The following is a 57,671-nucleotide window of genomic DNA, read 5'->3' on the forward strand; positions in this document are numbered from 1 at the left end:
TATCACTTGCAAAGTGCTGTACCGTGGCGGCATCGTTTGTCATTAGCCGATGAAAAAGCTGGCGGTCAATTTTGCTGACGTGCAGACGAGAAAACAGGGAGATATTCCAGGTGTAATCACAGTGTGTGCATTTATAGATACTCCACACGTCCAGCACCTTCTTTTGCGAATTAACCCGAAATGCACCTGACGGTGTGAAGTCCCGTTTAATGTTGCATGAAGGACAGCGTTTCGCGATGCGCTGATACCCCACAGGCGTGACAGTCCATGTAACTTTCATAACGTACCTTTTTTAACCCATACAAAATCGGATCCGTACTGAACGGACCATGAATTTTTATGTATGAAAAATATTTAAGAGATATTTTTCAGTGAGTTAAAAAAAGATTTCCAACGTTACAATCCTGTAGATGTTCAACGAGATAAGTCGAGACTATCAAAATGGCGCTTTTTAGGTAAATGAGTGGAGTGCCCCCGAGCCCGTAGACAAATCTGCCCTATAGTCTCACCCAACCAACCTAGAAAGCTGGGGATCGTTGCGCATCAGCAAACACCAACGAGCTACAGCTGATAATTCAGCTGTTGTGCTAGTCATTTCGCGCACTCTAGCTCGAACTTCGGCCAACTTCGCTTTGGCTACTGGATTATTGCCTGTTCTGCAGCGAGCTTTGGCTGTTGTAAAATCATCGATTAGCCTATCCACTTGCTGCCAGACTTTGCGACGAGCTTCTGCCAAGGGGGGATGTTCATTGAGTTTGAGTCGCTTTACCGTCTCATTGACTCGCTCCTGCTCCCAAGCAGAGGAACCTGGCATAGGGATGACCTTCCCTTCTTCGTCGAAGGCGATAAGCGCAACGTCATCGTCATCAATTGGATCGAGTAGATAAGGCGTTTCGGATTCCTCACAAGGTTCGAGGTAGGTAGAACAAAGTGAGCCTTCCTTGAGTGGAAACCACCCACCTTTTTTACGGTTGCCGACATTGCCGCATACGCGGAAATTCATGTAGTCAAATGCTAGCCACCAGTAACCATCACGCAGGTTTGTATCCAACGCCTTCGCTTCTTTCTTGGGCCGAAAATGCTCCACATCGTAATGTGAGTACAGCTCGCGTACCTCTGAAAACCAGCATTTCCCCCCAGATAACGCCAGTAACCAAGGTTTCAGTTTTCCCCAATGGCTGCTGTGTTTGTCGATCAAATCATTCCGCTCTTTAATTGCTCCCGCAGCAACGAGCTTGGCAAGTTCACCTACAAGACGGTCAGACTCTTTCAACCAAGCATCCCAATCGGCTCGTGACCAGCGGATATCAGCAGGAAGGTCTGCATCAGTAGGGAGCTTATTTTCAAGATCGATGAAAATCACTCGCCGTCCTCCTCTCGTAAAATCTCATCAATGATCGAATCGGCAATGGCGTCCTGTTCGGCCTGTTCCTCGAGTGTGAGCACAGGTTTGCGGAAACGGCGGTGTTGCGCCATCTTGCGCACAAACATTGCGTAGTCGGGGTCACGGAAGTCTGCGGTCGAAAAGCCAAGGTCAGCCAACTCGGCTGACAAGCGGCTCAGTTCCTCATTCTCTTCGGGGGAGCGAGGTGACAGGACGAACAGTTCATTGCGCCGGAATAGGCGTCGCTCGGTTTCGATATCCAACGTAGATGATAAACCAAACAATTCGCTCTTAAGTAGCCCTGTGACACCCATCCCTTGCGGATGCTCATCCGGGATATCGACCAACGTACGGTTACCATCACGGCGTAGGATATATACTTGCTCGCGCTTCAAGCTGCCCACCATCATAGGGTCATGAGTGGTAATGATTATTTGCGACTCGCTTTGTACCATCGTTGCATCATCGGAACTCAGCACACCTTCTATATCGTCGAAGTAGCGCAATTTCCAGATCGGGTTCAGGTGGGTATCAGGTTCATCAAGCAGGAACAGGCACTGGTCTTCACGGGTGATGCGCATCAGGCCCAACACAGTGAGCATTTGCAGCTCACCTTCTGATAGATGTGTGAAGCTTACCTTGCCGCCGTGTTCATCACGCTTCTTCACCGTGATGCGCACTTCGTCTATCAGATCACCAATGTAAGCCCCCTCGGCATAGCGGAAGAAGCTGTCGGTACTGCCGATCAGTTCGCCAAGTTGTTTCAGTTTTTCCTGATTTGGCACGAACAGGTACAGCTGCTTCTGTTTTTCGGTACGGCCACGGAAATCGATCTGTTTGGTCGCCTCTTGCTCAATCGGAGCCCAAGCCACTTGCCACAATTTATCAAGGAATTCGCTCACCACATTGCCGCGTGCATACCAAAAGCGCGGGTCGCCCTCGTTCAGTTCCTGCTGGTCAAATTTGCCTCGACGGCGCTTTTCACGCAGACGGTATGGTTCTTTCAGCACAAAAAGTGCTGACTCCAGCGACTCAATATGCAGGTTCTTTAGCACCTTCCTAAATACCGGATCGTCAGACAGCAGGCAAGCCAGCAACACCAGTTGACTATGGCCACCGCGACAATAAAAAAGGCGTCGCAAGCGATCGTCTCCAGCTTGTTTCAGCCGCGAATCGTGACGGCGTTTGGCTTCTTCGACGGCGCGAATATCTGACTCGGAGCCTGTATAGTTCTCCAGCAGTTGCTCAGACAGCACTTCATCTGTAGTGATTTCCTGGCGCTGGTTAAAGCGGCGCTGGTGCTCTTGAAACAGGGCTTCGATACGCTCGTTACGGCCCGAGTAATAAGCAAAAATATGCGCAGGCAGCAGCTCACGGTTTTTCAGCAAATAGCCTTGTGATTCAGCTTTACCGTCCACCCACACATAGGGGCGTTTTTGCTTGGAAGTATCAGCCTCAATGCGTACCCCACGACCACGAATGCTATATTCCAGCATGTAATCAAAAGCTGCATCGCGGTCCAGATCCACATCACGAAAGATGGTGATCAGTGCCTCGATCAGGTTGGACTTGCCAGTGCCGTTCTGACCAATCAGGGCGTGGCTACGGATGAGTTTGGGAGGAGCCTCGGTTGTACTTGCCATTGGCTGCAAGTGCGTCGCGAAAGTGATGTCAAGATCGCGAAGATTGCGAAAAGTTGGGATAAAGATACGCCGTAGTTGCATATCAGGCGGTCTCCGCTTTGGCTGGTTTTTCTCGCACCTCTGCTGGCGTGGGCTCAAGAATCCAGCCGTGCGCTACTTCTGTTTTCAACTGCGTGTAGAAGGCATCAATCTCACCTCCGAAGCGCTGCCACAAATCCTTGGCGCTCATTTCGCCGTGGTGGCGGGCAAGAATGGTGGCCAGTGGAGCTTGGGCTTTGATGTCGGGTGCTGCCCCCAAACGTAGCGGGGCGATCAGCTCAGTTTGAGGGGCTTTCATGGGTTCCTCTTGTTGTTCGATGGTGAGGCCGGCAAAGACCGAGATGGTACTTGCTGCAAGTTGAGTACTCAGTTCCATGCGAGAAGCCGCTTGTTTTTCTAATGAGTCGCAATGGTGAAGCAAACGATTTAATGCGAGCAAAATACGCTCCTGCTCTTTCAGAGAAGGAAGCGGTATCGGTAACTCATGGATGACTTGTCGTGATACGTTGCGCATCGAGTCACTAGTTCCAGTTGCTCGTTCTTTATAGTACACACGAGAAAAAACCGAGTTGTTAACCAAATTCACCCATGGTTTTAAAGCATCGTCTAGGAAATTCAGACGGACAATTTTGTCGCTCATTAATAGTTTTTCTGGGCAGTCCTCAGGCGCGATAACACTGCGGGCAACTAATTCGGCAGTGTTTGCGCGAGATAGCATGAAGTCGCCAGGCTTTACTGCACACTCAGGCCTAGCTTCAAGCGAAAGTGGAAGACGTTTGTTTTCGTTCGGATCGAAGGCTCCCCATGTTACGGCACTAACTTTAAGTACCCCCCATTCACCTTCACGACGAGGTTCTGCTTCGCATTTAGGGCTCCAACCTGATTCTGAGCCAGATAACAAATCTTCTAAAAGAACCCAGCGCCATCCGTTTGGTAGTGAAAACGCTTCGTCCGGCTGAACAGATTTTGCGAATCGTTTACCTGACTTCTTTCTACCTAGTTCTGCCAAATAGACATCAACTGATGATGTATCGGCTGGCTGGTGGTTAGTATCAAGTACACCGCGAATAGCAAGTTCTGAAGCCAGTTTTCTGAGGTCGGAAACATCCTCCGGCGCATGGAACAGCTTACCAAAATTATCGGCCAAGTGCGTCCAGTTGATTTGCAGTTCTTGTGGGCTGGTGGCACTGGCGATAGCTTGCATAGTTGATTGGCGCAGGGCGTTTTGAAGTGTCCGACGAGATTGCAACTGCTCATCAAGCTTGTCACACAAAGCCATCAGCTCATCGACTTTGGCGACGATACGGGATTGCTCCTCCGTCGGTGGTAGTGGAACAACACCAGAATAGAATTTTTCATCACTTATCGCCGGATAAGCCATTCCAGTTTGAACGCTCTCAACATACATCACAAAAATCGGACTACGCAGATAAAAATACAGATAGCGACCTAAAATACCTTCCCATGGATGAATGATTGCAAACGCAGTACTTGCAATCGGCTCAAATTCGAAATCGCGATCTATAATTGCAATATTTAATAGATAAGGCCGGACGGTTGAGTAGATCAGCGTCCCTTTTTTTACGACCTTCCTCGCTCTGCTCGGTGCTGCACTTGCGCTTATTACCTGCGAGCTATGACTAACTACTCCGGTCTTGTTATCAATTGAAGAAACATCAATATAATTGAATGAGTTCAACGGTTTCTTTTGACCCCAAGTGTGGCCAACGGTGCTCAGGCTTACCCAACTCCAATGTTTTGGAATTTCATATGGAGCGACAGAGTTTGCCGTTGTATTGCCCTGCCTGGTCAGGCGTTGTTTGCGAGTCTCGCCGTTGAAATCCAGCCGTTGACGTTCGATCTCATCGAGCAAGGAGGCACTTGTCTCATTGGATGGGGGACATAGTAGTCCTTTAAATGCCAGCGAGAGAATTAACTCCCGCAGTTTCCCAATCCCCCCGGTGCATCCGCGATATGGCCAAACTCTGCCAAAAACTGTTTAGCATCCATCAGGCATCCTCACCGGCAAAGTGATGCGCCAGCGCAGCGGCCAATTCACTTTTGAGCTGATTTTCGGTTTCTTCAATTTCACCCAGTAGTTTTTTGTACTTCTCCAACAGCAGGTCTGGGTCGAGGTTTTCTTCTTCCGGCGCGTTGGGATTTTTCAGGTCAAGGTTGAAGATAGGCCAGTAGAGGCGATCTCCAGCAACTTGAGCATCCCGCGCTTGCAGGCGCAGTGATTCGGCCTTTGCACGAAGTTCGGCAATCTGCGCGTCGATCTTTTCACGATAGACAGCATCAATGGTACCAACCAAACTCCTGCGTAAATCGCCTGCTTCGGTTTCCAGCACAGCAGCCTGATTGTTCAGCTCCTCGGCGCGTTGCCAGTGCGGTTGTGCGGCGGTTTCAGCTTGTTCACGTTTGGTTTTGAAATCAACCTTCCAGGCGAATTCATTTTCTTCGCGGTCGGCAAAATCGTTTTCCTCCGAGCCCCACCAGTCTCGCTCGGGTTCAAATTCTTCTAGCCGGATGGGTTTGGTTTTAGAGTAGCTTTTGTAGCCCGTTGGATAGGGGTGTTCATAAAACCAGATGGTGTCAGTGTGGAAGTGTTCGGTTCCATCTTCAACAGTGCTGCCCTTGGTGAAAAACAGCAGGTTGGTCTTGATGGTGGTGTACGGCGCAAAAACGCCTTTCGGTAAACGTATGATGGTGTGCAATTTGCAGTCACGCAGCAGCATTTTTTTCAGCGTGCTTTTGATGCCATCGCCAAATAAGAATCCATCGGGTAATACCACCGCGGCGCGGCCTTTTTCCTTCAACAGTTTCTTGATGATTAGCGCCATAAACATGTCAGCAGTTTCACGGGTGCGCAGATCAGCCGGATAGTCGCTGCCCACGCCATCATCTTCATACCCTCCGAATGGAGGATTGGTGATGATGCAGTCAACCTTGCCACTGGCCTTCCACTCGTTCCAGCCGATACCTAGGGTATTTTTATGCTCGATCTGGCTGGGAACGTCAATTCCATGCAATAGCATGTTGGTTGTGCAGAGCAGATGCGGCAACTGTTTCTTTTCGATACCGAGGATTAGCGCTTCTATGGCGCGTTTGTCTTCAGGACGCGGTGATTTCATTGTCGCGAGTTGGTTGCGGAAATGCTCTATGGCAGCGGTCAAAAAACCGCCTGTTCCACAGGCCGGGTCCATTACCGTCTCACGCTTATCTAAACGCGGGTTGACTCTATCAACCATAAAAGCGGTGATGGCGCGCGGAGTGTAGAATTCTCCTGCGTTACCCGCGCCGCGCAAATCGTTGAGTAATTGCTCGTACACATCGCCAATGTTTGCGCGGATAGTAAAATCGTGGAAATTGATAGCATCTTCCAGCTTCTCGATCACGGCCAGCATCTGCGGGCCGGATTTCATGTAGTTATTCGCATCTTCAAAGACACTACGGATGACTTTATGCTGAGGGCTTTTGTTTGCATCTATCTCTTTGAGCGTCGGGAATAACTCGTTGTTGACGAAGCTGATCAATTCACTACCGGCAATTTGTGGCTTCTTTTTGCCATCAGCCCCCGGTATATATGCTGCCCAGTTACGCCAACGGTACTCTTTGGGCAAGGGAGATATATACGCCGGATTATCATCGGCCCATTCCTCCTCGCGCTGGTCAAACACTTTGAGGAACAACATCCATGTGAGCTGGCCGAGACGCTGTGCATCACCATCGACGCCGTCATCTTTACGCATGATGTCTTGAATGGATTTAATGGTACTGCTGAGATTCATCTTTTTATTCGCTGTTGAAGGCTGCTGTTTAATCAAGCCTGTTTTTGTTCGGATATGTCGTAGAGAGCCAACTCCAGCTCCTTCACGGCTTGGGTGTACTGCTCTACGCCACCAAAAATACCCCGACGGATTTGTGTCTTGCTACCAAATAGGTCAAATGGAGGTAATTCCAACACATTTGCATCCTCTATGTCTTGTACACCATGATCGGCAAATTTTTCGAGCAAAGCTTCCAGTACGGCCTTGGCTTGCCCACTGTATTTGCCGAACACATCACGCTTTTTCACGTTGTTAGCCCGTTCACGCCGAGTGAGTGGCTTCTGATCAAAGGCGACGTGGGTTACCAGATCAAAAGCATCCAGTTCGCTGCCGTTAGCGACTGCCTGTTGCAGGATCGCGAATGGTACGCCATGTTCGGTTAATTCCTCGATCACAGCTTGTTTGCGTTCGGCGCTACTCCAGCGCCGTAGAAAGTTGGTTAGGTTACCAAATTTAGCCTGCAAGGTGCTTTTAATCTCACTTTTGAGCAGGACTCGGTAGTCCTCAGTGATGAGCTTACCCTCGGCATCGAGGTATTGCGAGCGTTCAACCGCTAAACATACATTGACGTCATCAATCACATACTTTATTCGGCCTACATTGCTTCCAGCCTTATCTGTGACACTAGAGCCAGAGGGGAGAGGTTCTAGTTCTTCTATTCTGGGGGGCGTGACGACATCAGGCGGTACCACAGTATCTTCAGGGCTAGGTTCGTATATCACCACGGGTTCGCCGTCAAAATCGGGATCAGCAAACAGTCGCGTAGCACCTTTAAAGTCCATGATGGTGAAGTAGAGTTTTTGGTAGTCCTCGCGCAGGCGGGTGCCGCGGCCAATGATCTGTTTGAACTCCGTCATCGAGTTGATGTTCTGGTCCAAGACAATCAGCTTGCAGGTTTTAGCATCAACGCCCGTGGTAAGTAACTTAGAGGTAGTTGCAATAACCGGGTAAGGCTCATCGTTGTCGATAAAGTAGGAGAGCTGTGCTTTCCCTTCGTTATCGTCTCCGGTAATTCGCATGACGTAGCGGCGATTGTTTGCAGCGGCAGGGATGAGCTTTACAAGCTCTTGGCGCATCCTCTCAGCATGATCCTGGTCGTCACAAAAAACAATCGTCTTGGCCATCGGATCGGTTGCCTGGAGATATTCCCATACCTTGTTGGCGACAAGAGCTGTGCGTTTCTCCAGAACTAGAGTGCGGTCAAAGTCTTTTGTATTGTACTGCCGTTGCTCCATGACTTGGCCTAGTTTATCTAATTTACCCTTCTCTGGTATGTAGCCGACTGCATCAACATCGGTTGCAATGCGGATCACCTTGTAGGGAGCAAGAAAACCGTCCTCAATGCCCTGCTTAAGCGAATAGGTATAAATGGGGTATCCGAAATAGCTGGTATTGCTTGTTTCCTTGGTTTCTTTCGGTGTGGCAGTTAGGCCAATATGTGTGGCTGTATGGATTTGCCCCTATATTTCCAGACACCTGTTATCACTTAACCCATTACTGGCCCGCTGCCGCAGATATTCCCGTGGCGAGCGATAACCCAGCGCACTATGCGGATGCCATTCGTTATAATGCTCGAACGCCTCTGCAAGGTTCTTTGCTGCCGTTAACCCGTCTGGTTTGGGCATGATACTTATGTAGTCACGCTTTATCGTTTTCACGAAGCTCTCTGCTATTCCGTTACTCTCCGGACTCCGCACTGCCGTGTTCTTCGGTTCAAGTCCCAACATCCTGGCGAACTGACGTGTTTCATTCGCCCGGTAGCATGAACCATTATCCGTCAGCCACTCCACTGGAGACGCCGGAAGCTCGCTGCCAAAGCGGCGTTCCACTGCTCCAGCATGACGTCCTGTACTGTTTCACTGTCGAAGCCACCCGTTGTGACTGCCCAGTGCAGTGCCTCACGGTCACAGCAGTCCAGCGCGAACGTGACCCGCAGTTTTTCTCCGTTATCACAGCGGAACTCAAACCCGTCAGAGCACCATCGCTGATTACTTTCTTTCACAGCCACTCTGCCGGTATGTGCCCGTTTCGATGGCGGTACAGCGGGTTTTCGCTCAAGCAACAGCGCATTCTGGCGCATGATCCGGTAAACACGTTTGGCATTGATCGCAGGCATACCATCAGGTTCTGTTTGTCTGCGAAGCAGCGCCCATACCCGACGATAACCATATGTGGGCAGCTCTCCGATAACATGGTGTATACGGCGAAGCACATCCGTATCATCCGTGTGACGGCTGCGGCGGCCGTCCTTCCAGTCATCGGTTCGTCTGAGAATGACGTGCAACTGCGCACGCGACACCCGGAGACAACGGCTGACGAAGCTTACTCCCCATCCCCGGGCAATAAGGGCGCGTGCGCTATCCACTTTTTTGCTCGCCCATATTCAACGGCTTCTTTAAGGAGTTCATTTTCCATCGTTTTTTTGCCGAGCAGGCGCTGGAGTTCTTTAATCTGCTTCATGGCGGCAGCAAGTTCAGAGGCAGGAACGACCTGTTCTCCGGCAGCCACAGCAGTAAGACTTCCCTCCTGGTATTGCTTACGCCAGAGAAATAGCTGGCTGGCTGCCACACCATGTTGCCGGGCAACAAGGGAGACCGTCATTCCCGGTTCAAAGCTCTGCTGAACGATAGCGATCTTTTCCTGTGTAGTACGCCGTCTGCGTTTCTCCGGCCCTAAGACATCAATCATCTGTTCTCCAATGACTAGTCTAAAAACTAGTATTAAGACTATCACTTATTTAAGTGATATTGGTTGTCTGGAGATTCAGGGGGCTAGTCTACTGTAGTGAAATAATCCAGGATGTCGCGCCATGCTGAGTCTTCCGCGGCGCTGCCACGATGACATTCATCAATCACGACTAAGTCGAAGAAATCCCGTGGAAACTGGCGATAGATTTGCTTCCATTCTTCCTTTCCCGTTACCGCTTGGTAGAGGGCAAGGTAGATCTCATAGTTCTTTTTGACTTCACGGTTAGTGACCTTATGCATCACCTCACCGAAAGGGGCGAAATCCTGCTGCATGGTCTGGTCGACGAGAATATTGCGGTCGGCCAAAAACAGAATGCGTTTCTTGGATTTTGCTTTCCATAAGCGCCAAATAATCTGAAAAGCTGTATACGTTTTCCCTGTACCAGTGGCCATGACTAGCAATATTCGTGTTTGCCTTCTGGCTACAGCTTCAATGGCACGGTTGATTGCCACACGCTGATAGTAACGTGGTTCGCGGCCGCTGCCATCGGTATAAAACGGCTGTTCAATCAGCGTTACAGCTTCAGGTGCAACTAGCCCTTTCCATTGTTGATATACCGTCCACAAATCGGACAAGGTCGGGAATTGGGTAAGCTGAAGTTCTCGTTCGACAGGTAGGGAGAGGCCGGTTCGGTCATGCAGGAGAAAACCATCACCATTACTACTGATGGCAAACGGCGCGTCTAGCATTTCGGCATAGGCTAGAGCTTGTTGCATACCATGCCCAATGGAGAACTTCGCCTGTTTGGCTTCTAAAACTGCGATCGGCACATTTGGTCTTGCATATAGCACATAATCAGCACGTTTAGGACCTCCTTTAGCTTCAGGATTTTTTACTCGAGAGGCCATCTTACCGCGTACCATGACACGACCATCGGTGAGGTTGACTTCCTCTCGGAACTGATGCTGCTGCCAGCCAGCTTGTTGAATAGCTGGAGTAATGAATTTTGTGCAGATATCTCGCTCACTGAGCTGATGTTTATCCATGACAGTAGCTCCTTCAACGTTCCGGTATATGTGCTTTAGGTACTATGCAAAAGTATCAAATGACTATGTTTAATAAATATCCACGCGGGCGAGCTACGTCTCAATCCACGCAGAATTAGTGTCCTTTTCGTGCAGAATAGTACTCATTGGTGTACCAGAAACCATACCACGCTCCCCAGCCAACTCAATTATCTGATTAACCCTTTTCTTATTGACAGTTTTGTGTGGCTCGTTTGCCAATGAGCCCCTATGAGGGGCTCGGTTATAACATATCGATTTTCTACGCCGACCAACACCTGACGTAAACTAGTCGTCAGATTTTAATTTAGAAACGAAAGAGCATTTATCAACGGCTCACTCGCCGTTCCCCCGCTCGATCTTCGCATAGTCAAATGGCGTAATCACCTTCCCCCGATTCGCATCAAGATAATCCGCCCACCACTGCAGCATCAACCTGCGCTCCCCCAGATGCTCCGCCTTATGAATGTAGGCAGCCCTAACAGAGCTACGCTCCTGATGGCTCATCTGCCTTTCTACCGCATCTCTCGACCATAACCCCGATTCAATTAACGAACTACACGCCATCGTCCTGAACCCATGCCCACACACTTCCGTTTTCGTGTCATACCCCATCACGCGCAGCGCCTTGTTAACCGTATTCTCACTCATCGGCTTACGGGGATCGTGATCGCCTATGAAAATCAGCTCTCGATTCCCATTCATGCTTTTGATCTTTTCCAGAATAGCTAAGGCCTGACGCGATAAAGGAACAAGATGGGGCGTCCGCATCTTTGAACCACGCTGAGAATGTTTAACACCGTCCAGCGCTTCACGCTTACCAGGGATCGTCCACATGGCCGTTTCAAAATCCACTTCTGACCAGCGAGCAAAACGCAGTTCACTTGAACGAATGAAGACCAACAAAGTGAGTTCAACGGCCAATCGAGTTAAAGGCCTTCCAGAATAGTGATCAATGCGGTTAAGTAATTCAGGAATGCGGTTAAGTTCCAGAGCAGCACGATGCTGTCTTTTCGCCGTAGCAACCGCACCGGCAATCTCTTGCGCAGGGTTGTAGTCGATTAAACCACTCTGCACAGCAAAGCGCATAATCGCGGTAGTTCGCTGTTGCAAACGAGCCGCAACTTCGAGTCGTCCGGATGATTCCACCGCTTTGATGGGCACAAGAAGATCCCGCGTTTTCAGTTCTGCAATGTTCCGCTTACCGATAGCAGCAAAGAGATTATCTTCCAGGCTTTTCAACACACGAGCACTATGCGATGCAGACCACTTCTGATTGCTGGCATGCCAGTCTCTGGCGACCACTTCAAACGTTATTGCCTCTTGCTCCTGCTCTACCTTAACGGCTTTCTTGTTCTCACTGGGATCTACGTCATTAGCTAATAGCTTACGGGCTTCGTCTCGCCGTGATCTAGCATCCGCTAACGACACTTCAGGGTATTTCCCCAGCGCCAGCATCTTCTCTTTACCGCCAAAGCGATAACGAAGCCGCCAGTATTTTGAGCCGTTAGGGTGAACCAGCAAAACCATGCCATCGCCGTCAGTCAGCTTATAGGCTTTTGCTTCAGGCTTAGCCGAACGAACCTTCACATCACTCAGAGCCATGATGAGTATCCTTTCAAGGGTTCTGTGTGGGTACAAACATTATCGAACCGGGATATACCCGCAGTTGTACCCGCATCAGTAAGTTGATGTAGATTGAATCAGGTTGACTTAGGTTGAGTGAAAAAGCGAGGAACGCCTTGCGGATACTGGATTTTAGGCACAAAAAAAGACGTCCGTTGACGTCTATTGATGTTCCGATGGTGCCGAAGGCCGGACTCGAACCGGCACGTATTTCTACGGTTGATTTTGAATCAACTGCGTCTACCGATTTCGCCACTTCGGCACTGAAGGGGATGCGGAAACGTTCTGGATTATACCTGTCGGCGGCGGTCATGCAAGCGACAGCGTGTCGTCATTGCGCTAAGTGTTGAAAAAAACAGCGCTATCCTGCGCGGCGTCAGCTTTTACCGCCGTTCCGGGGCGCGACTGCCATCAGCAACCCTCCTCTCACAACCCCCACAACCCCAGCACCACCTGCCAGCCACTCCCCTTTCCCCTTGCCCCCCAAACTTCACTCAAAGTCATCTCTATTTTTTCTCACACCATTCTCACCCGAATCACTCAACCCAACCCAACCCAACCCAACCCAACCCACCCATCCCCAATATCCACTCCCCAACTATTCCCCCCACCCCACCCACCCGCATTCCCATATATTCCAGAAAGTTTTAATCAATGCCTTTTTATTACTCACCCACTCCGCAGTCAAATATTAATTTCATCAATATTTTTATAACTTTACATTAATGAAAAGTTTTCTTTTTGCCGTTTAATCCAGGATTTTCCTCAGGCGTGAAGGGTTCCGGTAAACACTATTTTTACTAGTCGCTGTACGAGTCTTGATGGACATATTCACTCGATGAATTAACTCAGGAGAATACTTGTGACGACGTTAAAACCTTTGCTGGCCCGCAACCGCAGTTGGGCGCTGCAGAAGTGTCAGCATGACCCGGACTATTTCGAAAAATGGGTCGACGGGCAGCGGCCCCACTCGCTGTGGATCGGCTGCTCCGACAGCCGCGTGCCCGCCGAGGTGCTCACCGGCAGTCAGCCCGGCGAGCTCTTTGTCCACCGCAATATCGCCAACATGCTCGATCCCGCCGACGACAACGTCATGAGCGTCCTGCAGTATGCCCTCGACTACCTTGAGGTGGAGCGGGTGGTGCTCTGCGGCCACTACGGCTGCGGCGGGGTGCAGGCGGCGCTCTCCCTGCCCACCCTGCCGCTGGCGCACGAGTCCTCGGCGCTGGCTCGCCGCATCGGCCAGCTGCGCCACACCCTGCATCACGAAATTGCGCAGATCGCTGATGAATGTTGTGTTGCGGCCTCCCCCGGCGCCAGTGCCAGAGCCAGCACCGACGCGGAGCGCTCTCGTCATGCGCTGGACGCCCTGGTGGAAGCCAACGTTCGCGCCCAGTTCGCCCGTCTGCTGGAGAGTGAACCGGTGCAGACGGTGCTCGCCAGCGGGCGACCGATCAGCCTGCACGGCTGCGTCTACGATCTGGCTTCCGGCCATTTAACCACCCTCGTCGAACACCTCTCACCGCAGGAGCATGCCCCATGAACACGCTTCGTCAGGACTCTCTCGCCGGCATCGTCGTCTTCCTTGTCGCCCTGCCGCTGTGCCTCGGCATCGCCCAGGCCAGCGGCTTACCGCCTTTCGTCGGCCTGCTGACCGGCATCATCGGCGGCCTGGTCGTCACCGCCCTCAGCCCCTCCCGCTTCGCCGTCAGCGGCCCCGCCGCCGGACTGGTCACCATCGTCGTCGCCGCCATTGAATCCCTGGGTTCCTTCTCCCTCTTCCTGATGGCGCTGGTGCTGGCCGGCGTGCTGCAGCTGCTGTTCGGGATCCTGCGGGCCGGGCGCTTTATCTCCCTCGTTCCCGCCAGCGTCATCAAAGGCATGCTGGCGGCGATCGGCATCCTGCTGATTATGCAGCAGATCCCCGTTGCGCTCGGCAGCGCAGAAGAGACCGGGCTCGTTGATATCGTGAAGGGTAACGCCACCTTCTCCCTCAGTGCTATCGCCGTCGCCGCGGGCGGCCTGCTGGTGCTCTGGCTGTGGGGCTCGCCGCTTATCCGCCGGGTGAAGAGCCTACGCTGGATCCCCGGCCCGCTGATCGCTGTCCTGCTCGGTTGTGTCACCACCGTATTAATGACCCAGGCCGCGCCGCAGCAGCTTGCCACTCTGCCACGCATCACCCTGCCGGCGTTCGGCAGCCTCGGCGATCTGCTGGGCGAGCTGGAATCTCCGGCGTGGAGCGCGTGGCGCAATCCGTCGGTGTGGGTGGTGGCGGTAACCCTGGCGCTGGTCGCCAGCCTCGAAACCTTGCTCAGCCAGGAGGCGCTGAAAAAGCTGCGTCCGCAAAATCCGCCGCCTTCGCCGAACCGCGAAATGGTCGCCCAGGGCGTCGGCAATCTGCTCTCCGGCGTGCTGGGGGCGATGCCGATCACCGCGGTGATCGTCCGCAGCTCGGTGAACGTCAGCAATGGCGCGCAGAGCAAGCTGTCGATCTTTATCCACGGCGTCCTGCTGTTGATCTGCGGCCTGTGGTTCAGCGGCCTGCTGACCTTAATCCCGCTCGCCAGCCTCGCCGCCGTGCTGCTGTATACCGGCTATAAGCTGGCGACCCCGCGGCTGTTCATCGAGCAGTTCCGCCAGGGGGCGGCGCAGTACGTCCCGTTCCTCGCCACCATCGGCGGGATTATCGCCTGCGGCATGCTGGCGGGGATCGGGATTGGTCTTGCCACCCAGATGGCGTTCAGCCTCTGGCGCAGCCATCGCCACTCGCTGCAGCTGGCGCGCTACGATGACCACTACGTGCTGCGCATCCAGCAGAATCTGACCTTTATGCACAATCCGCATCTGCTAGCCCTGCTGTCGAAGATTCCGGAAAAGAGCGTGGTGATCGTCGAGCACGACAGCGTCGGCTACCTCGACCCGGACGTGCGGGCGGTGCTGGATGATTTTGCCGAGAACGCCCCGCAGCGCGGCATCCGCCTTAATCATTGGCCGCTGGCCAGCCGCTGACCTTAACGGGCGGCTGGTCCGCCCGCTTCGCGACCCCTCCGATTGCCAAGCGCCGGGGAATACCATGCTCTACACTTTCTGGGTTATCACGCCAACCCCAAGGAAATGAACATGACCATCATTAAAAGCTACGCCGCCAAAGAAGCGGGCGCCGATCTGTCGCTGTGGGAATACGATGCCGGCGAGCTACAGCCGGAAGATGTCGAAGTTGAAGTGGAATACTGCGGGATCTGCCATTCAGACCTGTCGATGATCGACAACGAATGGGGGATGTCGAGCTACCCGCTGGTGGCCGGTCACGAGGTGATTGGCCGGGTGGCGGCGCTGGGCAGCGCGGCGCAGGATAAAGGGCTGAAGATTGGCCAGAAGGTCGGCATCGGCTGGACGGCGCGCAGCTGCGGCCATTGCGACGCCTGCATCAGCGGCAACCAGATCAACTGTCTGGAAGGCTCGGTGCCGACCATTCTCAACCGCGGCGGCTTCGCCAATAAGCTGCGCGCCGACTGGCAGTGGGTGATCCCCCTGCCGGAGAGCATCGATCTGGCGTCCGCCGGCCCGATGCTGTGCGGCGGCATCACCGTCTTTAAACCGCTGCTGACCCACCACGTCACCGCCACCAGCCGCGTCGGGGTGATCGGCATCGGCGGCCTCGGCCATATCGCCATTAAGCTGCTGCGGGCGATGGGCGCGGAAGTGACCGCCTTCAGCTCCAACCCGGCCAAAGAGCAGGAAGTGCTGGCGATGGGCGCCGATCGCGTGGTCAACAGCCGCGATCCGGAAGCCTTAAAAGCGCTGGCCGGTCAGTTCGACCTGATCATCAACACCGTGGCGGTGGACCTCGACTGGCAGCCGTACTTCGAAGCCCTGGCTTACGGCGGCAACTTCCATACCGTCGGCGCGGTGATGAAGCCGTTCCCGGTGCCGGCCTTTACCCTGATCGGCGGCGACCGCAGCATCTCCGGCTCGGCGACCGGCAACCCGTCCGAATTGCGCACGCTGATGAAGTTTGCCGGGCGCAGCAAAGTGGCGCCAACCACCGAGCTGTTCCCGATGTCGCAGATTAACGAAGCGCTGAAGCACGTTCGCGAAGGCAAAGCCCGCTACCGCGCGGTGCTGAAAGCCGACTTCTGATGGTTCTCTCCCGCCGGGCGGCCCGCTCGCCCGGCGTTTTCCCCGTCGCTTCATCAAACCGTCATCTCCCCGCCATGCCTCTGTAGTCATTGCTTCCCACAATCCGGGCTTCGATAAATGGCTGAACGAGATGCGCGTCACCATGAGAAAGACCTGGCTTCCCTGGCTGATCCTGTCGCCTTCCCTGCTGTTTTTACTGCTGTTTACCTGGTTCCCGCTGGGGCGTTCGGTGTATGACAGCCTGTTTGATACCCGCATGGCCAGCGACGGCGCGCAGTATGTCGGGCTGGATAACTTCGCCCGCCTGTTTGCCGATAACGTCTTCTGGCAATCGCTGGGCAATAACCTGCTCTATATCCTGCTGACGGTAGTGCCCGGGGTGACCCTCGCCCTGCTGCTGGCGGTCGCCCTCAGCGAGAACCATCGTGTCAACCGCTGGCTGCGCACCGCCTTTTTCTTCCCGATGATTATCCCGATGGTCAGCGCCGCCGCGCTGTGGCTGTTTATCTTTATGCCCGGCCTCGGCCTGCTCGACCACTATCTGGCGAAGCTGTTCGGGCCGATGAACAACAACTGGCTGGGGCGCAGCAACAGCGCGCTGCTGGCCCTGGCGCTGATCGGCGTGTGGAAGTTCGCCGGCTACTACATGCTGTTTTTCCTCGCCGGGCTGCAGAGCATTCCGGCCTCGACGCGGGAAGCGGCGCTGATGGAGGGGGCTACCCGCACGCAGGTCTTTTTTAAGGTCACGCTACCGCTGCTGCGCCCGACCCTGAGCTTTGTGATCACCACCGCGCTGATCTACTCCATCACCCAGATAGACCACGTGGCGGTGATGACCCGCGGCGGGCCGGACAACGCCACCACCGTGCTGCTCTATTACATCCAGAATCTCGCCTGGGATACCCACGACCTCGGTAAAGCCTCCGCCGCCACCTTCCTCACCCTGGCCGGGCTGTTCGCCTTCTCGCTGATTAACCTGAAACTGCTGGAGAAAGGAGCCCACTATGAGCGCTGAAATCTCGCCGCTGCTGGTCCGCACGCCCGCCGCCGCCCGTCCGCTGTGGCTGCGCCTGCGCCGCTCGTCGCCCTTTACGCTCACAGTATTAATGTGCTGCATGGCGCTGCTGTGGGTCAGCCCGTTTATCTGGATGCTGGCGACCTCGTTCAGCGCCACCACCTTCGGCGACGATATGGCGTCGCTGCTGCCGCGCCTGCCGCTGACCCTCGATAACTTCCGCGACGCCTGGCAGAGCGCCGACTGGCTGAGCCTGTACGCCAACACCCTTATCTTCACCTTCGGCACCTTCTTCGTGCAGCTGTTGACCATCACCACCGCCGGGTACGTCTTCGCCTGCCACGAGTTTCGCGGCAAGCAGACGCTGTTTCTCCTGTTCCTGGTGCAGCTGATGATCATGCCGGTGGTGATGATGGTGCCGAACATGCTGACCCTGAAAACCTTCGGCCTGCTCAACACCCTCACCGGGGTGATGATGCCCTATTTCACCTCGGCGTTCGGCGTGTTCCTGATGCGTCAGGCGTTCCTCGCCATCCCGAAAGAGCTGGAGGAGGCGGCGCTGATGGAGGGCTGCCGCTGGTGGCAGGTGCTGTTCCGCGTGCTGCTGCCGATGTCCTGGCCGTCGGTGCTGGCCTTCGCCACCGTCAGCATTACCTACCACTGGAACGAGTACCTGTGGCCGCTGATGATGCTCAACGATCCCGATAAGCAGGTGCTGACCGTCGGGCTGGTCTCCTTCGCCATGGGCGCCGAATCCGGCGGCCAGTGGGGCACCATCGGCGCCGGGACGCTGATGGTCTGCCTGCCGCTGATGCTGGCGTTCATCCTTTTTCAGAAACAGTTCCTGCGGAGCTTCGGCTTCTCCGGGATCAAATAAGGAGTGATTCATGCTGTTAGCGCACATTTCCGATACCCATTTCCGCAGCCGCGGCGAGAAGCTGTACGGCTTTATCGACGTCAATGCCGCCAACGCCGACGTGGTCTCCCAGCTTAACGCGCTGCGCGAGCCCCCGGACGCGGTGGTGGTGAGCGGGGATATCGTCAACTGCGGCCGCCCGGAGGAGTATCAGGTGGCCCGCCAGATCCTCGGCAGCCTGAACTATCCGCTGTATCTGATCCCCGGCAACCACGACGACAAAGCCCATTTTCTCGAGCATCTTCATCCGCTGTGCCCGCAGCTGGGCAACGATCCGCAAAATATGCGCTATGCGGTGGATGACTTCGCCACCCGCCTGCTGTTTATCGACTCCAGTCATGCCGGCACGTCAAAAGGCTGGCTGACCGACGAGACCATCAGCTGGCTGGAGGCGCAACTGTTCGAGGGCGGCGACAAACCGGCAACGATCTTTATGCACCACCCGCCGCTGCCGCTGGGCAATGCGCAGATGGACCCGATCGCCTGCGAAAACGGCCACCGTCTGCTGGCGCTGGTGGAGCGTTTCCCGTCGCTGACGCGCATCTTCTGCGGCCATAACCACAGCCTGACCATGACCCAGTATCGCCAGGCGCTGATCTCCACCATTCCCGGCACCGTTCATCAGGTGCCGTACTGCCACGAAGACACCCGGCCCTATTACGACCTCTCTCCGGCCTCGTGCCTGATGCACCGTCAGGTCGGTGAGCAGTGGGTGAGCTATCAGCATTCGCTGGCCCACTACGCCGGCCCCTGGCTGTACGACGAAAACATCAGTTGCCCAACGGAAGAGCGCTAACCGCCATGCTCAGTCTGCAAAACATCAGTAAACGCTTCGACGGCAAACCGGCGCTCAGCGCCCTGTCGCTGGATATTCACGAAGGCGAATTCGTGGTGCTGGTCGGCCCGTCGGGCTGCGGGAAAAGCACCCTGCTACGCCTGCTCGCCGGGCTGGAGCCGGTCAGCGAAGGCCAAATCTGGCTGCATGATGAGAACATCACCGCCACCACGCCGCGCGAGCGCAACTTCGCAATGATCTTCCAGAACTATGCCCTGTTCCCCCATCTGTCGGTGCGCGACAACATCACCTTCGGCATGAAGGTGCGCAAGGAAGAGAAAAGCAGCTGGCAGCCGCGGGTGGATAAAGTGGCGCAGATGCTGCAGCTGGAGGCGCTGCTCGACCGCAAACCGGCGAAGCTCTCCGGCGGCCAGCGCCAGCGGGTGGCGATGGCCCGGGCGATTGTGCGCAATCCGCGGCTGTTCCTGATGGACGAGCCGCTCTCCAACCTCGACGCCCGCCTGCGCAGCGAAGTGCGCGACAGCATTATGGCGCTCCACCAGCAGCTGAAAACCAGCACCATCTATGTGACCCACGATCAGACCGAGGCGATGTCGATGGCCGACCGCATCGTGGTGATGAACGGCGGCCACGTGCAGCAGGTCGGGCGCCCGGAGTATCTGTACGCCAACCCGGCCAATCTGTTCGTGGCCGGATTTATCGGTTCACCGGCAATGAATCTGCTATCGCTCCCCTGCGTTGACGGCAACGTTCAGCTTGGCGAACAACGCCATCCGCTGCCGCCGCGCCACCGGGATCAGACCCGCGTCTGGCTGGGCGTTCGCCCGGAACATATTACCGACCGCGTGGAAGAGGGCCATCTGCGCCTCCCGGCCACCGTTCTGCAACGAGAACTGATGGGGGCCGATTACCTGCTCCACGTCAGCACCCCGATCGGCACCCTGCGCTTTAGCCGCCGCCACCGCGGCACGGTGCCGGAGAAAGGCGAGTCGCTACTGGTCGGCTTCTCACCTGCCGATGTGCATCTTTTTCATGCTGAGACCCAGCATAATTTGTTGATGGAGTGTAATCATGTTTAAACCTTTTACGCTAGTCGCGGTTGGCCTCAGCCTTGCCCTGAGCGGCGCGGCGCTGGCGAAAGAGAAAATAGACTTCATGTTCCCGGCGCCGGTGGACGGCAAGCTGACCATGGAGATGACCCGCGTCATTAAGCAATTCAACGACTCGCAGCAGGATGTCGAAGTGCGCGGGATCTTCACCGGCAACTACGACACCACCAAGATCAAAGCCGAATCGGCGCAGAAGGCCGGCCAGCCGCCGGCGCTGGTGATCATGTCCGCCAACTTCACCACCGATCTGGCGCTGAAGGATGAAATCCTGCCGATGGATGAGCTGTTTAAATATGGCGATCAAAAGGCCGGCGATTTTCTGCAAAAGGAATTCTGGCCCGCGATGCATAAGAACGCCCAGGTGATGGGCACCACCTATGCGATCCCGTTCCATAACTCGACGCCGATCCTCTACTACAACAAGACGATGTTCGATCGGGCCGGGATCAAACAGCCGCCGCAGACCTGGGCCGAGCTGCTGGCCGATGCCAAAAAGCTGACCGACGAGAGCACAGGCCAGTGGGGGATCATGCTGCCGTCGACCAACGACGACTACGGCGGCTGGATCTTCTCGGCGCTGGTGCGCGCCAACGGCGGGAAATACTTTAACGAAGACTATCCGGGCGAGGTCTATTACAACTCGCCGACCGCCATCGGCGCCCTGCGCTTCTGGCAGGATCTGATCTACAAGGACAAGGTGATGCCGTCCGGGGTGCTGAACTCGAAGCAGATCAGCGCCGCGTTCTTCTCCGGCAAGCTCGGGATGGCGATGCTCAGCACCGGCGCGCTGGGCTTTATGCGCGAGAACAGCAAAGACTTTGAGCTTGGGGTGGCGATGCTGCCGGCCAAAGAGCAGCGCGCGGTGCCGATCGGCGGCGCCAGCCTGGTGAGCTTTAAAGGCATCAACGACGCGCAGAAGAAAGCGGCGTATCAGTTCCTGACCTATCTGGTGAGCCCCGAGGTGAACGGCGCGTGGAGCCGCTTCACCGGCTACTTCTCTCCGCGCAAGGCGTCATACGATACGCCGGAGATGAAGGCCTATCTGCAGCAGGATCCGCGGGCGGCGATCGCCCTTGAGCAGCTGAAGTACGCCCATCCATGGTACTCCACCTGGGAGACCGTGGCGGTGCGTAAGGCGATGGAGAACCAGCTGGCGGCGGTGGTCAATGATGCCAAAGTGACGCCGGAAGCGGCGGTGCAGGCGGCGCAGAAGGAAGCCGACGCGCTGATGAAACCGTATGTGGATAAGACCGCGCTGGCGGAAGTGAAGTGACGCATTACCCGTCATCGTCATCCTCACCCTGGCCCTCTCCCTGAGGGAGAGGGAACTGTCCGGCGCTGTGGTTAAGCCCTGAGTCCGGTTGTGAAAGGAAAAAAGCAGGCCATACCCGGTATGGCCTGAAAATGTCACAACGATTAGATCCCTGCCGTTTCGCGAATATATTTGCGCGCTTTGACGGCGTATTCGAAAGGATTGGCCAGAGCAGGATCCTGCTCGGCTTCCACTACCATCCAGCCTTTATAGCCAAAGTCGTCCAGCAGCTTGAACACCGGACGGAAATCGATCACCCCGTCGCCCGGGACGGTGAAGGTGCCTTTTTTCACGCCGTCGAGGAACGACAAGCCGTCGCGGCGCACCTGGTCGATCACCGGCGGGCGGACGTCTTTCAGGTGGACGTGGTTGATGCGCGGCAGATACTTTTTGAGGATCGCCAGCATCGGCGCTTCGCCGCCTTCGGAATACCAGGCGTGGCCGGTGTCGAACAGCAGGAAGACGCGCTCGTCCACCAGCGACATAAATTTGTCGATTTCCGCGGTGGTCTGAATGCCGGTGCCCATGTGGTGATGCAGACAGACCTGCATCCCCTTCTCCGCCGCCAGGCGACCGAGGGTGTTATAGCCTCCCGCTACCCGCTGCCACTCTTCGTCGCTGAAGCACGGCTTCGCATCGCCGAGGATCGGTTTATCCAGCCCCTGGATGCTGCCGCTCTGCTCGGAGCAGCCAATCACTTTCGCGCCCATCGCATGAAGGAAGTTCATGTGATTGACGAATTCATCAATGGTTTTTTCCCGCTGGCCGTTGGCGAAAAAGGTGCTGAACCAGGCGTTGCAGATCTGAATGCCGCGGATGTCCAGCATCGGCTTGAGAACCGCCGGGTCGCGCGGATATTTGCTGCCGACTTCGCTGCCGGTAAAGCCGGCCAGCGCCATTTCGCTGACGATCTGCTGGAAGGTGTTTTCGCTGCCGAGCTCCGGCATATCATCGTTAGTCCAGCCGATCGGGGCGATAGCCAGTTTGACGTTATCTTTGTTCATTGTAGGGCTCCTGCCGCTGCGCCTTACCGGCGCAGCAATTCACGTTCAATAAGTTCACGGGTTTCCACTGCCTGGTATTTCATTTTTTCCGGGTAGCCAAACAGCGAGGTGGCGACAATCGGCTCCCCGCCGACCTTGAAGGTCTGCTCGGCGAATTTCATTTCGCGCAGGGTGCGGAATAGCGCGTCGAAATCCACATCCCCTTCCCCGACGCCTACGTGCTGGTGCACCACGGCATCCACGCCCGGCGGGTTAACGATATAGCGGCAATGTTTCGTATGGTTGCGGGTATCCGCAATCAGGACATGGGAGAGATCGCTCCCGGCATAGCGCAGCATGCTCGCCACGTCGCCGACGCCTTTGTCGTAGAAAAAGGTGTGCGGCACGCTGTAGACGTACTTCACGTTATCGCTGCGGAACGACTTCACGATATCGACGGTTTCATTGTTCTCTTCGCAGAAATCCCAGGGATGCGCCTGGATCTCCACGCGGATGCCTTCCCGCTCAAAAATCGGCAACAGCTCTTCCATTGAGCGATAGAACATTTCATCGCAGATTTCGGGCTGATTCGGATCGCCGGAGAACTCGGTGTTGATCACCTGAACGCCCATCTCCACCGCAATTTCCACCAGCCGTTTCCAGTTTTTCACCGCCGCCTGACGGCGCAGTTCGTCCGGGCCGGACCAGCGGTAGACGCAGATAAACGACGACAGCTCAAGGCCGGTATCGCGCAGCGCCTGCTTGTACTCCGCCATGATCTCCCGGCTGGCGCGCGGGTGCTTGTAGAACGGGTTAATCTGCGGGTGCGGCGACTGTTCAATGTACTTGTAGCCCCACTCCGCTACCTGATGGACCATGCGGGTGATCCCGAGGTCCTTAATGACATCCACATCAAAGGCAATTTTCATCGTCGTTACCTGTGCAAAGAAGTTCCGTCAGCAAAACGCGCTTAACGTTTGTAGAATGCCGGGCACTCAGGCAGCGTCACTTCAACCGGCTCGCTGGTTCCCTGCGCTTTAATGCAGGCGTCCGCCGCCACCGACGCCGCGTAGCCGTCCCAGGCCGACGGGCCGTGCAGCTGGCCGGCTTTGACGTCGTTGATAAAGGCCTGCAGCTCGACGTCGTAGGCTTTGATAAAGCGGTCTTTCCAGTCGGTCAGAATGGCGGTCGACAGGTTGGCGGACTTGCGCATCTGGACGGCAGACGGCTCCGGCAGACGGGCAATCCCGGTCTCGCCGACCACTTCGCACTGGATGTCATACCCGTACTGGCAGTTCACGAACACTTCGACGTCGATCAGGGTGCCTTTTTTGGTTTCAAAGGAGACGATCTGCGGATCTTTCAGGCGCGCATGGGTGTGCGAGGTGGAGCGCGGGAAGCGCACCTGCACGGAACGGTAGTCATCGTTCAGCAGCCAGCGCAGCACGTCCAGCTCGTGGATCAGGGTGTTGGTGATCGCCATATCGGTGGTGTAGTTCTCGCCGACCGACTGGTTGCGGTGGGCGCAGCGCAGCATCAGCGGCGCGCCGATATCGCCATCGTCGATCACTTTTTTCAGCGCCAGATAGCCTTCGTCGTACGGGCGCATAAAGCCAACCTGCACCAGACGACGGCCGGCCTTCATTTCGGCATCGACGATGCGGCGGCAGCCTTCCGCAGACATCGCCAGCGGTTTTTCGCAGAATACCGGCTTACCGGCGGCGATGGCGGCCAGGGTGTACTCTTCGTGGGTCGGGTCCCAGGAGGTGACCAGGATGGCATCGACATCGCTGGCGTTAATCACGTCGTGACCGTCGGCGTAGACTTCCGCCTGCACGCCCGGCAGCGCGACCGCCGCGCGGGCGTTGTCGGCATTGATATCAGACACCGCCACAACGGTGGCGCCCTGCAGAACCTGGGTGCAGCGACGGATGTGTTCTTTACCGATAGCGCCAGCGCCGATGACACCTAATTTGAGCGACATAATGGTTTTCTCCGTAAGTCTGTAGGATTCAGGGTAGAGGTTCGTTTTAGTAATCACGCGCCTGGGCGCGCTTTTCATTAATCATTTGCGCCACCTTGCGGATCCGCTCAGAGAGCGCCGTCTGGGCGACCCCAACGTTCCACCAGCTGCCGTATTTGTGCACCATGGTCTTCGGTAGCACTTTAATATCAATCAGGGTGCTGACCGTTTCGCGACGGGCGGCGTCCAGCGCATGGCGCAGTTCGTCCAGGGTAGTGACGCGCCAGGTTTTGCAGCCGTAGCCGGCGGCGATGGTGGCGAAGTCCACCGGCACCAGGCCGCCCTGCAGCTGGCCGGTTTCCGGCTGACGGTAGCGGAACTCGGTGCCGAAGCTGTCCATCCCGTGCTCCATCTGCAGGTTGTTGATGCAGCCGTTGGCCATGTTGTCGAACAGCACGACGTTGATCTTCGCCCGCTCCTGCAGGGAGGTGACCAGCTCAGAGTGCAGCATCATGAACGAGCCATCGCCGACCAGGGAGTAGACTTCGCTCTGCGGCTGCGCCAGCTTCACGCCCAGCGCCGCGTTGACTTCGTATCCCATGCAGGAGTAGCCGTACTCCACGTGGTAGGTGTTTTCCGCGCGGTTGCGCCAGACGCGCTGCAGATCGCCTGGCAGGCTGCCCGCCGCCGCGACGATCACCGCCTCGGCCGGCAGCGTTTCATTCAGTACCCCAAGAACGCTGCTCTGGGTCAGGGTGGAGTCGGTGATCTGGCGGAACTCGCGATACACCGATTCGCGATCGAGATGATCGTCGATCTCCGGCACAAAGGATTTCTCCTGCCACACCGCCTGGTAGACGCGCTGGGTCTCTTTTAACTGACGGCTCTGCACGCTCTCGATCTGCGCGCCCCAGCCGGACTGCCAGCCGCTGTCCGCCAGCGCCGCGTCGAGAGCGGTCATCGCTTCCCGGGCGTCCGCCAGCATGGCAATGCCGTCCAGCTTCCAGGCGTCGAAGTTGCTGACGTTAATATTCAGGAAACGCACCTCCGGGTGCTGGAAAATCCATTTCGAGGCGGTGGTAAAATCGCTGAAGCGGGTGCCGACGCCGATCACCAGGTCGGCCTCTTTCGCCAGCAGGTTCGCCGCCAGGCAGCCCGTCTCGCCGACGCCGCCGACGTTCAGGGGGTGAGACGAGACCACCGTCCCCTTCCCGGCCTGGGTTTCGGCGAAGGGCACCCCGTAGCGCTCGGCGAAACGGGACAGCGCTTCGCCCGCGCCGGAGTATTTCACCCCGCCGCCGCAGACGATCAGCGGTTTACGGCTGGCTTTGATGGCCGCCACGGCGTCCGCCAGCTGCGCGGCGCTGGCCGGGCGGCGGTCGAGACGGTGCACGCGGCGCGCAAAGAAGGATTCCGGGTAATCCCAGGCTTCGCCCTGCACATCCTGCGGCAGGCACAGCGTTACCGCGCCGGTTTCCGCCGGGTCGGTCAGGACGCGCATGGCGTTGATGCAGGCGCTCATCAGCTGTTCCGGGCGGGTAATGCGGTCCCAGTATTTGCTGACTGCGCGGAAGGCATCATTGGTACTGATGCTGAGATCGTAGCTCTGTTCAATTTGCTGGAGCACCGGATCCGGCTGGCGGGTGGCGAAGACATCGCCCGGCAGCAGCAGCAGTGGGATGCGGTTGGCGCTGGCGGTGCCGGCGGCAGTGATCATGTTGGCCGCCCCTGGACCGATGGAGGAGGTGCAGGCGATAATCTGCCGGCGCAGGGCCTGGCGGGCAAAACCGGTGGCCGCGTGGGCCATCCCCTGCTCGTTGCGCCCCTGATAGACGCGCATATCGCCGCTGTCCTGCTCCAGCGCCTGCCCCAGCCCCAGGACGTTGCCATGGCCGAAAATCGCGAAAATGCCTTTCACGAACTTCAGCTCTACGCCATCCACTTCCAGGTACTGGTTATCGAGGAACTTCACCAGCGCCTGCGCCGTTGTCAGTCTCAGTTTGCCCATGATGCACAATCCTTATTGTTCAGTATTTGTGTGTGGCGTCGCGCCGATGCCGCCGGGGCCGTCGTTCACGTCACTGGAATACCTGTGGATTATAGGCAAACTTTTTTTTCATTAAATACAAATACAGAAGAAATATTTCATTTTGCGAGAAGGATCAAACTCTCTACCCATTTCATACGTTTCACTTACATTCCAGACACGTTTTCGGGCCCTTTTTTGCCGCACCAGACGGCAATATCCCCTTAAAAATCATAGGTAAATGGATGCCATTTGGCGTTTCATTTTCCCCCGGGTCGACAGAGGGGGCGATCCGCGCTCGCGCGAGGCTCAGTGCGGCAGAGTGGTAGATCCCTCACACTTTTGGTTTTTTAATTTCGAACGAGTTTGCAAATGAAATATTTATTTCTCAAACTAAGGGTAACCAATAACCCTCAGGCTGTTCACGGAGTCGACGTCGGGATCCCGACCCTTCCAGGCAGCAGACACCAAAAAGGAAATCCTAGCTATGAATGCAGCAGTAAAGCGGCTCGACGTCATCTGTATAGGTCGGGTGGCCGTCGACCTCTATGCCCAGCAGATTGGTTCGCGGCTAGAAGACGTTGCCAGTTTCGCGAAATATCTCGGCGGCTCCTCCGGCAACGTGGCCTTTGGCACCGCGATTCAGGGGCTGAAATCGGCCATGCTGGCGCGCGTTGGCGATGAACACAACGGCCGTTTCCTGCGCGAAACGCTCAACCGCGCCGGGGTGGATACCGAGTATCTGATTACCGACAAATCTCGCCTGACCGCGCTGGTGATGCTGGGGATTAAGGATCAGGAGACCTTCCCCCTGATTTTCTACCGCGATAACTGCGCCGATATGGCCTTAACGCCTGACGACATTAGCGAGGAGTATATTGCCTCCTCCCGGGCGCTGGCGGTGACTGGCACCCACCTGTCGCACGCCAACACCCGCGCCGCGGTGCTGAAGGCGCTGGAGTACGCCCGCCGTCACGGCCTGCGTACCGCGCTGGATATCGATTACCGTCCGGTGCTGTGGGGGCTCACCTCGCTCGGCGATGGCGAAACCCGTTTCATTGAGTCCGGACCGGTCACCAGCCAGCTGCAGGAAGTGCTGCATCTGTTCGATTTGGTGGTGGGAACCGAAGAAGAGTTTCATATTGCCGGGGGCAGCACCGATACCCTGACCGCGCTGAAAAATGTGCGCAATGCCACCAAAGCCACTCTCGTCTGCAAGCGCGGGCCGATGGGCTGCGTGGTGCTGGAAGGCGACATCCCGGACAGCTGGGACCAGGTGCCGCTGCAGCAGGGCGTGCGCGTGGAGGTTCTCAACGTGCTGGGCGCCGGGGATGCCTTTATGTCGGGTCTGCTGCGCGGCTGGCTCAACGACGAAGGCTGGGAGCAGGCTTGCCGTTACGCCAACGCCTGCGGGGCGCTGGTGGTCTCCCGCCACGGCTGCGCGCCGGCGATGCCGACCAAAGTCGAACTCGATGACTACCTGCAGCGCGCCGAATCGGTGCCGCGCCCGGACGTCGACGAGCGCCTCAACCACCTGCACCGGGTCACCAGCCGCCGTCAGCAGTGGCCGGAGCTGTGCATTTTCGCCTTTGACCATCGCAAACAGCTGGCCGATCTGGCGCGGGAGACCGGGCGCGACGAAGCCTGCATTCCGCAGCTCAAGCTGCTGTTGTTGGCCGCGGCCGAAGCGGCGGCGCAGGAGGCAGGTCTCGATCAGCGCAGCGGCATTCTGGCCGACGGCACCTACGGCCAGCGTGCGCTCAACGCCATTACCGGCAAGGGCTGGTGGATCGGGCGCCCTATCGAACTGCCCAGCTCGCGACCACTGCGTCTGGAGCATGGCAACATCGGCTCGCAGCTGATCGACTGGCCGCTGGAGCATGTCGTCAAATGCCTGGTCTTCTATCACCCGGACGACCCGGCGGCGCTGCGTGCAGAGCAGGACGCCCTGCTGCTCGAGGTCTGGCAGGCCTGTAACAAGTCAGGCCATGAACTGCTGCTGGAGGTGATCCTGCCGGAAAATGGCCCGGACAAAGACGAGCGCCATTACCACACTATGCTGGAACACTTTTATCAGCTGGGGATCAAACCGGACTGGTGGAAGCTGCCGCCGCTCTCCAGCGCCAGCTGGCAGCAGATCACCGCCCTCATCGAGCGCGAAGATCCGTGGAGCCGCGGGATCCTGATCCTCGGGCTTGACGCGCCTTCCGACAAACTGCGCGCCGGTTTCGCCGAGGCGGCCGCACACCCGATGATCAAAGGTTTCGCCGTCGGGCGCACCATCTTTGGCCAGCCGTCGCGGCGCTGGATGCAGGGTGAGCTCAGCGATGAGGCCCTGATAGAGGAAGTGAAACGCAACTACCTGACGCTCATTGGCTACTGGCGCGAAGCCCGCCGCTGATCCCCCGACGCCCGTCTCCGTCACCTTGCGGAGCGGGCGTTTTTCTGTTTCTTCGTGAAATGAATCGCGTATTTCGTCGCAATAAATGAAAAATTCGCTTCATTTGGTACACTGGAAGCCATATTCCTTCCATTTTCTCAGAGCGCACTCTATGGCCAATAACCCAACACAGCTGACCATCCTGCAGGATGAAATCAGGCGTCGCTACGATACGTTAAGCAAACGCCTGAAACAGGTCGCCCGCTATATCCTTGATAACAGCAATAGCGTGGCTTTCGATACCGTGGCCTCCATTGCGCAACAGGCGGATGTTCCCCCTTCCACGTTGATTCGTTTTGCCAACGCCTTCGGCTTCAGCGGCTTTAACGAAATGAAACAGATGTTCAAGCAACATTTGATGGAAGAGACCGCCAACTATACCGAGCGCGCCCGTCTTTTCCGCCAGACCACCAGCGATGAGTCCAGCCCGCCGGAAACGCCGACGGAAATCCTCAATATGTTCACGATGGTGAACAACCAGGCGCTGCAGCAGCTGGCGATGCAGACCTCCAGCGATGATCTGGAGCGCGCGGTGGCCCTGCTGGGCGAGGCGGAAAATATTTACGTCATTGGTCTGCGCCGGTCGTTTAGCGTCGCCTCCTATCTGACCTATGCGCTGCGTCACCTCGATCGCAAAGCCTTTCTGATCGACGGCCTCGGCGGCATGTTCACCGAGCAGCTGAGCCTGGTCGGTCCGAAAGACGTGGTAGTGGCGGTGAGCTTCTCGCCGTACGCCCGGGAAGTGGTCGAGCTGGTGGAACTGGGCGCGCAGCGCAAAGCGCGGCAGATCGCCATTACCGACAGCCAGGTCAGCCCGCTGGCGGCCTTCAGCGATGTCTGCTTTGTGGTGCGTGAAGCGCAGGTGGATGGCTTCCGTTCGCAGGTTGCTTCCCTGTGTCTGGCCCAGACGCTGGCGGTCTCGCTGGCGCTGAACAGCAGCCAGGAGTCCGAGGCCAAGCAGAAGGCGTGAGATAGGCTGCCTGGCGTTTGTTACTCGGCGGCGCAGTATAGGCTTACGGAAGGATGCCGTAGGCCGGATAAGGCCTTTATGCCGCCATCCGGCACAAAAATGGCTACGGTATCTGCGGTGTCCTGCCCGGCGGCGCTGCGCTTGCCGGGCCTGGTGTATAGGGACTTACGGGAGGATCCCGTAGGCCGGATAAGGCGAAGCCGCCATCCGGCACAAAGGCGGGTATGGCGCCGGAGGTATCCTCCCCGGCGGCGCTGCGCTTGCCGGGCCTGGGGTATATGCGCCTGCGGGGTGCCGGATATAATGTTATTGGTATGCAACTCTATTAATCCGGGTAAAGCGTTTGTCGCATGTGATTTCAGCGCACATTGCGCTCCCGGTTAATCGTCTGCGTTATGCCTGGCATGGCGCAGGGAGCGCACAGGGGGCGGCCAGTCGCCGCCGCCCCCTGTCCCCCCGGGCTCCGGCCAGCAAAATCGCCGCTACGCGGTCCCTTCGACTTATCCCTGCAGGCTTCGGGTCGGGCCGAGGCAGCGTCCGTGCAAAACACGGCCCTCAGCCCGCATCCATGCGGGCTGCCCCGGCCTTCCGGGAACGTCTCAGCGATTTTGAGGCCGTCAGCACCGGCAGTTTCAGCAACAATGGTGAATAAATTAACTGCAGGTCGCATGAACCGTATGCCGGGCAAGGCGTGAGCCGCCGCCCGGCATAAAAGCAGCACCGTGCCTGCGGTCATCGCCCGGCGGCGCTGCGCTTGCCGGGCCTACGGTATAGGAGCTTACGGGAGGATGCCGTAGGCCGGATAAGCGTAGCGCCATCCGGCACAAAAACGGGTACGGTGTCTGCGGTGTCCTGCCCGGCGGCGCTGCGCTTGCCGGGCCTGGGGTATAGGAGCTTATGGGAGGCTCCCGTAGGCCGGATAAGCGTAGCGCCATCCGGCACAAAGGCGGGTATGGCGCCGGAGGTTCCTTCCCGGCGGCGCTGCGCTTGCCGGGTCGGGAGTGGGATTCCGCGGAGCGTTTCGCGAAAAAACATCTGCCGCCCTCAAACAGGAAGGCCGGTTAGCATCGCTAACCGGCCTTCTTTATCCGCTTCTGCACCGCACGTCAGTCGTGGCGCGGGTACTCCGGCGTGTTGATCCAGGCGTGGTCATCTTCCCAGGTGAACAGCCATTTCCGGTCCGGCCCGGCCATCACGTTCAGATAGTAGCTATCGTAACCGGCAATCGCTGCCACCGGATGGTAACCGCGCGGCACCATCACCACATCGTGGTTGTAGGGCGCCATACAGGCGTCCAGGCTGCGGTCGTCGGTGTAGACCCGCTGGAAGGCAAAGCCCTGCGGCGGATCGAAGCGGTGATAGTAGGTTTCTTCCAGCTGCGTCTCTTTGCCCGGCTGGGCGGTATCATGCTTATGCGACGGCCACGAACTGGTGGCCCCCTCGTCGGTGTAGACTTCCACCACCAGCAGGCAGTCCGCCTCGGCGCTGTCCGGCAGAATATTATGCACCCGACGCTGGTTGCGCCCTTTCCCACGGTGCTCTACCCCGACGTCTTCCGGCCGAATGAGGCGTGCCGGGAAGCTGCCTTTGCCCGGCGCGCTGCATACCGCCAGCTCCAGATCGGAATCGGCAGTCACCTCGACTTTATCCTGCGGCGGGATGTAGACCGACCACGGCGGGGTGCGTTCAAACGGCGACATCCGTTTACCGAGATTCGGGAAATCGGCATGTTGCGTTTTCACCGACGCCAGCCCGGCGACCAGCACCAGGCACAGCTCGCGATCGCCGCTCTCCAGCGTCACGGTCTGCCCTTTTTTCAACATCCAGACATCAAAGCCGATATAGCGCCAACCGGCGCTTTGCGGCGTAATATGCTGGATCTGTCCCTCTTTTCGCGATTTAGCCAGTAACGACATGGCGCTCTCCTTCGCCGATTAACCTAACGTCGGCATGCTGAATTCAGATACGGTCTGCTGACCTGCCGGCCAGCGTACGGTGGCGGTCTTCATACGCGTGTAGAAGCGCACGCCGTCCGGCCCATGGACGTTCAACGCGCCAAACACCGAGCGCTTCCAGCCGCCGAAGCTGTGGAACGCCATCGGCACCGGGACCGGCACGTTCACCCCGACCATCCCCGCCTGCACGTCGTGGACGAATTCACGCGCGGTGTGGCCGTTGCTGGTGAAAACGGCGCTGCCGTTGCCAAACTCGTGGCTGTTGACCAGCTCAAGGGCGCTGTCATAGTCCGCCGCGCGCACAATCCCCAGCACCGGGCCAAAGATCTCTTCGCGCCAGATGGTCATCTCCGGGGTGACGTGATCGAAAAGGGTGCCGCCGACATAGTAGCCCGCGTCGTAACCCGGCACGCGCAGTTTGCGGCCATCGACCACCAGTTTTGCCCCTTCGCTTTCGCCTTTATCAATATAGCCGAGCACTTTTTTCTGGTGGGTATCAGACACCACCGGTCCCATCTCGTTCTCTTCCTGACCACGCATGCAGCCCGGGCCTACTTTCAGCGCTTCCACCAGCGGCTTCAGGCGGGCGATCAGTTTGTCGGCGGTTTCATCTCCCACCGCCACCACCACCGGCAGCGCCATGCAGCGCTCGCCTGCGGAGCCAAAAGCGCCGCCCATAATGGCGTTAACGGTGGCGTCGAGATCGGCATCCGGCATCACAATCGCGTGGTTCTTGGCGGCGCCGAAGGCCTGCACTCGCTTGCCGTGGGCGCTGGCGGTCTTATAGATATACTCCGCCACGCCGGAGGAGCCGACGAAGCTCACCGCCGCAATACGCGGGTCAGTGTACAGCTGCTCGGCATCTTCATTGCTGCAGTGCACGACGTTAAACACGCCGTCCGGCAGACCGGCCTCTTTCAGCAGCTCTGCCAGACGCACAGCGGCCGTCGGCGCCAGCGCGGGCGGCTTGAGGACGAAACTGTTGCCGCAGGCCAGCGCCAGCGGGAACATCCACATCGGCACCATCGCCGGGAAGTTGAACGGGGTGATCCCTGCCACCACGCCAAGGGGCTGCATCAACGAGTAGCTGTCGACGCCGGTGCCGACGTCAGAGGAGTATTCGCCTTTAATCAGGTGCGGGATCCCGCAGGCGAATTCGACCACTTCCATACCGCGGGTCAGCTCGCCCAGCGCATCCGACCACACCTTACCGTGCTCGCTGACGATGATCCCCGCCAGCTCTTCCACGTGCTGCTCCAGCAACATTTTGAAGTTGAACAGCACGCGGGCGCGGCGCAGCGGCGTGGTACGGGACCAGCTGTCAAACGCATCGCGAGCAACCTGAATCGCCTCGGAGACTTCCTGCGCGGTTGACACCGTGACTTCGCGCACCGCTTTGCCCGTCGCCGGGTCATACACCGGCATCGTTTCGTTGCTGCTGCTAATAACGGTTTTCCCGCCAATAAAGTTTCCTGTGATCGTCATGTTCTCGCCTCATAGTGAAGGGGGCCAGCGCACACCGGCCCGTCGCTGATTCTGCTGTGCTATAACCGTAGTAAAATGAAATTTATATTTCAACATTGTTGTGAAATGAAATTTCATTTTGGTGATAACAGTCGCATTTTGCGCTAACCGGTCGCCTGTGCGCTTCCCGCATCGCGCCTCGTTGCCTTCGACGCCAGGCTTCCCGCCGCTGTCGCGCCGGTAGTCGGTGCCGGTGATATTTTGCGAGACAGCTCAAACATTCATCATTTCCATTCTTGCTAATTTTGGAATAAACGTTTTGACTGTTAGCCAATTGAACGAACCTACCCCCTCTTCCGTCAGGAGTGTCCTATGGCCATCGCAATGCAACGTTTTTGTATTAACCGCAAAATCGCGCCAGCGCTCAGCATTGAAGCGTTTTTCCGTCTGGTGAACCGTCTGGGCCTGAATAAGGTCGAGCTGCGCAACGATTTACCCAGCGGAAAAGTGACCGACGATCTGAGCCATCAGCAGGTGCGCGAGCTGGCGGCGCGCTACCACATCGAGATCCTGACGATTAACGCGGTCTACCCCTTTAACCGTCGTAGCGAAGAGGTGCGGCAGTTGACCGAATCGCTGCTGAAAGAGGCCCAGGCCATCGGCGCCAAATCGCTGGTGCTCTGTCCGCTCAACGACGGCAGCGAGGTGCCGGCCAGCGAAACCCTGGGCGCCCTGCGCGACCTGGCGCCGCTGTTTGCCTTCTATGGCATCCACGGCCTGGTGGAGCCGCTGGGCTTCCCGCAAAGCTCGCTGCGTTCTGCACATCAGGCGCAGACGCTGATCCACGACGCCCGCGTGCCGTTTAAGCTGCTGATCGACACCTTCCATCACCATCTTTACCCGCAGGCGGCGGACGAGTTCAGCCAGGTGGAGGTGGCGGATATCGGGCTGGTGCACCTTTCAGGAGTTGACGATAACCGTCCGCGCGAGCAGCTCACCGATGCCGAGCGCATCATGCTAACCCCGCAGGATCGTCTCGGCACCTGCGAGCAGGTTAAAGCGCTGGAAGCCCGCGGCTATCAGGGGGTGTACGCTTTTGAGCCCTTCGCCCCCGAGCTGGCGCAATGGAGCGAAGCGGATATCGAGCGCGAAATTGAGCAGAGCATCGCGCTCATCCAGCGCCACTGCGCCTGAGACCCTCACGGTACAGCGTGCGCGGCGCGTGACGATTTTCCCAACGCCGGACGACGAGGTTGCCTATAATCGTCGCAGGATAAATGGAGGAATCGACCATGAGCTCACCCCTGTTGATTGCGCGCACGCTGGATAACGCGCTCTATTTACTGCCCGCGATGGCCAACCGCCATGGGCTTATCACCGGTGCGACCGGCACCGGTAAAACCGTCACCCTGCAGAAGCTGGCTGAGTCGTTCTCGGAGATTGGCGTGCCGGTATTTATGGCCGACGTCAAGGGCGACCTGACCGGCATTGCCGCCGCGGGGCAGAGCTCAGAGAAACTGCAGGCGCGGCTGGAGAAGATCGGCGTCAGCGACTGGGAGCCGCATGCCAACCCGGTGGTGCTCTGGGATATCTTTGGCGAGAAGGGCCACCCGGTGCGGGCGACGGTCTCCGATCTCGGCCCCCTGCTGCTGGCGCGCCTGCTCAATCTCAACGAGGTGCAGAGCGGCGTACTGAACATTATTTTCCGCATCGCGGACGACCGCGGCCTGCTGCTGCTCGACTTCAAAGACCTCCGCGCCATCACCCAGTTTATCGGCGATAACGCCAAGTCTTTCCAGAACCAGTACGGCAATATTAACAGCGCCTCGATCGGCGCCATCCAGCGCGGGCTGTTGACCCTGGAGCAACAGGGCGCCGAGCACTTCTTCGGCGAGCCGATGCTGGATATTGCCGACTGGATGCGCGTCGATGCCAGCGGTAAAGGGGTGATCAATATCCTTAGCGCCGAAAAGCTCTACCAGATGCCGAAGCTGTACGCCGCCAGCCTGCTGTGGATGCTCTCCGAGCTCTACGAGCGCCTGCCGGAAGCCGGCGACCTCGATAAACCGAAGCTGGTGTTCTTCTTCGATGAGGCGCATCTGCTGTTCAACGACGCGCCGCAGGTGCTGCTGGATAAAATTGAACAGGTGATCCGCCTTATCCGCTCCAAGGGCGTCGGCGTCTACTTTGTCTCGCAGAACCCGGCGGATATTCCCGACGCCGTGCTCGGCCAGCTGGGCAACCGCGTGCAGCATGCCCTGCGCGCCTTTACGCCGAAGGACCAGAAGGCGGTGAAAACCGCCGCCCAGACCATGCGCGCCAACCCGGCCTTCAGTACCGAGCAGGCGATCCAGGAGCTGGGCACCGGCGAGGCGCTGATCTCCTTCCTCGATGAGAAAGGCAGCCCGTCGGTGGTCGAGCGGGCGATGGTTATCGCCCCCTGCTCGCGAATGGGGCCGGTCAGCGATGACGAGCGCAATGGTCTGCTGAACCACTCGCCGCTGTACGGTAAGTATGAGGAGGAGGTGGACCGCGAGTCGGCTTTCGAAATGCTGCAGCAAGGGGTGCAGGTCGCCACCGGGCAGCAGTCGGCTCCGCCGGCGAAGGGCCAGCAGAACGGCGATGACGACGGGCTGCTTGGCGGCCTGAAAGATATCCTGTTCGGCAGCACCGGCCCGCGAGGCGGTAAACGCGACGGTATCGTGCAGACCGCAGCGAAAAGCGCGGTTCGCCAGGTCACCAATCAGATCGTCCGCGGCATGCTGGGCAGCCTGCTGGGCGGACGCAAGCGCTAAAAAAAAACCCCCTCATCGCTGAGGGAGCTTACGTTTCAGGCTTGCCCGCTAGGCCTTGCGCATCATCAGCCAAAGGCTTATCAGGAAGAAGCTGGCGCTCGGCAACAGCGCGCCGATGATCGGCGGTATGCCGTAGACCAGGGTCAGCGGGCCGAAAATCTGGTCGAGGACATAGAAGATAAAGCCGAAGCTAATCCCCGTCACCACCCGGACGCCCATCGGCACGCTACGCAGCGGGCCAAAGATAAACGACAGCGCCATCAGCATCATCACCGCCACCGACAGCGGCTGGAAGATTTTGCTCCACATATTGAGCTGGTAGCGTCCCGGATCCTGGCCGCTGGACTTGAGGTATTTCACATAGTTGTGCAGCCCGCTGATCGACAGCGCATCCGGATCCAGGGCAACCACGCCCAGTTTGTCCGGCGTCAGGTTGGTTTTCCAGGTGCCGCTCACCATCTGCGACCCGGTCACCTGCTTTGGATCGGTCAGGTCGGATTCATCCACCTGCGACAGACGCCACACTTTATTTTCGCTATCGAATTTTGCCGAAGCGGCATAGCGCACCGACTGTAAACGACGCTCCGGGTTGAAGGCATAGATGCTGACGCCCCCCAGCTCATCGTTGCCTTTTACGCGTTCGATATAGACAAAATTGTGGCCATCTTTCGCCCACAGCCCCTGCTGGGTTGAGAGCAGCGAGCCGCCGTACATCTGCTGGGCACGGTAGTTGCGCGCCATCTGTTCGCCCTGCGGGGCCACCCACTCGCCGATGGCCATGGTCAGCAGCACCAGCGGGATCGCGGTTTTCATTACCGCCAGCGCTACCTGCAGCCGGGTGAAACCGGATGCCTGCATCACCACCAGTTCGCTGCGCTGGGCCAGCATCCCCAGCCCCAGCAGCGCGCCAAGCAGCGCCGCCATCGGGAAGAAGATCTGGATGTCCTTCGGCACGCTGAGGATGGTGTAGAGACCAGCGCCCAGCGCATCGTAGCTGCCCTGCCCGGACTTTTTCAGCTGATCGACAAACTTGATAATGCCGGAGAGCGACACCAGCATGAACAGGGTCATCATGATGGTGTTGAAAATCGTCTTACCGATATAACGGTCAAGTACGCCAAACGCCTGCATCAGGCCGCTCCTTTATTAAAACGGGCGCGGAAGCGGCGCATCGGCACCGTGTCCCACAGGTTTAACAGCACCGCCAGCGCAAAATAGAGCAGGTTAATCGCCCACATCCAGATAGCCGGGTCCATTTTGCCTTTGCCGCCGTTCGACTTAATCGACGTTTGCAGCAGGAAGAACACCAGGTAAAGCAGCATCGCCGGCAGCATCGACAGCACGCGGCCCTGACGCGGGTTCACCACGCTGAGCGGCACCACCATCAGCGCCATAATGAAGACGGTCGCCACCAGCGTGAAGCGCCAGTGCAGTTCGGCGCGCGCGCGGTCGGTGTGGGTTTTCCACAAGGTGCGCATATCCATCTGTTCGGTGTCGTCCGGATCGGCGCTCACCGCCTGGTGGCCGATAATAGCCTGATAGTTATTGAAGTCGGTAATGCGGAAGTCGCGCAGCATCGCGGTGCCTTCAAAGCGGGTGCCCTTGTTGAGGGTCACCACCTGCGAGCCGTCTTTCTGCTGCGACAGCTCGCCGGAATCCGCCACCACCACCGAGGGGCGCGCATTGCCTTTCGGACGCAGCTGGGCAAGGAAGACGTCATGGAAGCGGTTGCCGTTGACGCTTTCGATAAACATCACCGCGTTACCATCGCTGGCCTGCTGGAACTGGCCCTGGGCCAGCGCCGCCATACCGGGGTTGGCTTTAGCTTCGGCCAGCACCTCGTCCTGATGGCGCGACGACCACGGCCCCGCCCACATAACGTTGACCGCCGCCACCGCGCCGGTGAACAGCGCGAGGATCATCGCCGCCTTGATCAGCACGGCTTTGCTCAGGCCGCAGGCGTGCATCACCGTAATTTCACTTTCGGTGTACAGCTTGCCGAGGGTCATCAGCAGGCCAAGGAACAGACTTAACGGCAGGATAAGCTGCGCCATCTCCGGGATGCCGAGCCCCAACAGCGAGAGCACCAGATTGGTTGGGATATCGCCATCCACCGCGGCGCCGAGGATCCTGACTAATTTCTGACAAAAGAAAATCAGTAACAGGATGAATAGGATCGCCAACTGGCTTTTCAGCGTCTCACGAACCAGATATCTTATGATTATCACTATAAATACGCCCGTAAAAACCCGTTTTAGTGCAGGAAAATTGCTTGTTTCATGGCTTAAACGTCATTTATTCTCTTTGGTCGTCGAAAACGTCGCTAAGATTAAATGACTCATCGGTTCTGCATGTCAGGATCTTTTCTGACGAACCCAGGCCTTAATAACGTTAAGATTAACACGAAGTCACCGCAACAGCGGATATGAGTTACGAAAGCTTGCAATTATATACTCAATGGATTTCGAGTTGTAAGAAGGCAGCAGGGCTGTGGCCCCTGGCGCGCACAATGTGCCACGTCAGGGTAAGCAGGCGCAGCCGGCGCATCTGCAACTTGAAAGGCGACGAGTATAGCCGTAGCCACCACTGTTGTCTTTAAGATTCAGGAGCATAGTGCATGGAGTTCAGTGTAAAAAGCGGTAGCCCGGAGAAGCAGCGGAGCGCCTGTATCGTGGTCGGCGTCTTTGAACCACGTCGCCTCTCCCCCATCGCCGAACAACTCGATAAAATCAGCGACGGCTACATCAGCGCCCTGCTGCGTCGCGGCGAGCTGGAAGGCAAACCTGGCCAGACGTTATTGCTGCACCATGTGCCAAACATTCTGTCTGAGCGCATTCTGCTGATTGGCTGCGGCAAAGAGCGCGAGCTGGATGAGCGTCAGTATAAGCAGGTCATCCAGAAAACCATCAATACCCTGAATGATACCGGCTCAATGGAAGCCGTCTGCTTCCTGACCGAGCTGCACGTCAAAGGCCGTAACAACTACTGGAAAGTTCGCCAGGCGGTTGAAACCGCCAAAGAGACGCTGTACAGCTTCGACCAGCTGAAGACCAACAAAAGCGAGCCGCGTCGCCCGCTGCGTAAAATGGTCTTTAACGTGCCGACCCGTCGCGAGCTGACCAGCGGCGAACGCGCCATTCAGCATGGCCTGGCGATTGCCGCCGGCATCAAAGCGGCAAAAGATCTTGGCAATATGCCGCCGAACATCTGTAACGCCGCCTATCTGGCCTCTCAGGCGCGTCAGCTGGCCGATACCTACAGCAAAAACGTCATCACCCGGGTGATCGGCGAACAGCAGATGCGCGAGCTGGGGATGAACGCCTACCTCGCCGTCGGCAATGGGTCGCAGAACGAGTCGCTGATGTCGGTCATCGAATATAAAGGTAACCCGGCTGAGGACGCGCGCCCTATCGTGCTGGTCGGTAAAGGCCTGACCTTCGACTCCGGCGGTATCTCCATCAAGCCTGCCGAAGGCATGGACGAGATGAAGTACGACATGTGCGGCGCGGCGGCGGTGTACGGCGTGATGCGGATGGTTGCCGAACTGCAGCTGCCGCTGAACGTCATCGGCGTGCTGGCGGGCTGTGAAAACATGCCTGGCGGCCGCGCCTATCGTCCGGGTGACGTCCTGACCACTATGTCCGGCCAGACGGTGGAAGTGCTGAACACCGACGCCGAAGGCCGCCTGGTGCTGTGCGACGTCCTGACCTACGTTGAGCGCTTCGAGCCGGAAGCGGTTATCGACGTGGCGACGCTGACCGGGGCCTGCGTGATTGCCCTCGGCCATCACATCACCGGCCTGATGTCGAACCATAACCCGCTGGCCCATGAGCTGATCGGCGCCTCCGAACTGGCGGGCGACCGCGCATGGCGTTTGCCGCTGGCCGACGAGTTCCAGGATCAGCTGGAGTCCAATTTTGCCGATATGGCGAACATTGGCGGCCGTCCTGGCGGCGCGATCACCGCCGGCTGTTTCCTGTCACGCTTCACCCGCAAGTACAACTGGGCGCACCTCGACATCGCCGGTACTGCCTGGCGTTCCGGTAAGGCCAAAGGCGCGACCGGTCGTCCGGTGGCGCTGCTGTCGCAGTTCCTGCTCAATCGTGCGGGTTTTAACGGCGAAGAGTGATGTGACATGCCGGGTGGCGGCGATGCCTTACCCGGCCTACAAACGGCAGCACACTGTAGGCCGGGTAAGCGTAGCGCCGCCCGGCTTTGCATTTAAATCCACAACAAGAAGCCCCATATATGAAAAACGCAACGTTCTATCTTCTGGACAATGACGCCACCGTCGACGGCCTGAGCGCCGTCGAGCAGCTGGTGTGTGACATTGCCGCAGAACGTTGGCGCAACGGCAAGCGCGTCCTGATCGCCTGCGAAGATGAACAGCAGGCGATTCGCCTCGACGAGGCGCTGTGGTCGCGGCCGCCGGAGAGCTTTGTGCCGCATAATCTGGCGGGCGAAGGCCCGAGAGGCGGCGCGCCGGTAGAGATTGCCTGGCCGCAAAAGCGCAACAGCAGCCCGCGGGATATTCTTATCAGCCTGCGGCTAAACTTTGCAGATTTTGCCACCGCTTTCACAGAAGTGATAGACTTTGTCCCTTACGAAGACAATCTGAAACAACTGGCGCGCGAACGCTATAAGGCGTACCGCATGGCTGGTTTCAACCTGAACACGGCAACCTGGAAATAATGGAAAAGACATACAACCCACAAGATATCGAACAGCCGCTTTACGAGCACTGGGAAAAGCAGGGCTATTTCAAACCGAATGGTGATGAAAGCCAGGAGAGCTTCTGCATCATGATCCCGCCGCCGAACGTCACCGGCAGTTTGCATATGGGTCATGCCTTCCAGCAAACCATCATGGATACCATGATTCGCTACCAGCGCATGCAGGGCAAAAACACCCTGTGGCAGGCCGGTACCGACCACGCAGGTATCGCTACCCAGATGGTGGTTGAGCGTAAGATTGCCGCTGAAGAAGGGAAAACCCGCCACGACTACGGCCGCGACGCCTTTATCGACAAAATCTGGCAGTGGAAAGCGGAATCCGGCGGCACCATTACCCGTCAGATGCGCCGTCTCGGCAACTCCGTGGACTGGGAGCGCGAGCGCTTCACCATGGACGAGGGGCTTTCCAATGCCGTGAAAGAAGTCTTTGTTCGCCTGTACAAAGAAGACCTGATCTACCGCGGCAAACGCCTGGTTAACTGGGACCCGAAACTGCGCACCGCCATTTCCGACCTCGAAGTGGAAAACCGCGAATCGAAAGGTTCCATGTGGCACATCCGCTACCCGCTGGCCGATGGCGCGAAAACCGCTGACGGTAAAGATTACCTGGTGGTCGCCACCACCCGTCCGGAAACCCTGCTGGGCGATACCGGCGTGGCCGTTAACCCGGAAGATCCGCGCTACAAAGATCTGATTGGCAAATTCGTGGTGCTGCCGCTGGTTAACCGCCGCATCCCGATCGTGGGCGACGAGCACGCCGACATGGAAAAAGGCACCGGCTGCGTGAAGATCACCCCGGCGCACGACTTTAACGACTACGAAGTGGGTCGTCGTCACCAGCTGGCGATGATCAACATCCTTACCTTTGACGGCGACATCCGCGAAAGCGCGGAAGTCTACGACACCAAAGGCAATGAATCCGACGTCTACTCCAGCGAGATCCCGGCGGAGTTCCAGAAACTGGAACGCTTCGCGGCGCGTAAAGCCGTTGTTGCGGCAGTTGACGCCCTCGGCCTGCTGGAAGAGATCAAACCGCACGACCTGACCGTCCCTTACGGCGATCGCGGCGGCGTGGTGATCGAGCCGATGCTGACCGACCAGTGGTACGTGCGCGCGGACGTGTTGGCCAAGCCAGCAGTCGAAGCCGTTGAAAACGGCGACATTCAGTTCGTGCCGAAGCAGTACGAAAACATGTACTTCTCCTGGATGCGCGATATTCAGGACTGGTGTATCTCCCGTCAGCTGTGGTGGGGTCACCGCATCCCGGCATGGTATGACAACGACGGCAACGTCTACGTAGGCCGTAGCGAAGACGAAGTGCGTCAGGAAAACAACCTGAGCGCCGACGTTGCCCTGCGTCAGGATGAAGACGTTCTCGATACCTGGTTCTCCTCCGCGCTGTGGACCTTCTCCACCCTCGGCTGGCCGGAAAACACCGACGCCCTGCGTCAGTTCCACCCGACCAGCGTGATGGTGTCCGGCTTCGACATTATCTTCTTCTGGATCGCCCGCATGATCATGATGACCATGCACTTCATCAAAGATGAAAACGGTAAACCGCAGGTTCCGTTTAAGACCGTCTACATGACCGGTCTGATCCGCGATGACGAAGGCCAGAAGATGTCCAAGTCCAAGGGTAACGTCATTGACCCGCTGGATATGGTTGACGGTATCACCCTGCCGGAACTGCTGGAAAAACGTACCGGCAACATGATGCAGCCGCAGCTGGCGGATAAAATCCGCAAGCGTACCGAGAAACAGTTCCCGAACGGCATCGAGCCGCACGGCACCGACGCCCTGCGCTTCACCCTGGCGGCGCTGGCCTCTACCGGCCGCGACATCAACTGGGATATGAAGCGTCTGGAAGGTTACCGTAACTTCTGTAATAAGCTGTGGAACGCCAGCCGCTTCGTGCTGATGAACACCGAAGATCAGGATTGCGGTTTCAACGGCGGCGAAATGGTGCTCTCCCTCGCCGACCGCTGGATCATCGCGGAATTCAACCACACCGTGAAAGCGTATCGCGAAGCGCTGGATAACTTCCGCTTCGATATCGCCGCCGGCATCCTGTATGAGTTCACCTGGAACCAGTTCTGCGACTGGTACCTGGAGCTGACCAAGCCGGTTATGAACGGTGGCAACGAAGCGGAGCTGCGCGGGACTCGCCATACTCTGGTCACCGTGCTGGAAGGTCTGCTGCGCCTGGCGCATCCGATCATTCCGTTCATTACCGAAACCATCTGGCAGCGCGTGAAAGCGATCTGCGGGATCACCGCCGACACCATCATGCTGCAACCGTTCCCGCAGTACGATGCTTCTCAGGTGGATGACGCGGCGCTGGCCGACACCGAATGGCTGAAGCAGGCGATCGTCGCCGTGCGTAACATCCGTGCGGAAATGAACATCGCTCCGGGCAAACCGCTGGAACTGCTGCTGCGCGGCTGCAGCAAAGAGGCCGAGCGTCGTGTGAACGACAACCGCAGCTTCCTGTTGAACCTGGCGCGTCTGGAAAGCATTACCGTGCTGCCTGCCGATGATAAAGGTCCGGTCTCGGTGACCAAGATTGTCGACGGCGCCGAGCTGCTGATCCCGATGGCGGGCCTCATCAATAAAGAAGATGAGCTGGCGCGTCTGGCGAAAGAAGTGGCCAAAATCGAAGGTGAAATTGGCCGCATCGAGAGCAAGCTGGCCAACGAAGGCTTTGTCGCCCGCGCGCCGGAAGCGGTGATCGCTAAAGAGCGCGAGAAGCTGGAAGGCTACGCGGAAGCGAAAGCGAAGCTGATTGAACAGCAGGCGGTGATCGCCGCGCTGTGATCCTCCCGCCCCTTGCCACCCGGCAAGGGGCGTTTTTTATGAAACATCCTCGCTTGCGCTTTCCCCTGTCGCGATGTTATTAACATCATCATTCGTCTTTTTTGGGTAATGAGTCATTGTATGAATACGAGCGTCCCCGCGGCGACGTTGCTGCGTCGCATTACGGCGGCAGACAATGCCGCCATCGCCAGGGTCATCCGCCAGGTCTCGGCTGAATATGGCCTGACCGCCGATAAAGGCTATACGGTCGCCGACCCGAATCTCGATGAGCTGTATGAGCTGTACAGCCAGCCGGGCTCCGCCTACTGGGTGGTGGAGCAAGAGGGGGAAGTGGTTGGCGGCGGCGGCGTCGCGCCGCTCGCCTGCAGCGAGCCGGATATCTGCGAGCTGCAGAAAATGTATTTTATGACCAGCGCCCGCGGCCAGGGGCTGGCGAAGAAGCTAGCGCTGCTGGCGCTGGACTACGCCCGCGAACAAGGGTTTAAGCGCTGCTATCTGGAAACCACCGCCTTCCTGACGGAGGCGATCGGCTTATATGAACATCTTGGCTTCGAGCACATTGACGGGCCGCTGGGCTGCACCGGCCACGTGGACTGCGAAGTACGGATGCTGAAAACGCTGTAGCGCCTCGATATCGCAGGCGTCCCCGGTAGCGCTACGCTTACCGGGGCTACAGTTCGGTAGCCCGGCTAAGCGTAGCGCGAGCCGGGTATGTCCCGAATGGCACCTTACCCGTGCTCGCGGTGCCGTTTTTTTGTCGGGTGGCGGCTAACCTTACCCGACCTACGGCCCGTACCATTGCGAGCTGAAGCTCTCAACGCTATCTCTCCCCATGGCTACTGAAACTGCCGGTGTTAGTGGCTACCGGGGCTACAGGGCCCGAATATCGTGGGTTACGCCGCTACCGGCACACCGCTGTGAAAGCGGAACTCGGCCTCGGGACGGAGGATCAGCGCCGCTTCCGCCTCGCCGAGCTGGCGCACCCGCTCGCTGATATCTTCTCCGGCAATCTTCTGCGCCAGATCCAGATAGTCCTGATAGTGACGCGCCTCGGAGCGCAGCAGCGACAGGTAGAACTTTTGCAGATCGTCGTCCAGCCACGGCGCCAGGGCGGCAAAGCGTTCGCAAGAGCGGGCCTCGATATAGGCGCCGCAGATCAGCTTATCGATCAGCATCACCGGCTCATGCGAGCGCACTTCGCGCCGCAGGCCGCGGGCATAGTTGCTGGCGGTGATTTTGACGTAGGGGATATCGCGCGCCAGCATCATCTCCCGCACCTGCCAGAAATGATGCAGTTCCTCTTTAATCAACAAAATCATGCTGTCCAGCAGCTGGCGGCCCCACGGGTCGTCGGTCTGCGGCATGGCGCTTTTGTTGATCCGTTTATGCAGGGTGACAAAATCCGGCTCCGGCCCCCGGCGGTAGGTGAAGTCTTCGTACGGCTTCAGGCAGGCCAACAGTTCGTCGGCGTCAGCTTTATCCGCGACGTAGCGACGCACCAGCAGCATGGCGTTCTGCGCCGCTTTCAGCTCGCACACCATATGGTCGGTCAGCAGCAGCGGCAGGTTTTCCGGCTTGCGGGCTTCGTCAATCCACGCCTGCGGCGTCGGGCAGTGCAGGAAGTTGATAATCGGGGAAAGAATCTGCGGGTAATCCATGAAAGTTCCTTGCTATACGGCGGCAGGCGCCGCCGTATCCATCTACGACATTTGCGACTTAGTGGCGAACACCATCGTCGTCTTCATCGACATACTCTTCGTCATCGTCGTCGCCGTCTTCACCGTTCGGGTCCTCATAATAAGTGCCCCAACCGTCATACTCGACGTCATATTTTTCTGCCAGCGTCATCAGCTGTTCCACCTGGGCATCGATCAGGTCTGCGTTCAGCGCGCATTCGCTCAGAATATCGCAGCAGATGACCATGTCACCCTCTTCCACTTCCAGCTCTTCGGGCTCGGTCACTTCGTAGCCCAGCTTGAACGCTTCAACCGCCACTTTCTCCAGGGTTTCGAAATCGTCTGCAGAGAGGTGATGCTCAATCGTGTACAGTGCGTCCGGATCGCTGCCATCTTCCAGCAGCTCTTCGATAATCAGACGCGTCTCTTCACGCTGTTCTTCCAGGTGTTCCGGGTTTGCCATGGCTCGTTCCTCATAATGTGCGGCAGTTATCCCTATTGTCACATACCGCCGTCATTGCCTCCACTTCTCAGTGAAAGATTTCGATCACAGACTTGCAAATGAATATTCATACATATAAATTGAATTTTAATTCAATTAGTGGCCTATGCCAGGTGAGGGAACCATGTCTGCGTTTTACCAGAAGCATTTTTTAAAGTTACTCGATTTTACGCCTGCAGAAATCACCGCCCTGCTCGAGCTGGCGGCAAAGCTGAAAGCCGATAAGAAAAACGGTATCGAAGTCCAGAAACTGGCAGGGAAAAACATCGCGCTCATCTTCGAAAAAGACTCAACCCGTACACGATGCTCTTTCGAAGTTGCCGCATACGATCAGGGCGCCCGCGTGACCTATCTGGGGCCAAGCGGCAGCCAGATTGGCCATAAAGAGTCGATCAAGGACACCGCCCGCGTGCTCGGACGGATGTACGACGGCATTCAGTACCGCGGCCACGGCCAGGAAGTGGTAGAGACCCTGGCGCAATACGCCGGCGTGCCGGTGTGGAACGGCCTCACCAACGAGTTCCACCCCACCCAGCTGCTGGCGGACCTGCTGACCATGAAAGAGCATCTGCCGGGCAAAGCCTTTAACCAGATGACGCTGGTCTACGCCGGCGACGCGCGCAACAACATGGGCAATTCGATGCTGGAAGCCGCCGCGTTGACCGGTCTGGATCTGCGCCTGGTGGCGCCATCGGCCTGCTGGCCGGAGGCCGCGCTGGTGGAGACCTGCACCGCGCTGGCCAAACAGCAGGGCGGCAACATCACCCTGACGGAAGATATCGCCGCGGGGGTGAAAGGCGCCGATTTTATCTATACCGACGTCTGGGTCTCAATGGGCGAGGCGAAGGAAAAATGGGCCGAACGTATCGCCCTGCTGCGCGACTATCAGGTTAACAGCGCGATGCTGGCGCTGACCGGCAACCCGCAGGTCAAGTTCCTCCACTGCCTGCCGGCGTTCCACGACGACCAGACCACGCTGGGCAAACAGATGGCTGCCGATTACGGCCTGCACGGCGGCATGGAGGTGACTGACGAGGTGTTTGAGTCGGCGGCGAGCGTGGTCTTCGACCAGGCGGAAAACCGGATGCACACCATCAAAGCGGTGATGGTGGCGACGCTGAGCAAATAGCCCCTCGCTCGCGGCTGTGTCCCGGATGGCACGGCGTTCATCCGGGATTCGGTTCGCCATTTTACGCCATCAGCATCTTCACCACCGCTTTGCGCACCTTCGCCGGGGCGCCAACGGCGCACAGCGGTTTATGCACTTCGCCGGGATAAAACACCACAAAGTCCCCTTCGTTAAGGATCACCGTTTTCTCCTGCTGGCCTTCGGCAAGAAAAGCGATGTCTTTCTCCGCCAGCCAGTCGGTCTGCGGCTCTCCTGGCGGCAAGGTGCTGCAGGTCATCCCCTCGCTGCCGCGGAGCACAATCTGGATATCGAGATAGCGAGCATGGTACTCCGCGCGGCGCGCGGCCTGCGGCTCGGTGGTGTCTTCAGAAATCAGATAAAACAGGTTGTCGCCGTCGATAGCGTGTTTACCCAGCGGCGTCGCCTCGCTGACCTGAGCGATAACGTGTTCGATAGCCTCGCGCAGCGCGGCAGGCAGCCATGGCTGCAGATGGTGGATATTGCCAATAATCATTGCTTACCTCAAATATAAAACAGCATTTCATTTTATCGTGTTATACCCCCATCGCGGCTGCCATACCAGTACAGTTTCACACTTCTTTGCGCTGGCGCACTTTTCGACAGGCAAACGATTACCTGTTTGTGAATGAATCGCTTGATCGTCATAACGGTCTGCGTATAATGCCAGTCGTTTTGCCGGGAGGAAGCATGGCCAATTGTGTACGACATTCTGTCTTAGCGCGTCTCAATGCAGACGCTGGCCTGCCGTTTTTCTTTCCGTTGCTCATTGGATTCCCGAAGCCCCTTATTTAAGGGGCTTTTTTTTTGCCCAGGCGTCAGGAGATAAGCATGGCTAACCCGCTATATCAAAAACATATCATTTCCATAAACGATCTCAGCCGCGAAGACCTCGAACTGGTGCTGGCGACGGCGGCAAAGCTGAAAGCCAATCCACAACCCGAGCTGCTGAAGCATAAGGTTATCGCCAGCTGTTTCTTTGAAGCCTCGACCCGCACCCGCCTCTCTTTTGAAACCTCGATGCACCGCCTGGGCGCCAGCGTGGTCGGCTTTTCCGACAGCGCCAACACCTCACTGGGCAAAAAAGGGGAAACGCTGGCGGATACCATCTCCGTCATCAGCACCTACGTCGACGCCATCGTGATGCGTCATCCGCAGGAGGGCGCCGCGCGCCTGGCGACCGAATTCTCCGGCGGCGTGCCGGTACTGAACGCCGGCGACGGCGCTAACCAGCACCCGACCCAAACCCTGCTCGACCTGTTCACCATTCAGGAGACCCAGGGCCGCCTCGAAAACCTCAACGTGGCGATGGTCGGCGATCTGAAGTATGGCCGTACCGTCCACTCCCTGACCCAGGCGCTGGCCAAATTCAACGGCAACCGCTTCTACTTCATCGCCCCGGACGCGCTGGCCATGCCGCAGTACATCCTCGATATGCTCGATGAAAAAGGCATCGCCTGGAGCCTGCATAGCGCCATCGACGACGTGATGGCGGAAGTGGATATTCTGTACATGACCCGCGTGCAGAAAGAGCGTCTGGATCCGTCGGAATACGCCAACGTCAAAGCGCAGTTCGTCCTGCGCGCCGCCGACCTCGAAGGGGCGCGCGCCAACATGAAAGTGCTGCACCCGCTGCCGCGCATTGATGAAATCACCACCGATGTCGATAAAACACCGCACGCCTGGTACTTCCAGCAGGCCGGTAACGGCATCTTCGCCCGCCAGGCGTTACTGGCACTGGTACTGAATAGCGAGCTGGCACTGTAAGGGGGAATGAGAGATGACACACGACAATAAACTGCAGGTAGAAGCGATCAAACGCGGCACCGTGATTGACCATATCCCGGCGCAGGTCGGCTTTAAGCTGCTCACCCTGTTCAAACTGACCGAAACCGACCAGCGCATCACCATCGGCCTGAACCTGCCCTCCGGCGAGATGGGCCGCAAGGATTTGATTAAAATCGAGAACACCTTCCTGACCGACGAGCAGGTTAACCAGCTGTCGCTGTACGCCCCGCAGGCGACGGTAAACCGCATTGATGATTACGAAGTGGTGGGCAAATCCCGCCCGAGCCTGCCGGATCGTATCGACAGCGTGCTGGTCTGTCCGAACAGCAACTGTATCAGCCACGCCGAACCGGTTTCTTCCAGTTTTGCAGTGAAAAAACGCGCTGATGACATCGCACTCAAATGTAAATACTGCGAAAAAGAGTTTTCTCATTATGTGGTGCTGGCCAACTAAATGCGGTTGGTATTGGTGGTAGGCCTCCCTATAATGGCTACCACCCTACGCTTCGTCCTTCAGGCGGCGTCTGCGCCGGCGATACAGCGCTTACCGCCTGGCGGCAACCTGAATGATTTTGCGTAACATTACTCAGTTCATCTGGAGATAACATGAGCAAAACTATTGCGACGGAAAATGCACCAGCGGCGATTGGCCCCTACGTTCAGGGCGTTGACCTCGGCAGCATGATCATCACCTCTGGCCAGATCCCGGTCGACCCGAAAACCGGCAGCGTCCCGGAAGACGTGTCCGCGCAGGCGCGCCAGTCGCTGAACAACGTGAAAGCGATCGTTGAAGCCGCAGGCCTCACCGTCGGCGATATCGTCAAGACCACCGTATTCGTCAAAGATCTCAACGATTTCGCTACCGTTAACGCCACCTACGAAGCGTTCTTCACCGAGCATAACGCCACCTTCCCGGCGCGCTCCTGCGTTGAAGTCGCACGTCTGCCGAAAGACGTGAAGATCGAGATCGAAGCCATCGCCGTGCGTCGCTGATCGCTAACCTCGGCATGAAAAAAGGCAGCCAGTGGCTGCCTTTTTTACGTGGGTCATCCGAAAACGCGTCTCTCACTGCCAGCCGTAGCGGCGGCTGTAGAAGCCCTTCACGGCCTGGGTCAGCACCATATAGCCCGCCAGGATCGCTACCAGCCATGGGAAGTAGCTCAGCGGCAGGGCCTGCAGCTGCAGGTAGCTAGCCAGCGGCGAGAACGGCAGCGCGATACCCACCGCCATCACCACCAAGGTCATGGCGAACAGCGGCCAGGCGGCCCGGCTCTGAACGAACGGAATGCGACGGGTGCGGATCATGTGCACAATCAGCGTTTGCGACAGCAGCCCTTCGATAAACCAGCCGGACTGGAACAGGGTCTGCATCTCCACGGTATTGGCGTGGAACACCCACCACATCAGGCCGAAGGTGAGGATATCGAAAATCGAGCTGATCGGTCCAAAGAAGACCATAAAGCGCCCGAGATCGGCCGGGTTCCAGCGCTGCGGCTTGCGGATCTGCTCATCATCGACGTTATCAAACGGGATCGCCACTTGGGAGACATCGTACAGCAGGTTCTGAATCAACAGGTGCAGCGGCAGCATCGGCAGAAACGGCAGGAAGGCGCTGGCCACCAGCACGCTGAAAACGTTGCCGAAGTTGGAGCTGGCGGTCATTTTGATGTACTTGAGCATGTTGGCGAAGGTGCGGCGGCCTTCGATTACCCCCTCCTCCAGCACCATCAGGCTCTTCTCCAGCAGAATGATATCCGCCGCCTCGCGGGCGATATCCACCGCGCCGTCGACCGAGATGCCGATATCCGCCGCGCGCAGCGCCGGGGCGTCGTTGATGCCGTCGCCCATAAAGCCCACCACGTGACCTTCACGCTTGAGCAGCGTCACGATACGCTCTTTATGCAGCGGCGCCAGGCGGGCGAACAGCGTGGTGCGTTTGGCCAGCGCCGCCAGTTCGTCGTCGCACATGGCTTCGATCTGGCTGCCAATCACCACTTCGCCAGCATCCAGTCCCACTTCATGGCACACCTTCGCCGCCACCAGCTCGCTGTCGCCGGTGAGGATCTTCACCGTGATGCCGCTGGCCTTCAGCGCCTTCAGCGCCGGGGCGGTGGTCTCTTTCGGCGGATCGAGGAAGGCGATGTAACCTTCAAGGATCAGGTCCGACTCATCGGCGCGCTGGTAGTCGCCTTCGCGGGCCGGCAGGTATTTAGTCGCCACCGCCACCACCCGCAGCCCCTGCCGGTTGAGGGTATCGGTCACCCGGCGAATGCGGCGCAGCATGGTGTCGTCCAGCGGTACGATATCGCCGTTGTAGCGCACCTGGGTCGAGACGTTGAGGATCTCCTGCAGCGCCCCTTTGCAGATCAGCTGATGCGCGGCGTCATCCTCCTTCACCACCACCGACATGCGGCGGCGTTCGAAGTCGAAGGGTATCTCATCCACCTTCTGCCAGCGTTCCGCCAGCCCGCGGGCGGCATCCAGCTCAACGCCCTCCAGCACCGCGGTGTCGAGCAGGTTTTTCAGGCCGGTCTGGTAGTGGCTGTTGAGCCAGGCGGCATGCAGTACCCGCTCGCAGACCTTGCCGGAGACGTCGGTATGGTTCTCCAGCACAATCTTATCCTGGGTCAGGGTGCCGGTTTTATCAGTGCAGAGGATGTCCATCGCGCCGAAATTCTGAATGGCGTCGAGGTGCTTCACGATGACCTTTTGCTTCGACAGCTTCACCGCCCCGCGCGCCAGCGTCGAAGTGACAATCATCGGCAGCATCTCCGGCGTCAAGCCGACCGCCACCGACAGCGCGAATAGCGCCGCCTCCCACCAGTCGCCTTTGGTGTAGCCATTGATCAGCAGCACCACCGGGGCCATCACTAGCATAAAGCGAATCAGCAGCATGCTGACCCGGCTGATGCCCTTCTGAAAGGCGTTCGGCTCGCTCTCCTGTTCACTGACGCGGCCGGCCAGCTGGCCAAACCAGGTGCGGCCGCCGGTGGCGAAGACGATGGCCTGCGCCGAGCCGCTCACCACGTTGGTGCCCATAAAGCACAGGGTGTCGCACTCCAGCGGGTTTTGCTGCAGCGGATCGCGGCTGCGGGCCACTTTCTCCACCGGCAGCGATTCGCCGGTCAGCGAGGCCTGGGCGACGAACAGATCCCGCGCCTGCAGGATACGCAGGTCCGCCGGGATCATATCCCCCGCCGACAACCGGATAATGTCGCCCGGCACCAGCTGGTCGATAGGCAGCTCCAGCCAGCGGCTCTCCCCCTGCTCGTTCACCACCCGCAGCACGGTGGCGGTGTTGCTCACCATCGCCTTCAGCGCATCCGCCGCTTTGGTCGAGCGCGCCTCCTGGATGAAATTGAGCAATGTCGAGATCCCCACCATCAGGGCGATAACCCCGGCGGCGAACAGATCCTCGGTGGAATAGGAGACGATGCCGAGCACGGTCAGCAGCAGGTTGAACGGGTTGCGATAGCAGGTCCACAGATGCACCCACCACGGGGAGGGCTTCTGCGCCGGGATCTGGTTGTCACCATGTTTGAGAATTTTCGCCGCCACTTCGCCTTCATTGAGCCCTTCAGGGTGGCTGTCAAAGGCGCGCCAGATCTCCTGGTCGTCCATCGCCGCCACGTTCAGGCAATGCTGACCAAGCGATTCAGGAATGGGGCCACTCGCCAGATGGCGGGCGTCCGGCAGCGGATCGCGCTGGACTAAACGACGTGGCAGATGGCGGCTAAGCTGCGCGAACAGCTGCCGGGTATAATTTTTCAGCATAAACAGTCCCTCCGCGCTCGCCAAAGCGAACGCAGCGTTGCCGACGGGCGTAGCAAAACCTACCTGTCAGGCATGTTATTTTTATGGCAGGGACATCAAGGACGTCACTGCTTTACGCTTTCCGGTAAAGCAGTGTTAAACAGGCTTACCGGAAAGAAAGGTTGCTCCATCGAGGATGAGGAGTGGGATCGGGGTCCATAACTATCTCCGGTAAGTGAATATAAACGGCGCGAATTATAGCGCCCTCGCTGAGGATTGTGTGGCAATAATGGCGATGATAAACCCGCGCAACTAAACCGAACGTAAACCAGACTTTGCTCATTGCGGTTTGGTTGAGTAGCATTAGGCTCACTTCTACCATCCCTGACGAGAATTCCGCATGCAGAACCGGCTGACCATCAAAGATATCGCGCGCTTAAGCGGCGTAGGGAAATCGACGGTATCCCGCGTCCTTAACAACGAGAGCGGGGTCAGCGAACGGACCCGCGAGCGCGTCGAAGCGGTGATGCAGCAGCACGGTTTCTCGCCCTCCCGTTCCGCCCGCGCCATGCGCGGCCAGAGCGATAAAGTGGTGGCGATTATCGTCACCCGTCTCGATTCGCTGTCGGAAAACCTTGCCGTGCAGACCATGCTGCCCGCCTTTTATGAGCAGGGTTACGATCCGATTATGATGGAGAGCCAGTTCTCCCCGGCGTTGGTGGAGGAGCATCTCGGCATGCTCGCCCGGCGCAATATTGACGGCGTGGTGCTGTTCGGTTTTACCGGCATCGACGAAGCGATGCTCGCCCCCTGGCGCGACACCCTGGTGCTGATGGCCCGCGACGCTCCCGGCTTCGCCTCGGTGTGCTATGACGACGAGGGAGCCATCACGCTGCTGATGCAGCGGCTCTACGATCGCGGACACCGCCACATCAGTTTTCTTGGCGTACCGCACAGCGACGTCACCACCGGCGAACGCCGCCATCTGGCCTATCTCACCTTCTGTGAAAAGCATCGTCTGACGCCCACCGCCGCCCTGCCGGGGCTGGGCATGAAGCAGGGATATGACACCGTCGCCAGCGTGCTGATGGCTGAAACCAGCGCCCTGGTCTGCGCGACGGATACCCTCGCTCTCGGCGCCAGCAAGTACCTCCAGCAGCAGGGTCGCGATGCGCTGCAGCTCGCCAGCGTCGGCAGCACGCCGCTGATGAAGTTTCTCCACCCGGAAATCTTGACCGTCGATCCGGGCTATGCCGAGTCCGGACGCCGGGCCGCCCGGCAGTTGATCGAGCAGATCGCCGGCAGCATCGATCCCCGCCAGATCGTGATTCCCGCCGCCCTCAATTAATCTCGCTCGGGCGATTTATGTGATCGTCGCCGGGTTTCGGGAACGTTCCCATTTTGCAAATTAAACGGAACGGTTAGGATGCCCTCAAGGTAAAAACGGCATCTCTCCCCTCTGTTTTTGAGGCTTCATCATGACCAAAGTAAACCAGCAGGACATCGATAAACTGATCGAACTGGTGGGCGGGCGCGGTAACATCGCCACCGTCAGCCACTGTATTACCCGTTTGCGCTTTGTGCTGAACGACCCGGCCATCGCCAGACCAAAAGAGATTGAGCAGCTGCGCATGGTGAAGGGATGCTTCACTAACGCCGGCCAGTTCCAGGTGGTCATCGGCACCGAGGTGGGCGATTACTACAAGGCCCTGCTGGCGACCACCGGCCAGACCTCCGCCGATAAAGAGCAGGTCAAGCAGGCCGCGCGGCAAAATATGAAGTGGCATGAACAGTTAATCTCGCACTTCGCCGAGATCTTCTTTCCCCTGCTGCCGGCCCTGATCAGCGGCGGTCTGATCCTCGGTTTCCGCAACGTTATCGGCGACCTGCCCATGAGCAATGGCCAGACGCTGGCCCAGATGCACCCGTCGCTGAAAACCATCTATGACTTCCTGTGGCTGATTGGCGAGGCGATCTTCTTCTATCTGCCGGTGGGGATCTGCTGGTCAGCGGTGAAGAAGATGGGCGGCACGCCGATCCTCGGGATCGTCCTTGGCGTCACCCTCGTCTCCCCGCAGCTGATGAACGCCTATCTCCTCGGCCAGCAGGTGCCGGAGGTGTGGAACTTCGGCCTGTTTACCATTGCCAAAGTCGGCTACCAGGCGCAGGTGATCCCGGCCCTGCTGGCTGGCCTGGCCTTAGGCTTTATCGAGACGCGCCTCAAGCGCATTGTGCCTGACTACCTCTACCTGGTGATTGTCCCGGTCTGCTCGCTGATCCTCGCGGTGTTCCTCGCGCACGCCATTATCGGTCCGTTCGGCCGCCTGATCGGCGACGGCGTGGCCTTCGCGGTACGCCATCTGTTAACCGGCAGCTTCGCGCCGATCGGCGCCGCGCTGTTCGGCTTCCTCTACGCGCCGCTGGTGATTACCGGTGTCCACCAGACCACCCTCGCTATCGATATGCAGATGATCCAGAGCATGGGCGGTACCCCGGTGTGGCCGCTGATTGCGCTGTCGAATATTGCCCAGGCGTCGGCGGTGGTCGGCATCATCATCGCCAGCCGCAAGCAGAATGAACGTGAAATCTCGGTACCGGCGGCGATCTCCGCCTATCTCGGGGTCACCGAGCCAGCGATGTACGGTATCAACCTGAAATACCGCTTCCCGATGCTGTGCGCAATGATTGGCTCTGGCCTCGCCGGCCTGCTGTGCGGCCTGAACGGCGTGCTGGCGAACGGCATCGGCGTCGGCGGCCTGCCGGGGATCCTCTCCATCCAGCCTACCTACTGGCAGGTGTACGCCATGGCGATGGCTATCGCGGTGGTGGTGCCGATTATCCTCACCAGCGTGGTGTATCAGCGCAAGTACCGTCAGGGCACCTTGCAGATTGTCTAACTTCTTCTTTCGGGGCGCCTTTGGCGCCCCTCGTTGCAGCAGGAAAGTACTATGAATCATCTCCCCCACTGGTGGCAAAACGGCGTTATTTATCAAATCTATCCGAAGAGTTTTCAGGATACCACCGGCAGCGGTACCGGCGACCTGCGCGGCGTCACCTCCCGCCTCGACTATCTGCAAAAGCTTGGGGTCGACGCCATCTGGCTGACGCCGTTCTACGTCTCACCGCAGGTAGATAACGGCTACGACGTGGCGAACTACACCGCCATCGATCCCTCCTACGGCACGATGGCCGACTTTGACGCCCTGGTGGCGGAGGCGAAGGCCCGCGGCATCCGTATCGTGCTGGATATGGTGCTGAACCACACGTCGACCGAACATGAATGGTTCCGTCAGTCGCTGAATAAGGAGAGTCCCTACCGCCAGTTCTATATCTGGCGCGATGGCGAACCGGACGCCCTGCCGAACAACTGGCGCTCTAAATTTGGCGGTAACGCCTGGCAGTGGCACGCCGACAGCGGGCAGTATTATCTGCACCTGTTCGCCATTGAGCAGGCGGATCTCAACTGGGAGAATCCGGCGGTGCGCGCCGAGCTGAAAAAGGTCTGCGAATTCTGGGCTGACCGCGGCGTCGACGGTCTGCGCCTCGACGTGGTCAACCTGATCTCAAAAGACCAGACCTTTCCCTGCGATCTGGACGGGGATGGCCGCCGCTTCTATACCGACGGCCCGCGGGTGCATGAGTTCCTGCAGGAGATGAGCCGCGATGTCTTCACCCCGCGTAACCTGATGACCGTCGGCGAGATGTCCTCCACCTCGCTGGAGCACTGCCAGCAGTACGCCGCGCTGGACGGCCGCGAGCTGTCGATGACCTTTAACTTCCACCATTTAAAAGTCGATTATCCCGGCGGAGAGAAATGGACCCTCGCCCGCCCGGACTATGTGGCGCTGAAGGCGCTGTTCCGCCACTGGCAGCAGGGAATGCACAATCGGGCGTGGAACGCGCTGTTCTGGTGTAACCACGATCAGCCGCGCATCGTGTCGCGCTTTGGCGACGAAGGCGAGTACCGGGTGACGGCGGCGAAGATGCTGGCGATGGTGCTGCACGGCATGCAGGGCACGCCCTATATCTACCAGGGCGAAGAGATCGGCATGACCAATCCGCACTTCAGCAGCATCAGCGATTACCGTGACGTCGAAAGCCACAATATGTTTATCGAACGTGCGGCGCAGGGGCAAAGCCCGGACGAACTGCTGGCGATCCTCGCCAGCAAGTCGCGCGACAACAGCCGCACGCCGATGCCGTGGCACGCCGGCGAGAACGGTGGCTTCAGCGACGGTGAGCCGTGGATCGGCCTTGGCGATAATTACCAGGAGATCAACGTCGAGGCGGAGCTGGCGGACCCCGATTCGGTGTTTTATGCCTATCAGCAGCTGATTACGCTGCGTAAAACCCTGCCGCTACTGACCTGGGGCGATTACGAGGATCTGCTGCCGGAGCATCCGTCGCTGTGGTGCTATCGTCGTCAGTGGCAGGGGCAAACGCTGGTAGTCGCCGCTAACCTGAGCCGCGAGCTGCAGGCCTGGCAGCCCGCTGAGGCCCCGGGCGAGTGGAAGATGATCATCAGCAACTATGCCGAGACCACCCCGCGCCCGACCGGGCTGACGCTGCGGCCGTTCGAAGCGATATGGTGGCTGCAGGGATAACGCTTTTCCCCGGTGGCGCAACGCTCACCGGGGCTACGATTCGTCAGGCTGGAAGTTATGCGCGGTCGGCATCAGCAATCGCAGCGCTCGCTTGTGGTTGCGCCGAGGCGTGCTCTTCTTTTGCCTTTAGCCGATCCCAGGCGCGGAAGAACGGATAGTAGACCACCAGCGAAATCGCTAAATTCACCACCTGCAGCACCGTGCCGGAGATATGCCCTCCGGTCGCCAGATAGCCGCTGATGAAGATCGGCGTGGTGAACGGCAGCGCGATTCCGGCGGGCGGCGCCACCAGCCCGGTCGCCATCGCGGTATAGGACACGATCACCAGCAGCACCGGCGTTAAAATAAACGGCAGGAAAAAGTACGGGTTCATCACCAGCGGGATGCCAAACACCATCGGCTCGCTGATGTTAAACAATGCCCCGGGCGCGGCAATTTTCCCCAGCTGCTTCATCTGCTGGCTACGGCTACGCAGCAACATAAAAATCACCAGCCC

At 58.1% G+C, this 57,671-nt stretch carries 46 protein-coding genes, 1 tRNA gene and 3 pseudogenes (2 of these 50 cut by a window edge); 26 read left to right on the forward strand and 24 right to left on the reverse strand.

Annotated features, from left to right (window positions below; all coding sequences use genetic code 11):
* The 10 genes and pseudogenes from DR88_RS24550 to DR88_RS24500 form a co-directional block, all read right to left on the reverse strand.
* On the reverse strand, nucleotides 1–280 hold the start of the coding sequence (locus DR88_RS24550; RefSeq protein ID WP_025862135.1) for a DUF1062 domain-containing protein. 329 nt of this gene lie to the left of the window's left edge; the window shows 280 of its 609 coding nt (coding positions 1–280); its start codon is at nucleotides 278–280; the stop codon falls past the left edge of the window.
* 225 nt (nucleotides 281–505) lie between these two features.
* Nucleotides 506–1,363: an HNH endonuclease family protein gene (locus DR88_RS24545; protein WP_025862136.1), complete on the reverse strand. Its 858-nt coding sequence runs from the start codon at nucleotides 1,361–1,363 to the stop codon at nucleotides 506–508.
* On the reverse strand, nucleotides 1,360–3,108 hold the full coding sequence (locus DR88_RS24540; protein ID WP_004146820.1) for an AAA family ATPase: 1,749 nt from the start codon (nucleotides 3,106–3,108) through the stop codon (nucleotides 1,360–1,362). The genes DR88_RS24545 and DR88_RS24540 overlap by 4 nt, the downstream gene beginning before the upstream one ends.
* Nucleotide 3,109: 1 nt before the next feature.
* The gene (locus tag DR88_RS24535) at nucleotides 3,110–4,939 is read right to left on the reverse strand and encodes a restriction endonuclease subunit S (RefSeq protein ID WP_004146819.1); all 1,830 of its coding nucleotides are present in this window, start codon (nucleotides 4,937–4,939) and stop codon (nucleotides 3,110–3,112) included.
* 136 nt (nucleotides 4,940–5,075) lie between these two features.
* Nucleotides 5,076–6,857 (reverse strand): class I SAM-dependent DNA methyltransferase, encoded by a 1,782-nt coding sequence (locus DR88_RS24530; RefSeq protein ID WP_004146818.1) that lies wholly within the window; start codon nucleotides 6,855–6,857, stop codon nucleotides 5,076–5,078.
* Between the two features lie 32 nt (nucleotides 6,858–6,889).
* Nucleotides 6,890–8,344, reverse strand: a pseudogene (gene hsdR / locus DR88_RS24525) (EcoAI/FtnUII family type I restriction enzme subunit R); the annotation flags it as partial.
* A 12-nt stretch (nucleotides 8,345–8,356) separates the two neighbouring features.
* Nucleotides 8,357–9,584, reverse strand: a pseudogene (locus DR88_RS27480) (IS3 family transposase).
* A gap of 98 nt (nucleotides 9,585–9,682) precedes the next feature.
* Nucleotides 9,683–10,630, reverse strand: a pseudogene (locus DR88_RS24510) (DEAD/DEAH box helicase family protein); the annotation flags it as partial.
* 354 nt (nucleotides 10,631–10,984) lie between these two features.
* Nucleotides 10,985–12,253 (reverse strand): tyrosine-type recombinase/integrase, encoded by a 1,269-nt coding sequence (locus tag DR88_RS24505; protein ID WP_004146813.1) that lies wholly within the window; start codon nucleotides 12,251–12,253, stop codon nucleotides 10,985–10,987.
* 198 nt (nucleotides 12,254–12,451) lie between these two features.
* Nucleotides 12,452–12,536, reverse strand: a tRNA-Leu gene (locus DR88_RS24500).
* A gap of 600 nt (nucleotides 12,537–13,136) precedes the next feature.
* On the opposite strand from DR88_RS24500, the gene DR88_RS24495 reads away from it, so the two are divergent.
* The 8 genes from DR88_RS24495 (at nucleotide 13,137) to DR88_RS24460 (ending at nucleotide 21,523) form a co-directional block, all read left to right on the forward strand.
* Nucleotides 13,137–13,817, forward strand: coding sequence for a carbonic anhydrase (locus tag DR88_RS24495; protein ID WP_032443767.1), 681 nt, complete (start codon nucleotides 13,137–13,139; stop codon nucleotides 13,815–13,817).
* On the forward strand, nucleotides 13,814–15,283 hold the full coding sequence (locus DR88_RS24490) for a SulP family inorganic anion transporter (protein WP_032443768.1): 1,470 nt from the start codon (nucleotides 13,814–13,816) through the stop codon (nucleotides 15,281–15,283). The genes DR88_RS24495 and DR88_RS24490 overlap by 4 nt, the downstream gene beginning before the upstream one ends.
* A gap of 111 nt (nucleotides 15,284–15,394) precedes the next feature.
* Nucleotides 15,395–16,414: an NADPH-dependent aldehyde reductase Ahr gene (ahr, locus tag DR88_RS24485; RefSeq protein ID WP_004177639.1), complete on the forward strand. Its 1,020-nt coding sequence runs from the start codon at nucleotides 15,395–15,397 to the stop codon at nucleotides 16,412–16,414.
* A gap of 130 nt (nucleotides 16,415–16,544) precedes the next feature.
* Nucleotides 16,545–17,429: a carbohydrate ABC transporter permease gene (locus DR88_RS24480; RefSeq protein ID WP_004146807.1), complete on the forward strand. Its 885-nt coding sequence runs from the start codon at nucleotides 16,545–16,547 to the stop codon at nucleotides 17,427–17,429.
* A complete protein-coding gene (locus tag DR88_RS24475; protein WP_009484068.1) occupies nucleotides 17,419–18,306 on the forward strand; it encodes a carbohydrate ABC transporter permease in 888 nt (295 codons plus the stop codon). Before DR88_RS24480 ends, DR88_RS24475 begins: the two co-directional genes overlap by 11 nt.
* A 10-nt stretch (nucleotides 18,307–18,316) precedes the next feature.
* Nucleotides 18,317–19,141 carry a glycerophosphodiester phosphodiesterase GpdQ gene (gene gpdQ, locus DR88_RS24470; protein ID WP_025862170.1) on the forward strand — a complete coding sequence of 275 codons (825 nt, stop codon included), beginning with the start codon at nucleotides 18,317–18,319 and terminating at the stop codon, nucleotides 19,139–19,141.
* 5 nt (nucleotides 19,142–19,146) lie between these two features.
* Nucleotides 19,147–20,220, forward strand: coding sequence for an ABC transporter ATP-binding protein (locus DR88_RS24465; RefSeq protein WP_004222208.1), 1,074 nt, complete (start codon nucleotides 19,147–19,149; stop codon nucleotides 20,218–20,220).
* Nucleotides 20,213–21,523, forward strand: coding sequence for an ABC transporter substrate-binding protein (locus tag DR88_RS24460; RefSeq protein WP_023159711.1), 1,311 nt, complete (start codon nucleotides 20,213–20,215; stop codon nucleotides 21,521–21,523). Before DR88_RS24465 ends, DR88_RS24460 begins: the two co-directional genes overlap by 8 nt.
* Before the next feature lie 143 nt (nucleotides 21,524–21,666).
* Here DR88_RS24460 and iolE read toward each other — a convergent pair whose 3' ends face one another.
* Genes iolE through iolD form a run of 4 tightly spaced genes read right to left on the reverse strand, consistent with a single transcriptional unit; the run spans nucleotide 21,667 to nucleotide 26,516 of the window.
* Complete coding sequence (iolE, locus tag DR88_RS24455; protein ID WP_025862171.1) at nucleotides 21,667–22,566, reverse strand: myo-inosose-2 dehydratase; 900 nt, start codon at nucleotides 22,564–22,566, stop codon at nucleotides 21,667–21,669.
* A 23-nt stretch (nucleotides 22,567–22,589) separates the two neighbouring features.
* Nucleotides 22,590–23,474: a sugar phosphate isomerase/epimerase family protein gene (locus DR88_RS24450; RefSeq protein WP_004152193.1), complete on the reverse strand. Its 885-nt coding sequence runs from the start codon at nucleotides 23,472–23,474 to the stop codon at nucleotides 22,590–22,592.
* 41 nt (nucleotides 23,475–23,515) lie between these two features.
* Nucleotides 23,516–24,529, reverse strand: coding sequence for a bifunctional inositol 2-dehydrogenase/D-chiro-inositol 1-dehydrogenase (gene iolG, locus DR88_RS24445; RefSeq protein ID WP_032443769.1), 1,014 nt, complete (start codon nucleotides 24,527–24,529; stop codon nucleotides 23,516–23,518).
* Between the two features lie 46 nt (nucleotides 24,530–24,575).
* Nucleotides 24,576–26,516, reverse strand: a complete 1,941-nt coding sequence (gene iolD / locus DR88_RS24440) for a 3D-(3,5/4)-trihydroxycyclohexane-1,2-dione acylhydrolase (decyclizing) (protein ID WP_032443770.1) — start codon at nucleotides 26,514–26,516, stop codon at nucleotides 24,576–24,578.
* Between the two features lie 505 nt (nucleotides 26,517–27,021).
* Here iolD and DR88_RS24435 point away from each other — a divergent pair.
* Nucleotides 27,022–28,935 (forward strand): bifunctional 5-dehydro-2-deoxygluconokinase/5-dehydro-2-deoxyphosphogluconate aldolase, encoded by a 1,914-nt coding sequence (locus DR88_RS24435; RefSeq protein ID WP_004146797.1) that lies wholly within the window; start codon nucleotides 27,022–27,024, stop codon nucleotides 28,933–28,935.
* Between the two features lie 151 nt (nucleotides 28,936–29,086).
* On the forward strand, nucleotides 29,087–29,944 hold the full coding sequence (locus tag DR88_RS24430) for a MurR/RpiR family transcriptional regulator (RefSeq protein WP_004152190.1): 858 nt from the start codon (nucleotides 29,087–29,089) through the stop codon (nucleotides 29,942–29,944).
* A gap of 1,106 nt (nucleotides 29,945–31,050) precedes the next feature.
* On the opposite strand, the gene iolB is transcribed toward DR88_RS24430, so the two are convergent.
* Both iolB and DR88_RS24420 read right to left on the reverse strand, forming a co-directional pair.
* Entirely contained in the window at nucleotides 31,051–31,860 is an 810-nt protein-coding gene (gene iolB / locus DR88_RS24425) for a 5-deoxy-glucuronate isomerase (RefSeq protein ID WP_002886959.1), read from the reverse strand.
* Nucleotides 31,861–31,878: 18 nt separating this feature from the next.
* Nucleotides 31,879–33,384 (reverse strand): CoA-acylating methylmalonate-semialdehyde dehydrogenase, encoded by a 1,506-nt coding sequence (locus DR88_RS24420; protein ID WP_004146794.1) that lies wholly within the window; start codon nucleotides 33,382–33,384, stop codon nucleotides 31,879–31,881.
* Nucleotides 33,385–33,735: 351 nt separating this feature from the next.
* On the opposite strand from DR88_RS24420, the gene DR88_RS24415 reads away from it, so the two are divergent.
* On the forward strand, nucleotides 33,736–34,557 hold the full coding sequence (locus tag DR88_RS24415) for a TIM barrel protein (RefSeq protein WP_025861361.1): 822 nt from the start codon (nucleotides 33,736–33,738) through the stop codon (nucleotides 34,555–34,557).
* A 98-nt stretch (nucleotides 34,558–34,655) separates the two neighbouring features.
* Nucleotides 34,656–36,158 carry a helicase HerA-like C-terminal domain-containing protein gene (locus tag DR88_RS24410; RefSeq protein WP_002886957.1) on the forward strand — a complete coding sequence of 501 codons (1,503 nt, stop codon included), beginning with the start codon at nucleotides 34,656–34,658 and terminating at the stop codon, nucleotides 36,156–36,158.
* 48 nt (nucleotides 36,159–36,206) lie between these two features.
* Here the strand turns inward: DR88_RS24410 and lptG are convergent, their stop codons facing one another.
* Entirely contained in the window at nucleotides 36,207–37,289 is a 1,083-nt protein-coding gene (lptG, locus tag DR88_RS24405; protein ID WP_002886956.1) for an LPS export ABC transporter permease LptG, read from the reverse strand.
* On the reverse strand, nucleotides 37,289–38,386 hold the full coding sequence (gene lptF / locus DR88_RS24400) for an LPS export ABC transporter permease LptF (protein WP_002886955.1): 1,098 nt from the start codon (nucleotides 38,384–38,386) through the stop codon (nucleotides 37,289–37,291). Before lptF ends, lptG begins: the two co-directional genes overlap by 1 nt.
* A gap of 389 nt (nucleotides 38,387–38,775) precedes the next feature.
* Between lptF and pepA the strand changes: the two genes are divergently transcribed.
* From pepA to DR88_RS24380, 4 genes are all read left to right on the forward strand, one after another.
* A complete protein-coding gene (pepA, locus tag DR88_RS24395) occupies nucleotides 38,776–40,287 on the forward strand; it encodes a leucyl aminopeptidase (RefSeq protein WP_002886954.1) in 1,512 nt (503 codons plus the stop codon).
* 119 nt (nucleotides 40,288–40,406) lie between these two features.
* The gene (holC, locus tag DR88_RS24390) at nucleotides 40,407–40,850 is read left to right on the forward strand and encodes a DNA polymerase III subunit chi (RefSeq protein WP_002886953.1); all 444 of its coding nucleotides are present in this window, start codon (nucleotides 40,407–40,409) and stop codon (nucleotides 40,848–40,850) included.
* A complete protein-coding gene (locus tag DR88_RS24385) occupies nucleotides 40,850–43,705 on the forward strand; it encodes a valine--tRNA ligase (RefSeq protein WP_025861364.1) in 2,856 nt (951 codons plus the stop codon). The genes holC and DR88_RS24385 overlap by 1 nt, the downstream gene beginning before the upstream one ends.
* A 120-nt stretch (nucleotides 43,706–43,825) precedes the next feature.
* A complete protein-coding gene (locus DR88_RS24380) occupies nucleotides 43,826–44,329 on the forward strand; it encodes a GNAT family N-acetyltransferase (RefSeq protein ID WP_004152275.1) in 504 nt (167 codons plus the stop codon).
* Nucleotides 44,330–44,598: 269 nt separating this feature from the next.
* Here DR88_RS24380 and miaE read toward each other — a convergent pair whose 3' ends face one another.
* Both miaE and rraB read right to left on the reverse strand, forming a co-directional pair.
* Nucleotides 44,599–45,363, reverse strand: coding sequence for a tRNA isopentenyl-2-thiomethyl-A-37 hydroxylase MiaE (miaE, locus tag DR88_RS24375; RefSeq protein WP_004178389.1), 765 nt, complete (start codon nucleotides 45,361–45,363; stop codon nucleotides 44,599–44,601).
* A gap of 58 nt (nucleotides 45,364–45,421) precedes the next feature.
* Nucleotides 45,422–45,844: a ribonuclease E inhibitor RraB gene (gene rraB, locus DR88_RS24370; protein WP_002886947.1), complete on the reverse strand. Its 423-nt coding sequence runs from the start codon at nucleotides 45,842–45,844 to the stop codon at nucleotides 45,422–45,424.
* A gap of 98 nt (nucleotides 45,845–45,942) precedes the next feature.
* Between rraB and argL the strand changes: the two genes are divergently transcribed.
* Nucleotides 45,943–46,038 (forward strand): putative translational regulatory protein ArgL, encoded by a 96-nt coding sequence (argL, locus tag DR88_RS31705; protein WP_370736902.1) that lies wholly within the window; start codon nucleotides 45,943–45,945, stop codon nucleotides 46,036–46,038.
* Nucleotides 46,008–47,012, forward strand: coding sequence for an ornithine carbamoyltransferase (gene argF, locus DR88_RS24365; protein ID WP_004178387.1), 1,005 nt, complete (start codon nucleotides 46,008–46,010; stop codon nucleotides 47,010–47,012). Before argL ends, argF begins: the two co-directional genes overlap by 31 nt.
* Before the next feature lie 61 nt (nucleotides 47,013–47,073).
* Here argF and DR88_RS24360 read toward each other — a convergent pair whose 3' ends face one another.
* The gene (locus DR88_RS24360) at nucleotides 47,074–47,526 is read right to left on the reverse strand and encodes a YhcH/YjgK/YiaL family protein (RefSeq protein WP_025861368.1); all 453 of its coding nucleotides are present in this window, start codon (nucleotides 47,524–47,526) and stop codon (nucleotides 47,074–47,076) included.
* A gap of 194 nt (nucleotides 47,527–47,720) precedes the next feature.
* Here DR88_RS24360 and DR88_RS27515 point away from each other — a divergent pair, with 194 nt between their 5' ends.
* From DR88_RS27515 to ridA, 5 genes are all read left to right on the forward strand, one after another.
* Nucleotides 47,721–47,825, forward strand: coding sequence for a pyrBI operon leader peptide (locus tag DR88_RS27515; protein ID WP_002886930.1), 105 nt, complete (start codon nucleotides 47,721–47,723; stop codon nucleotides 47,823–47,825).
* Entirely contained in the window at nucleotides 47,800–47,859 is a 60-nt protein-coding gene (locus DR88_RS31620) for a pyrBI operon leader peptide (protein WP_227650304.1), read from the forward strand. The genes DR88_RS27515 and DR88_RS31620 overlap by 26 nt, the downstream gene beginning before the upstream one ends.
* A gap of 2 nt (nucleotides 47,860–47,861) precedes the next feature.
* Complete coding sequence (gene pyrB, locus DR88_RS24355; protein ID WP_002886928.1) at nucleotides 47,862–48,797, forward strand: aspartate carbamoyltransferase; 936 nt, start codon at nucleotides 47,862–47,864, stop codon at nucleotides 48,795–48,797.
* 13 nt (nucleotides 48,798–48,810) lie between these two features.
* Entirely contained in the window at nucleotides 48,811–49,272 is a 462-nt protein-coding gene (pyrI, locus tag DR88_RS24350) for an aspartate carbamoyltransferase regulatory subunit (protein ID WP_002886927.1), read from the forward strand.
* 152 nt (nucleotides 49,273–49,424) lie between these two features.
* The gene (ridA, locus tag DR88_RS24345) at nucleotides 49,425–49,811 is read left to right on the forward strand and encodes a 2-iminobutanoate/2-iminopropanoate deaminase (protein ID WP_002886926.1); all 387 of its coding nucleotides are present in this window, start codon (nucleotides 49,425–49,427) and stop codon (nucleotides 49,809–49,811) included.
* Nucleotides 49,812–49,883: 72 nt separating this feature from the next.
* On the opposite strand, the gene mgtA is transcribed toward ridA, so the two are convergent.
* Together mgtA and mgtL are read right to left on the reverse strand one after the other, a co-directional pair.
* On the reverse strand, nucleotides 49,884–52,592 hold the full coding sequence (gene mgtA / locus DR88_RS24340) for a magnesium-translocating P-type ATPase (RefSeq protein ID WP_004146787.1): 2,709 nt from the start codon (nucleotides 52,590–52,592) through the stop codon (nucleotides 49,884–49,886).
* Nucleotides 52,593–52,737: 145 nt separating this feature from the next.
* Complete coding sequence (gene mgtL / locus DR88_RS31710) at nucleotides 52,738–52,953, reverse strand: mgtA regulatory leader peptide MgtL (RefSeq protein WP_219620685.1); 216 nt, start codon at nucleotides 52,951–52,953, stop codon at nucleotides 52,738–52,740.
* A gap of 18 nt (nucleotides 52,954–52,971) precedes the next feature.
* Between mgtL and treR the strand changes: the two genes are divergently transcribed.
* The 3 genes from treR to treC all read left to right on the forward strand — a co-directional run bounded on the left by treR (nucleotide 52,972) and on the right by treC (nucleotide 57,175).
* The gene (treR, locus tag DR88_RS24335; protein WP_004146786.1) at nucleotides 52,972–53,919 is read left to right on the forward strand and encodes a trehalose operon repressor TreR; all 948 of its coding nucleotides are present in this window, start codon (nucleotides 52,972–52,974) and stop codon (nucleotides 53,917–53,919) included.
* Nucleotides 53,920–54,049: 130 nt separating this feature from the next.
* Entirely contained in the window at nucleotides 54,050–55,468 is a 1,419-nt protein-coding gene (gene treB / locus DR88_RS24330; protein ID WP_004146785.1) for a PTS trehalose transporter subunit IIBC, read from the forward strand.
* A gap of 51 nt (nucleotides 55,469–55,519) precedes the next feature.
* Nucleotides 55,520–57,175, forward strand: a complete 1,656-nt coding sequence (gene treC / locus DR88_RS24325) for an alpha,alpha-phosphotrehalase (RefSeq protein WP_004146784.1) — start codon at nucleotides 55,520–55,522, stop codon at nucleotides 57,173–57,175.
* Between the two features lie 55 nt (nucleotides 57,176–57,230).
* On the opposite strand, the gene celB is transcribed toward treC, so the two are convergent.
* Nucleotides 57,231–57,671, reverse strand: partial view of a PTS cellobiose transporter subunit IIC gene (celB, locus tag DR88_RS24320; protein WP_004146783.1) — the final stretch only. It continues 912 nt past the right edge of the window; only the last 441 of its 1,353 coding nucleotides appear in the window; its start codon lies beyond the right edge, outside the window; it ends in the stop codon at nucleotides 57,231–57,233.

The sequence above is a fragment of the Klebsiella pneumoniae genome (assembly GCF_000742135.1).
Classification (GTDB): domain Bacteria; phylum Pseudomonadota; class Gammaproteobacteria; order Enterobacterales; family Enterobacteriaceae; genus Klebsiella; species Klebsiella pneumoniae.

Bases quoted from the DNA above. Each gene is read 5' to 3' on its own strand.
- DR88_RS24540 (WP_004146820.1), bottom strand. From the start codon at position 3,108: ATGCAACTACGGCGTATCTTTATCCCAACTTTTCGCAATCTTCGCGAT.
- DR88_RS24530 (WP_004146818.1), bottom strand. From the start codon at position 6,857: ATGAATCTCAGCAGTACCATTAAATCCATTCAAGACATCATGCGTAAA.
- DR88_RS24505 (WP_004146813.1), bottom strand. From the start codon at position 12,253: ATGGCTCTGAGTGATGTGAAGGTTCGTTCGGCTAAGCCTGAAGCAAAA.
- DR88_RS24490 (WP_032443768.1), top strand. From the start codon at position 13,814: ATGAACACGCTTCGTCAGGACTCTCTCGCCGGCATCGTCGTCTTCCTT.
- ahr (WP_004177639.1), top strand. From the start codon at position 15,395: ATGACCATCATTAAAAGCTACGCCGCCAAAGAAGCGGGCGCCGATCTG.
- DR88_RS24480 (WP_004146807.1), top strand. From the start codon at position 16,545: ATGCGCGTCACCATGAGAAAGACCTGGCTTCCCTGGCTGATCCTGTCG.
- DR88_RS24475 (WP_009484068.1), top strand. From the start codon at position 17,419: ATGAGCGCTGAAATCTCGCCGCTGCTGGTCCGCACGCCCGCCGCCGCC.
- gpdQ (WP_025862170.1), top strand. From the start codon at position 18,317: ATGCTGTTAGCGCACATTTCCGATACCCATTTCCGCAGCCGCGGCGAG.
- DR88_RS24465 (WP_004222208.1), top strand. From the start codon at position 19,147: ATGCTCAGTCTGCAAAACATCAGTAAACGCTTCGACGGCAAACCGGCG.
- DR88_RS24460 (WP_023159711.1), top strand. From the start codon at position 20,213: ATGTTTAAACCTTTTACGCTAGTCGCGGTTGGCCTCAGCCTTGCCCTG.
- iolE (WP_025862171.1), bottom strand. From the start codon at position 22,566: ATGAACAAAGATAACGTCAAACTGGCTATCGCCCCGATCGGCTGGACT.
- DR88_RS24450 (WP_004152193.1), bottom strand. From the start codon at position 23,474: ATGAAAATTGCCTTTGATGTGGATGTCATTAAGGACCTCGGGATCACC.
- iolG (WP_032443769.1), bottom strand. From the start codon at position 24,529: ATGTCGCTCAAATTAGGTGTCATCGGCGCTGGCGCTATCGGTAAAGAA.
- iolD (WP_032443770.1), bottom strand. From the start codon at position 26,516: ATGGGCAAACTGAGACTGACAACGGCGCAGGCGCTGGTGAAGTTCCTC.
- DR88_RS24435 (WP_004146797.1), top strand. From the start codon at position 27,022: ATGAATGCAGCAGTAAAGCGGCTCGACGTCATCTGTATAGGTCGGGTG.
- DR88_RS24430 (WP_004152190.1), top strand. From the start codon at position 29,087: ATGGCCAATAACCCAACACAGCTGACCATCCTGCAGGATGAAATCAGG.
- iolB (WP_002886959.1), bottom strand. From the start codon at position 31,860: ATGTCGTTACTGGCTAAATCGCGAAAAGAGGGACAGATCCAGCATATT.
- DR88_RS24420 (WP_004146794.1), bottom strand. From the start codon at position 33,384: ATGACGATCACAGGAAACTTTATTGGCGGGAAAACCGTTATTAGCAGC.
- DR88_RS24415 (WP_025861361.1), top strand. From the start codon at position 33,736: ATGGCCATCGCAATGCAACGTTTTTGTATTAACCGCAAAATCGCGCCA.
- DR88_RS24410 (WP_002886957.1), top strand. From the start codon at position 34,656: ATGAGCTCACCCCTGTTGATTGCGCGCACGCTGGATAACGCGCTCTAT.
- lptG (WP_002886956.1), bottom strand. From the start codon at position 37,289: ATGCAGGCGTTTGGCGTACTTGACCGTTATATCGGTAAGACGATTTTC.
- pepA (WP_002886954.1), top strand. From the start codon at position 38,776: ATGGAGTTCAGTGTAAAAAGCGGTAGCCCGGAGAAGCAGCGGAGCGCC.
- holC (WP_002886953.1), top strand. From the start codon at position 40,407: ATGAAAAACGCAACGTTCTATCTTCTGGACAATGACGCCACCGTCGAC.
- DR88_RS24385 (WP_025861364.1), top strand. From the start codon at position 40,850: ATGGAAAAGACATACAACCCACAAGATATCGAACAGCCGCTTTACGAG.
- DR88_RS24380 (WP_004152275.1), top strand. From the start codon at position 43,826: ATGAATACGAGCGTCCCCGCGGCGACGTTGCTGCGTCGCATTACGGCG.
- miaE (WP_004178389.1), bottom strand. From the start codon at position 45,363: ATGGATTACCCGCAGATTCTTTCCCCGATTATCAACTTCCTGCACTGC.
- rraB (WP_002886947.1), bottom strand. From the start codon at position 45,844: ATGGCAAACCCGGAACACCTGGAAGAACAGCGTGAAGAGACGCGTCTG.
- argL (WP_370736902.1), top strand. From the start codon at position 45,943: ATGAATATTCATACATATAAATTGAATTTTAATTCAATTAGTGGCCTA.
- argF (WP_004178387.1), top strand. From the start codon at position 46,008: ATGTCTGCGTTTTACCAGAAGCATTTTTTAAAGTTACTCGATTTTACG.
- DR88_RS24360 (WP_025861368.1), bottom strand. From the start codon at position 47,526: ATGATTATTGGCAATATCCACCATCTGCAGCCATGGCTGCCTGCCGCG.
- DR88_RS27515 (WP_002886930.1), top strand. From the start codon at position 47,721: ATGGCCAATTGTGTACGACATTCTGTCTTAGCGCGTCTCAATGCAGAC.
- pyrB (WP_002886928.1), top strand. From the start codon at position 47,862: ATGGCTAACCCGCTATATCAAAAACATATCATTTCCATAAACGATCTC.
- pyrI (WP_002886927.1), top strand. From the start codon at position 48,811: ATGACACACGACAATAAACTGCAGGTAGAAGCGATCAAACGCGGCACC.
- ridA (WP_002886926.1), top strand. From the start codon at position 49,425: ATGAGCAAAACTATTGCGACGGAAAATGCACCAGCGGCGATTGGCCCC.
- mgtA (WP_004146787.1), bottom strand. From the start codon at position 52,592: ATGCTGAAAAATTATACCCGGCAGCTGTTCGCGCAGCTTAGCCGCCAT.
- mgtL (WP_219620685.1), bottom strand. From the start codon at position 52,953: ATGGTAGAAGTGAGCCTAATGCTACTCAACCAAACCGCAATGAGCAAA.
- treR (WP_004146786.1), top strand. From the start codon at position 52,972: ATGCAGAACCGGCTGACCATCAAAGATATCGCGCGCTTAAGCGGCGTA.
- treB (WP_004146785.1), top strand. From the start codon at position 54,050: ATGACCAAAGTAAACCAGCAGGACATCGATAAACTGATCGAACTGGTG.
- treC (WP_004146784.1), top strand. From the start codon at position 55,520: ATGAATCATCTCCCCCACTGGTGGCAAAACGGCGTTATTTATCAAATC.